Source organism: Brevundimonas goettingensis, from assembly GCF_017487405.1.
Lineage (GTDB): Bacteria > Pseudomonadota > Alphaproteobacteria > Caulobacterales > Caulobacteraceae > Brevundimonas > Brevundimonas goettingensis.
The window spans coordinates 3,892,754-3,949,177 of sequence record NZ_CP062222.1 but is presented as its reverse complement, the minus strand read 5'-3'; the positions used below and the strand labels follow the sequence as shown (position 1 = coordinate 3,949,177).

The window sequence follows — 56,424 nt, the reverse complement described above, 5'->3', positions numbered from 1 at the left end:
CCTTCGTGAACGCCGCCGACGGTACGCCCATCTTCTACAAGGACTGGGGACCCAAGGACGCCCAGCCCATCGTCTTCCATCACGGCTGGCCCCTCAGCGCCGACGACTGGGACGCCCAGATGATGTTCTTCCTGGCGAAGGGCTATCGGGTCGTCGCCCACGATCGCCGCGGCCACGGCCGCTCGGGTCAGGCCTCCGAGGGTCACGACATGGACACCTATGCCGCCGACGCCGCGGCCGTCTATGAGGCCCTCGACCTCAGGAACGCGGTCCACATCGGTCACTCTACCGGCGGCGGCGAGGTCGTTCGCTACGTCGTCAAGCACGGCGCCGGCCGCGTCGCCAAGGCCGTCCTCGTCAGCGCCGTCCCGCCCCTGATGCTCAAGACCGAGGCCAACCCCGGCGGCCTGCCCATCGAGGTCTTCGACAGCTTCCGCGCCGGCACCGCCGCCAACCGCGCCCAGTTCTTCCGCGACGTCGCCGCCGGCCCCTTCTACGGCTTCAACCGCGAAGGCGTGACCCCGCAGGAAGGCGTCATCCAGAACTGGTGGCGTCAGGGCATGATGGGCTCGGTCAAGGCCCACTACGAAGGCATCAAGGCCTTCTCGGAAACCGACTTCACCGAGGACCTCAAGGCCATCACCGTCCCGACCCTCGTCCTGCACGGCGATGACGACCAGGTCGTGCCGATCGCGGACTCGGCCCCGCTCTCGGCCGCCCTGGTGAAGGGCAGCCAGCTGAAGATCTACCCTGGCTTCCCGCACGGCATGCTGACCACCCACGCCGAGGTCATCAACCCCGACCTGCTGGCCTTCATCCAGTCCTGAAGCCCCCGCGCCCGCTTCCTCACGGAGGCGGGCGTCCTTACCCTCTGAAAGTCCCCTGATGTCCGACCTCGACCCCGAAATCACCGACAACCGCGAGACCCACCGCTACGAGCTGGTCGTCGACGGCCAGACCGCCGTGGTCCAGTACAATGAGGTCGCCGGCGGCCTGCTGATCTCCGAGACCTTGGTCCCCGTCCCGCTCGAGGGCCGCGGCATCGCCAGCCGCATGGCCCGCCACGTCCTGACCGACATCCGCGATCGCGGCCTCGTCGTCCTGCCCACCTGCCCCTTCTTCGCCGGCTATATTCAGAAGCACCGCGAATGGGCCGACATCGTCCACCCCCACTACCGCACAGCGCTCGGCCTCTAGACTGCATCTTTCTCGGGACAGAAGGCGCAAGCCTCTTGCGTCTTCCGCCCCTTCGCTGCACCTCGGCGGCAAGCCTTCCCTGTGAGCCGACGATGTCCGAAGAATTCTACCGCATGCGGCGCCTGCCGCCCTATGTGATCGCCGAAGTCAACAATATGCGCCACGCCGCCCGCACCGCCGGCGAGGACGTCATCGACCTCGGCATGGGCAATCCGGACCTGCCCCCGCCCGCCCACGTCATCGACAAGCTGATCGAGGTCGCCCGCAACCCCGACGCCCACGGCTATTCCCAGTCGCGCGGCATCCCCGGCCTGCGCCGCGCCCAGGCCAACTATTACGCCCGCCGCTTCGGCGTCGACCTCGACCCCGAGACCGAGGTCATCGTCACCATGGGCTCCAAGGAGGGTCTGGCCAGCCTCGCCACCGCCATCACCGAGCCCGGCGACGTGGTCCTGGCCCCCAACCCCTCGTACCCCATCCACACCTTCGGCTTCATCATCGCCGGCGCCGCCATCCGCAGCGTCCCGACCACGCCCGACGATAAGTATTTCGAGGCGCTCGAGCGGGCCATGGCCTACACCGTGCCGCGCCCCAAGGTGCTGGTAATGAACTATCCGTCCAACCCCACGGCCGAGACGGTGGATCTGGCCTTCTATGAGCGCGTCGTCGCCTTTGCGAAGGCCAACGACCTCTGGATCATCTCCGACCTCGCCTATTCCGAGCTCTATTACGACGGCAAGCCGACCGTCTCGATCCTTCAGGTGCCGGGCGCCAAGGACGTGGCCATCGAGTTCACCTCCCTGTCCAAGACCTATTCCATGGCCGGCTGGCGCATGGGCTTCGCGGTCGGCAACAAGCGGCTGATCGCGGCCATGGCGCGGGTGAAGTCCTACCTCGACTACGGCGCCTTCACCCCGATTCAGGCCGCCGCCGTCGCCGCCCTCAACGGGCCGCAGGACATCGTCGAGAAGAACCGCGCCCTCTACCACAAGCGCCGCGACGTCCTGTGCAAGAGCTTCACCGCCGCCGGCTGGGACATCCCCAAACCCGCCGCCTCCATGTTCGCCTGGGCCCCCCTGCCCCCGGCTCTGGCCCACCTCGGCAGTCTGGAGTTCTCCAAGCAGCTCCTGACCCACGCCAAGGTCGCCGTCGCCGCCGGCGTCGGCTACGGCGAGAACGGCGAGGGCTATGTCCGCATCGCCCTGGTCGAGAACGAACAGCGCATCCGTCAGGCCGCCCGCAACATCAAGGCCTTCCTCAAGGCCCGCGGCGTCAACGGCCCGTTCGGGGATGAAGCCGGCTAAGCCACGCGGCGCCGATCACCTCCCCATCGCCGCAGGGCGATGGGGAGGACAGACCGCGCAGCGGTCAGGAGGGGGCCAACACCCCACCATCGTCTCCTCCCCACGCAGTGGGGAGGGGGACCGCGTTGCCCTTCGCGCCGTGGTGGAGGGGCTCTTCAACCCAGCTCCGTATCCATCTCCACCTCTTCCTCCCCATCCACCTTTGGCGCCTCCGGCAACACCACGCCCTGCGCCTCCGCCACGCCCCTCCAGTAGGTCTCCGCGCCTCGGCGCCCCATCAGCGCCCCTCGGGTGAATTCCCCCATCGCCTTCGTCCAACGCGTTTGCCGCTCCGCCTCCTCCCGTTTGTCCCGCCTCTCCTTCCGGTCCCAGAACCGCTCCTTGATCGCCGTATCCGGATCATTGTCCCGCGCGCCGATCATCGACATGCGCGACAGCCAGCGCCCTTCCGAGCCGAAGACCAGATCCACAATCAGCCCCAGAGGCGCAGTCTCCGGCGTCAGCTCGCTCTCCTTCTTGCGCTCCGCCAGCCGGGTATAGCTCTCCACCAGCCCGGCCAGAGCCTTGGCCTCGTTCCAGAGCCCGCTCCGCATCGCCCGCCCCGAGGCCACCGTCGCCTGATGGGCCAGCTCGGCCGGCCCTACCGGCTCATCCGGTTCGACGTCAGCGCTGAACAACACCGCCGCCCGCGCCCCGGGCGAGGCCGCTTCAGCGGCCTCTGCCTCGGCCTCGGCCTTCGCCACCGCTCTCGCCCGCTGCTCTTCCAACCGTTCCTCCGCCTGCCGGATCGCCTCGGCGTCGCCCCAGTCCCGCTTGGTCGCCTCGTGCTGGGTAATCCGCTTGCGGATGGCGTGCTCCGACACCCGCCACTGCTCCGCGAGCTCCGGGCAGGTGCCCCCTTCTTGTAGGCGTCGAGGATAATCTCCCACGTGTCGTTCGACAGCCGATAGTGGGCCTTCCGATCCGACGGCGCGGTCAAAGCCTCGACCGTCTCATCGGACGCGCGCTTCCATTTCGGCGGCGGATTGGACGCTGAAAAGGTCATGCCGCAAGGATAAGGCGCCCCGCAGATCAGGCCGGAACATCCCCCCCAACGCTCCGCAAACCCCCGCCCCGCCACGAACCCGGGCGCCAACCCGAAACATTCGGACGCCCCTATCCGCTCAGTGGGCGGTCAGGGGGAAGACATTAGACATAGGGGTGCGACGTCGGGGCCGAACCACGGTTACCGCCCTAAGAACGCAAGCAACCGTTCCCAAAAGTTCGGTCCACGACCGTTGGTTTCACATTCCCAAACGACATGGACACGCCAGCCCAAGCTCTCGAGGTTTTGGATATTCTCTCGGTCACGAGCGACGTTGCGCGTGAACTTCGCGTTCCAAAAGTCGGCACGGGTAGAGGGTGAACTGGCGGCTCGACAGCCTGGATGCCGATGCCAGAAGCATCCATGAACGAATACGACGGCCTTCCGAGATGGGAGGACAATATCGGGACTTCCCGGCAGATCTTTGCGATGAAGTCGAAAACGATATCCCGCTCGGTGGAGAGCCGAGCGCACCTTGATCTCTGGCGTTGTGTTCTTCCCACGAACCTTCCGCATGATATCGCTACGCTTGGGATCGACGCACGTTTCGTTCGTTCCGCTGGTCTTGGCCTGCTCCATGGATAGCAGATAGGGAGCGAAGCGGCCCTTTTGCAGCACCTCTTGCGGAAATCGCCAAACGTGAACAAAAGGCGATCGACAGAACGCCGGAAGCGCAGTAGCGTTCTCGGGTCCTAGGGAGAGGCCGCCATGAATCGTCCGATTGGAATCGATCTTTTTTCCGGCGTTGGCGGCATGAGCTTGGGCTTCGAGCAGGCTGGCTTCGACGTCGCGGCAGCGGTGGAAATCGATCCGATTCATGCCGCCGCTCACGCTTTCAATTTCCCTGAGACCACCGTCATTGCGCGCTCCGTTACCGAGTTGACCGGGCAAGAAATTCGAAACATCGCAGGTATCGGCGACCGGAAGGTAGACGTCGTCTTTGGCGGAGCCCCCTGCCAGGGCTTCTCGATGATTGGAAAGCGAGCGCTCGACGACCCCAGAAACGGCTTAGTTCGCGACTTCGTCCGCATCGTTCGCGAACTTGATGCATCTTATTTCGTGTTTGAAAACGTCAAGGGCATAACTGTCGGCAAACATCGCTCCTTTCTTGACGAACTCATCGCGGAGTTCGAAGCGGCTGGCTACGCAGTCGAGAAGCGCTGGAAGGTCTTGAACGCCGCCTCGTACGGCGTCCCACAAAGCCGAGAGAGACTGATCCTGATGGGCTCAAAGCAAGGCCTGGCGCTGCCTCGCTATCCAGATGCAAAAACCAAATCTGCAGGATCGAAAGGATCGTTACCGGAGGGACCCAACTGCAAAGACGCCTTGGCCGACCTACCCGACGCCGAGCGCTTCGAGCGTTTGATCGACAGCGACAGCGTGGCCACGAGTTCTTGGGGAACGCCCAGCGAGTATGCATCGGAAATGCGATGCCGCGCCGGTGAGGCCTGGCATTCCGGCTATGTTCGTTGCTGGAAGCCCCACGTCCTCACGTCAAGCGCACGCACCGAACATACTGCGATATCGCGGCGACGGTTCTCGGAAACAACCCCTGGAGATGTCGAGCCAATATCGAGGTTCTTCCGGCTAAATCCGAACGGAGTGTCCAATACTCTGCGAGCAGGTACTGACGCTGCTCGTGGCGCTTTCACAAGCCCTCGCCCGATTCACTACAAATACAGTAGATGTATCACGGTTCGGGAAATGGCCCGACTACATGGGTTTCCCGACTGGTTTAGGCTTCACGCCACAAAGTGGCACGGGGCCAGGCAGGTGGGAAATGCAGTACCGCCACCCTTGGCCCGCGCGGTCGCGAGCGAGGTGATCGCAGCCATCGGGATTGAAGCCGTTAGACCGACTCGGTCGATCAAGCTGGGCGACCCCTCACTCCTCACAATCAGCATGAAAGATGCCGCACATCGCTTCGGCAACGCCTTCAAACCGCAACGGCGAGACCAGAAGAGCGGAGCGAAGAAGCGTAAGCAGATCGAAATTGAGTATGCGCGCGTGACTTTACAGGCGACAAATGGCTAAGGTACCTCCTCGCGAAAACCGCTACAAGATATTGATAGAGAAGATATTTTTCGACCATTTCGAAGCCGGAATGAACCAGTTCGAGTTTGCTCGCGCTGAAATCGAATCTGTTGCCAACGATCTCGAAATTAAACTCCCGAAGAACCAAGGCGATGTCATTTATGCGCTTCGCTATCGAATAGACTATCCGGAATCCATCACAGCCACTCAGCCAGAAGGCTTGAACTGGATCATCGAAGGAGCCGGACGGGCAGGATATCGCTTCCGGCTGGTCAAGGCTCAACGCGTGCTGCCCCGCGCGGACCTAGTGCTTATTTCCATTCCCGACGCGACGCCTGAACTCATAAGGGCTTATTCGTTAGACGACGAACAAGCGCTGCTCGCGATCGTTCGATACAATCGATTGATCGATACTTTCCTGGGCCTGACCACCTACAGCCTCCAGAACCATCTTCGCACGACCGTGAAGGGGATTGGGCAAATAGAGATCGATGAGCTTTACGTCGGGATAGACAAGCGGGGATGCCACTATGTGATCCCGGTTCAAGCAAAGGGTGGAAAAGATCAAATAGGCGTGGTGCAAACCACTCAGGACATAAGGTTTGTGGAAGAAAAATTTCCCGGGCTGCGCTGCCGAGCGATTTCCGCCCAGTTTATGGAAGGCGGCGTCGTGGCGCTATTTGAATTGACGCTACAGGATGATGAAATCCGCGTAGTCGACGAACGCCATTACAAGCTTGTTCCGGCCAATCATTTAGATGCCCGGGCTATTCGCGCCTATTCGGACTAGCCCCCTCAATCCTCATCCATCTTCAGGGCGGCGATAAACGCCTCCTGCGGGATCTCGACCTTGCCGAACTGGCGCATCCGCTTCTTGCCGGCCTTCTGCTTCTCGAGCAGCTTCTTCTTCCGCGTCGCGTCGCCGCCGTAGCACTTGCTCGTCACGTCCTTGCGCAGGGCGCGGACGGTTTCGCGGGCGATGATCTTGCCGCCGATGGCCGCCTGGATCGGGATGACGAACATATGGGGCGGGATCAGCTCCTTCATCTTCTCGACCATGCCGCGGCCCCGGGTCTCGGCGCGGGCGCGGTGGACCAGCATCGACAGGGCGTCGACGGGCTCGGCGTTGACCAGAATGCTCATCTTCACCAGGTCGCCGACCTTGTAGTCGGTGATCTCGTAGTCGAACGAGGCATAGCCCTTGGAGATGGATTTCAGCCGGTCGTAGAAGTCGAAGACCACTTCGTTGAGCGGCAGCTCATAGACGACGAGGGCGCGCGAGCCGACGTAGGACAGTTCGACCTGTGAACCGCGGCGATCCTGACACAGCTTGATGACGCTGCCGAGGTATTCGTCGGGGGTCAGGATGGTGGCCTTGATCCACGGCTCGGCGATCGACTCGATCTGCATCACGTCGGGCAGGTCGGCCGGATTGTGCAGGTCGATCTCGGTCCCGTCGCGCAGCTGGATCTTGTAGACCACCGAGGGAGCGGTCGCGATCAGGTCGAGGTTGAACTCGCGGGACAGGCGCTCCTGGATGATCTCCAGGTGCAGCAGGCCGAGGAAGCCGCAGCGGAAGCCGAAGCCGAGGGCCGCGCTGGATTCCATCTCATAGGTGAAGGAGGCGTCGTTCAGGCGCAGCTTGCCGATGGCGGCGCGCAGGTCCTCGAAGTCGGCGGCGTCGACCGGGAAGAGGCCGCAGAAGACCACCGACTGGACTTCCTTGAAGCCCTTGAGCGGTTCGGCGGTGGGCTTCTTCTCGTCGGTGATGGTGTCGCCGACGGCGGCGTGGGCCACTTCCTTGATCTGGGCGGTGATGAAGCCGACCTCACCCGGGCCGAGCTGGTCGACCGGGGTATTCTTGGGCAGGAAGACGCCGACGCGATCGACCAGATGGGTCGAGCCGGACTGCATCATCTTGATGCGCTGGCCGGCCTTGAGCACGCCGTCGAAGACACGGACCAGCAGGACGACGCCGAGGTAGGGGTCGTACCAGGCGTCGACCAGCATGGCCTTGAGCGGGGCGTCGAGCTCGCCTTTCGGCGCCGGCAGACGGGTGACGATGGCCTCCAGCACCTCCTCGATGCCGATGCCGGACTTGGCCGAGGCCATGACGGCTTCGGAGGCGTCGATGCCGATGACGTCCTCGATCTGTTGCCGAACGCGGTCCGGCTCGGCCGCCGGCAGGTCGATCTTGTTCAGGACCGGGACAATTTCGTGATTGTTATCAATGGCTTGATAAACATTCGCGAGAGTTTGCGCCTCAACGCCCTGCGACGCATCCACAACCAGCAGCGAGCCCTCGCACGCCGCCAGCGACCGCGACACCTCGTAGGCGAAGTCGACGTGGCCGGGCGTGTCCATCAGGTTCAGGACGTAATCGAGCCCGTCCTGGGCCTTGTAATTCAGGCGCACCGTCTGCGCCTTGATCGTGATCCCCCGCTCCTTCTCGATCTCCATCGAATCCAAAACCTGAGCCGACATTTCGCGTGCGGTCAGGCCGCCGGTGAATTGGATCAGTCGGTCGGACAGCGTGGATTTGCCGTGGTCAATGTGGGCTACCACACTGAAGTTGCGGATGCGGTCGATGGGGGGTGTCGTCATTGTGCGGCGCGGTTAGCATGGAGGGCGTCGGAACGCCAATCTCCGGCTGCACGGCGGGCTCGGGCGCCCTGATCTGAAACCGGTTCCGGCACGGATTACAATCCGTTAATGGCGAAGCTGTTGTTTGAGAACGGCCCGCGAACGCGGTATGGCGGGTGAACCCGGAACGTCACGCCGACGTTCTCGCCTCGCTTCCCCCGGGCGGGCGCTTATCGACAGGACGACTGAACCATGGCCCTCACGACCATGACCCGGACCCGCAGCGCCTTTGCGGGGGCCGCCCTGATTTCAACCCTGGCCCTGTTGGCGGCCTGCGGCGGGGGCAAGGAAGATGCGGCCAAGAAGGCGCAGCAGGAACAGGCGGCGGCCGGCCAGACGGTGACGGCGGCGACCGCGACCCAGACCAGCCTGCGCCGCAAGGTCTCGGCCTCGGGCAGCGTCTCGGCCTGGGAAGAGGTGCCGGTCGGCGCCGAGACCGGCGGGCTGACGGCGGTCGGCCTCTATGTCGACGAAGGCTCCTACGTCCGTCAGGGCCAGCCCCTGGTGCAGATGAACGACGTCCTGCTGCGCGCCCAGTTGCGTCAGCAGCAGGCCGCGGTCCAGACGGCCGAGGCCAACGTGGCCCGCGATGACGCCGCCCTGTCGCGCGCGCAGCAGCTGAAGGAAAAGGGCTTCCTCAGCCAGGCTTCGCTCGACACCGCCCTGGCCAACCAGCGCGCCTCGGCGGCCAATCTGGCCTCGGCCCGGGCGGCCCTGTCGGAGACCCAGACCCGCGTCAACCAGGCCACCATCCGAGCGCCCGTCTCGGGCCTGATCATCAGCCGCAGCGTCACCAAGGGCCAGATCATCTCGGCCGGAACCGAGCTTTTCCGCATGGTCCGCGACGGCCGTCTGGAGCTGGACGCCCAGGTGCCCGAGACCGAACTGCCGCTGGTCCGCGCCGGCCAGGGCGCGGTGGTGACCTCCGAACAGGCCAATGGCCCGGTCAACGGCAGCGTGCGCATCGTCACGCCCCAGGTCGACGCCCAGACCCGCCTCGGCATCGCCCGCGTCACCCTGAGCCCGGGCAGCGGCCTGCGTCCGGGCATGTTCGCCCGCGCCGAGATCGACGTCGGCGACGCCCCGGCCCTGACCATCCCAGCCTCGGCCGTGGTGTTCCGCGAAGGCAAGCCCGGCGTCTATCTGATCGCGGCCAACAACACGGTGCGCTTCACCCCGGTCATCACCGGCGAACGCTCGGGCCAGACGGTGGTCATCGCCTCGGGGCTCCAGCCCGGAGCGCGGGTCGTGGTCCAGGGCGCCGGCTTCCTCGGCGACGGCGACCATGTGACGGTCAGCACGGCGCCCGCCCCTGCTCCCGCCGCCCCGACCGCCCGCTAAGGACCCCCGGCCATGGGCTTCCAGAACATCTCTTCCTGGGCGATCAAGAACCCGATCCCCATCGTGCTCATGTTCATCGTCCTGACGGTGGCGGGGCTGACCAGCTACTTCAAGCTCAGGACCAACAACTTCCCCGATATCGACCTGCCGGTCGTGGCGGTGACGGTGATCCAGTCGGGCGCGGCCCCGACCGAGATGGAGACCCAGGTCACCCGTCTGGTCGAGGACTCGGTCGCGGGCCTCGGCCAGGTCAAGCACATCCAGTCGGTCGTCAATGAGGGCGTCTCCACGACCTCGATCGAGTTCCAGCTGGGCGTGAACCTCGAGAAGGCCACCAACGACGTGCGCAACGCCGTCGCCGGGGTGCGCCAAAACCTGCCCGCCGACGTGCTGGAGCCTATCGTCCAGCGCATCGAGTTCAGCGCCATTCCCTTTGCCAACTACGTCGTGCGCGCCCCGGGCATGAGCCCCGAGGAGCTCAGCTGGTTCGTCGACAACACCGTGGCCAAACGCCTGCTGTCGGTGAAGGGCGTTAGCCAGATCAGCCGCGACGGCGGCGTCAGCCGCGAGATCCGCATCAAGCTGGATCCCGATCGTCTGGAGGCCGCCGGCGTCACCGCCGCGGCCGTGTCCAATCAGTTGCGCGCCCAGAACATCAACCTGCCCGGCGGGCGGGGCGAACTGGGCGGCGCCGAACAGGCCATCCGCACCGTCGGTTCGGCCAAGACGGTCGAACAGCTGCGCGAGACCCTGATCCCGGTCGGCAGCCGTTCGGTGCGCCTCGGCGACCTGGGCGAGATCACCGATGAATGGTCCGAACAGCGTGGCCGCGCCCGCTTCAACGGCAAGGAGGTCGTCGGGTTCGGCATCGCCCGCGCCATCGGCTCGTCCGAGGTCGACGTCTATCAACGCACGATGAAGGAGATCGAAGCCCTCGATGGCGAGCGGGGCGACGTCACGATCGAACAGGTGGCCAACACCACCGATGACGTGATCAACAATTTCCACGCCTCGGTCGAGGCCCTGCTGCTGGGCGCGCTTCTGGCCATCGCGGTGGTCTTCGTCTTCCTGCGCGACTGGCGCGCGACCCTGATCGCCGCCATCGCCATGCCCCTGTCGCTGATCCCGACCTTCTGGATCATGGACATGGCGGGCCAGTCGCTGAACGTCGTGTCCCTGCTGGCCCTGTCGCTGACCGTGGGCATTCTGGTCGATGACGCCATCGTCGAGATCGAGAACATCGTCCGCCACATCCGCGACGGCAAACCGCCCTATCCGGCCGCCATCGAGGCCGCCGACGAGATCGGCCTGGCCGTCATGGCCACCACCGCGACCCTGGTGGCGGTGTTCGCCCCGACCGGCTTTATGCCCGGCATCGTCGGCCAGTTCTTCGTCAGCTTCGCCATCGCGGCCTGTGTGAGCGTCCTGTTCTCACTGCTGGTCGCCCGGACCCTGACCCCGCTGATGGGCGCCTATCTGCTCAAGCGCGACCAGGGCAAGGAGCACAAGGATCCGTTCTGGATGCCGCCCTATCTGCGGGCGCTGGAATGGGCGCTGGGCGATCGCGGCAAGGCGGTTCCCGCAGGCGCCGCGCCGAGCGTTGCGGCACAGTCGACGAGCCCCGATTTCGACCTGACCCGACCCGCGCGCAAGCCGCCCTTCCTGAGGCGCGTCCGCGCCCGCTTCTGCGATCACCGCCTGTGGGTGATGGGCATGGGACTGCTGTTCTTCATCTTCTCGATCGGATTGGCCATGAGCCTTCCCGGCGAGTTCATCCCGGTCGAGGACCAGTCCCGCTCCAGCCTGACCATTCAGCTGCCGCCCGGCACGACGCTGGACGAGACCGACGCCGCCGTGCAGCGGATCAACACCGAGCTGATGAAACGGCCCGAGGTGGAATCCGTCTATTCCTCGATCGGTTCGGCGACCGTCAGCTTCGGTCCCGGCGGCGGCTCCGGCGCGGGCGAGGTCCGCAAGGCCAATCTGACCGTCAATCTGGTGCCGCGCGGCAAGCGCAAGATGAGCCAGCAGCAGTTCGAGAAGGACTTCGGCCCGACCCTGCGTCAGACGCCGGGCGCCCGGGTCCAGTTCGGCGCCTCGGGCAACGGCGCGGGCATCATGCAGGTCGCCCTGGTCAGCGACAATCCGGCGGCGCTGGAACCCGCCGCGGCGCGTCTGGAGCGCGAGATGCGCGGCGTTGAGGGTCTGTCCAACGTCGTCTCCTCCTCGGCTCTCGTTCGGCCCGAACTCCTGATCACGCCCAAGGCCGATGTCGCCGCCCTGCAAGGCGTCTCGACCCAGGACATCAGCCAGGTGGCGCGCGTCGCCACCCTGGGCGACGCCGATCAGCTGCTGCCCAAGTTCAACCTCGGCGACCGCCAGGTGCCGATCCGGGTCATGCTGACCGAGGAATCCCGCACCCAGCTCGGCGTGCTGGAAAACCTGAAGGTGCCGACCGCCTCGGGCGCCGTGGTGCCCCTGTCGGCCGTCGCGGACATAAGCTTCGGCGCCGGTCCCAACCAGATCGACCGTCTGGACCGGCTGCGCGTCGCCAATATCTCGGCCGAGACCTCGGGCACGACCCTGAGCGTCGCGACCAAGGCGATCAATGAACTGCCGGCGATGAAGGAACTGCCCCAGGGCGTGCGTCAGCAACTGACGGGCGACGCGGAGTCCAACGCCGAACTGGGCGCGGGCTTCGCCTTCGCCATCTTCACCGGCATCCTCTTGATGTACGTCGTGCTGGTGCTGCTGTTCGGCAGCTTCTTCCACCCGATCACCATCCTGGCGGCCCTGCCGGTGTCGTTCGGCGGCGCCTTCTTCGCCCTGCTGATCACCGGCAAGTCGATGTCCATGCCCGCCCTGATCGGCATCATCATGCTGACCGGGATCGCGGCCAAGAACTCGATCCTGCTGGTCGATTACGCCATCATGGCCATGCGCGGCGGCATGCCCAAGCGCGAGGCCCTGATCGACGCCGCCCACAAGCGGGCCCGGCCGATCATCATGACCACCTTCGCCATGGGTCTGGGGATGTTGCCCATCGCCGCCGCCGTCGGTGAGGGCACGGCCTTCCGCTCGCCCATGGCCATCGCGGTCATCGGCGGCCTGATCACCTCGACCGCGCTCAGCCTGCTGTTCGTGCCGGTGGTGTTCAGCCTGATCGACGGGGTCAAGACCCGGCTGGAGCGCCGCATGGACCGCTGGTTCGGCGGTCAGCACCACCACCATCCCGCGGAAGAGGCGGAAACGCCGGCGGAGTAATGAACTCTCCTCCCTGTTCGCCGCTGGGCGAATGGGGAGGTGGAGGGGACAGCGGCAAGCTCCCCCACCGCTCATCCCGGCGAATGCCGGAATCCAGATCCAGACATCGTGCACGGCGCAAGGACGACGGAAGAGCGAACCTTCAGACGCCCCATGTGAACCTGGATCCCGACATTCGCCGGGATGAGCGGTGGACATGGGCGACTGGCTCAGCCGGCCCTCAGCTGAAATATCGCGTCGCCCCCTCCGTCACGACGCGAAGTCGCGTCGCGCCACCTCTCCATTCGCCCAGCGGCGAACGGGGAGGAATAAAAAAGCCGGCCGGGTTTCCCCGGCCGGCCTCTGAGTTCCGTCCTCTTTTCGGGACGATCAGTATTTGACCTTGAAGGTCACCCCGTAGGTGCGGGGCTGGCCGAGGTAGGCGTCGTAGGTCGCCGTATCGAGGGCCGGGTTGTAGTAGGTGCCCGCATAGGCGCCCGTGGTCTGGACCGACGACTGGAAGGCGGTGCCTTGCAGCGGAGCGGCGTAACCGACCTGGATGTATTCCTTGTCGGTCAGGTTCTGACCCCACAGTTCGAAGGTCCAGCGATCGTCTTCCGAACCGAAGGTGATGCGGCCGTTGACCAGCGTCATGGCGTCCTGCTGCTTGTAGGGCAGAAGGTCGGAGCCGGTGTTGTACTCGCTGGTGTATTTGGCCGTCAGGCTGGCGCCCAGACGCAGGCCGTGACCGATCGAGCGCTCGAAGTTGGCCGAGGCGGTGCCCGACCATTCCGGCGCGAACGACGGGGTGCGGCCCGGCAGCAGCGACAGCTGCGGGAAGTTGGCCGGGTTGGCCAGGTCCGTGTTGATGAAGTTGCCGTATTTGGCGTCCGTATAGGTCAGGCCGCTGGACAGGCTCAGGCCCTCGATCGGGGTGAACCACAGGAAGTCGGCGTCGAAGCCGCGGCTCTTCAGCTCGGGGATCGATTCCACCACGAAGGCGGTGCCGAGGAAGGTGTTCAGCTGGAAGTCGGTGACCTTCTGGTCGAAGTAGCTGACGTTGAACAGCACCTTGCGGTCGAACAGGGTCGCCTTGAAGCCGGCTTCGTAGTTGTCGACCAGTTCCGAGGGGAAGAAGGTCGAGGCCAGCGGCGTCGTGCCGTTCTGAACGCGGTCGAGGTTGTAGCCGAAGCTCTTGTAGCCGCGCGCATAGGACACATAGGTCATCAGCGAGGGGTTGAAGCGATAGGCGGCCTTGACCGTGCCGCTGAACTCGCCGTCGCTCTCTTCCTGGTGGGTGGCGCGGTCCTGGAAGGCGCTGTTGGCCCAGGGCAGGCACATGGTGCCGAGAACCGACGAACCGGCGGCGCCCAGGACGCCGATGACGACGCCCGCATTGGCCAGGGCCGCGTTACAGGTGTTGGAGTTGCCGTTCTGATTGGTCTGCAGCGCATCCATCGACTTGGAGTCGTAGGTGTAGCGCAGGCCGACGGTGATATCGAACTTGTCGGTGACGTGGAAGGTGTCGTTGGTGAACAGCGCCAGCGAGTCCGAGTCCTGGCTGTACTGGTCGCGGACGCCCTGGCCGACGATATAGCCGATACCGCCGCCCGAGACGGCGCCGCCGGTGCCCAGGCACTGCTGCAGGCCGAGCGCCGTCTGGCCGACGCGGGTGAAGCAGCCGATGTCGTTGGTGCTGACGGGGAAGGCCGGAACCGCGCGGTTCAGGTTGGCCGACAGCAGGAAGGACAGGAAGGGCGTGTAGTCGGCGCCAAAGATATAGCTGTCGGTGCGGTCGATGTGCTCACGCGTGGCGAAGGCGCCGACCAGCCAGTCCAGCCTGTCGTTCTGGCCGGCCAGACGGACTTCCTGGGTGATGTTGCCGACCCGATAGCCATAGTCGCCGTCCGGGTTGCGGTACAGGATGTCGGCGCCGGTGTAGTCGATGTCCTGGCCGTTGACCGAGTCCCACTGACGCCACGAGGTGACGGTGGTCAGGGTCGCGCCGCCGAAGGCGTTCAGGTCGAAATTGCCTTCCGCCGAAATGCCGCGGTCGGTGATTTCCTGCTCGGTGCCGCGGTTGGCGAAGCCGGTGCGCGAGAAGGGCAGGCCCGAGAAGGTGGCGTTCGGCGGGCGCTGGCCGGTGCCGGTCGAGAGGGCGTCGACGAACGGATAGGTTTGGCCGGTGCGGACCTGGGTGCCCGTGCAGCAGTATTCATCGCGGCTGGAGTAGTCGGCGATGATCCGGATCGAGGCGTTGTCGTTGGGCAGGATCAGCAGCTGGCCGCGGGCGGTCCAGAAGTCCTGGTTCTGGTCGTCGGTCTGGCTGCGCGGACCGTCGCCGGTGTCGACCGGGTTGAAGCCGTCACGCGTGCGCTTGGCGGCGTACAGGCGGAAGGCGACCTGGTCGTTGATCGGGCCGGTGACCGAGCCCGAGGCGCCCAGGGCGTTGAAATTGCCCCAGGTCAGTTCGGCGTTGTAGCCGGGCGTGAAGGAGGGGGCCTCGGTGATGATGTTGACCACGCCGGCCGAGGTGTTCTTGCCGAACAGGGTGCCCTGCGGGCCCTTCAGGACCTCGATGCGCTCCAGTTCGCCGAGGTCGCCGAAGCCGACGCCGTTGCGCGAGCGATAGACGCCGTCGATCACGACGCCGACCGAGCTTTCCAGACCGGGGTTGTCGCCGACGGTGCCGACGCCGCGGATGCGGACCGTGGTCGAGGCTTCCGAGGTGGTCGAGGTCACGGTCATGCCGGGCGTCAGGATCTGCAGATCCTTGATGTCCTTCACGCCGGCGTTGTTCAGGGCTTCCTGGTTCAGCGACGTGACCACGATCGGCACGTCCTGCAGGCTTTGCTCACGCTTCTGGGCGGTGACGATGATGTCGTCGACCGAGGCGGCCGGACCGTCCTGATCCTGGGCGGAGGCGATCCCGGCGAAGCCGAAGACGGCGGCACCGACGACGGCGGCGGACGTGGTGGTGCGAAGAATTTGCGTCAGACGCATAGGGCGGCTCCCGGCTCAAATGGCGCGACAGCCCGCTTTGGGGACAGCCGCGGCGTTTCCTGTTCCCGATCCTCGCCCTCTTTACGGGACGATGGAGTCTTGAACCCTTGGCCTAGTCCAAGCCGGGTAAAGCAACAAGCAGCTGTGGCCTCGCCGCGCCGCCTTTCAGGCGAATTTCATCTCGCAAGCCAGTGTCGTGTGACGCAAAAGCGACAAATATCCATGACGCTAGGTCAATATTCAGATCGCCTTATGCAGTATCCCCGTCGATTTCGGCCAAAACCTTGCGTGACGTAAAGTTGGCGGCCGACAGCACCAGGGCGCCGACCAGGGCCGAGAGCAGGGAGCCCCCCAGCACGCCGAGCTTGACCTCCACCTGCTCGGGAGAATCAACCGCGCCGGGAAAGGCCAGGGCGCCGATGAACAGGCTCATGGTGAAGCCGACCCCGCACAGCAGGCTGACGCCATAGACCTGCAGCCAGGTCGCGTCGGTGGGGCGGGCGCCGATCTTCAGCTTCGCTGCCAGCCAGGCCGCGCCGAACACCCCGATCTGCTTGCCGAGGAACAGGCCGAGCGCGATCCCCAGCACCAGAGGCGCCGCCGCCTGTTCCAGCGACAGGCCGGCGAAGGAGACACCCGCCTTGGCGAAGGCGAACAGGGGCAGGACCAGCCAGGAGACGTAAGGGTGCAGGTCGTGCATCGCCTCCTTCAGCGGGCTCTGATGATCCTCCAGACGCGGCTTGATCGGCACGATCAGAGCGAAGGCCACGGCGGTCAGGGAGGTGCTGATCCCGGCTTCGATGGTCAGGCACCAGACCGCGAAGAAACCCATGACCCAATAGGGCGCCGGGATGCGTCGGACCCCCGACCAGATGGCCCCGGTCGCGAGGACGACCAGCACGCCCAGCAGAGGGATCAGCTGCACGCCCGAACTGAACAGAGCCGCGATCAGGGCGATGGCGCCGAGGTCGTCGACGATGGCCAGGGTCAGGAGGAAGACCCTGAGCGACGACGGCAGGTTCTTGCCGACCAGGGCGAAGACAGCGAGGGCGAAGGCGATGTCGGTGGCGAGCGGCACGGGCCAGCCCGCATGCGGACCGCCCAGAACCCCGGCGACGGCCAGATAGACCAGGGCCGGAGCGACCATGCCGCCGATCGCGGCCACTACCGGCGTCGCCAGCTTCCTGGGATCGCTGAGTTCTCCCTTCAGGATCTCGTATTTGATCTCCAGCCCGACCACGAGGAAGAAGACCGCCATCAGCCCTTCCTTGATCCAGTTGGAGACCGTCTCCTCGATCCGCAGCGGACCGATCTGGAGGACGTGATAGCTCTTCAGCCAGTGGAAATAGCCGTCCGCCCAGGGCGAGTTGGCGACGACCAGGGCCGCGACGGCGGCGAGCCCGAGGGCGGCGCCCGAAGCCGTCTCGGTCTTGAGGAAATCGAGTGTGAATCTGCGCGCCACGGCGGCCTCCGGTCAAAGGGGTCTGTTCCGTGGCGCCAGGTTATCGACGGACGCCGGACCGGATGCTTCCGCCCCTGAAAACCGAAGCGGGGGCGACGCCGGCCTGACCCGCGCGGCGGGCCTGATGTCTGGGGACACCCTAACGTTCCCGGAGCGCGGCGCCAATCGACCCGCTACGTGATCAGGACCCGATCACGGCGCGGCGAGAAAATCTTCCAGAACGGAGACGAAGGCGTCCGGCCGCTCCAGGTAGATGAAGTGTCCGCCACCCGGCATGACCAGTCGTCGAGCGCCGGGAATGAGCGCCTCCAGGGCCCCCGCGTGGGCGTGAACGTCGGGCATATCGATCTCGCCCGTGACGATCAGGGTCGGGGCGGAAAGATCCTTCAGCCGCCCCAGCACCCCCTCGCCGCTCCGCATCATCCGGCCCGCGCCGAAATTGCCGGGGTGCGCGCCCAGATCGGCGACCACGAAGGCGCGCGCCGCCTCTGCCGAGGGGGTGAGGATGTAGGGGTCGCGAGCCGCCTCCTCCAACCGCCCCCGTGACAGCAGGCCTACCAGGTTCGCGGTGCGCCGCATGAAGTGATCCGTCGGACGGAACCCGCTCACGGCCGGACCGACCAGCACCAGCCCCTTTACCGCATCCGGATGCGCCAGGGCGTATTCCACGGCCACGCCTCCGCCCGCCGAAGAGCCGACGAGTGTGGCGTTCGCCACCCCCGCCGCCTGCAGGACGGCGGCGAGATCGGCGACGGGATCATAAGGCGCCGTCGCGGCCGGAGATGCGCCATATCCGCGCCGATCGTAGCGCACGACTGTGAAAGCGTCGCACAGGCGCGGCCACACCCCGTCCCATGCCGACGAATCCAGGATGCCGTCGTGGATCAGGACCACCGTCTTGGGCCCGTCGCCGCAGGCTTCATAAGCAACCTGACTGCCCTCGACCGGCGCGAAGCGGGTTTCCGCGACCGCGCCGGAGGCCGTGAACAACAGGCAGCCGGCCGCGATCGCCCAGACGGGCGCTGAAAGCAGTCTCATGGGATGTCTCCGGGTTGGTGCGCCGTCAGCCGGCGCGTTTGAACGCGATGGGCGGATGTTCGGTGACGTCGTCGGGGCGGTATTCGAGGATGTCGCCCGGCTGGCAGTCCAGGTAGATGCAGATGGCCGCGAGGGTCTCGAACTTCATGCCCTTGACCTTGCCGGACTTGAGCAGGGACAGATTGGCTTCGGTGATGCCGATGGCGCGGGCCAGGACGTTGGAGCGAACCTTGCGGCGCGCCAGGACGACGTCGAGACGAAGCACGATGGGCATCAGACGAAGGCCTTTCGATCTTCCTCGATCTCACGCCCCACCCGCATGACCTGACCGATCACGAAGACCAGCAAGCCCAGGATAAAGGCCTGAAAACTGGCCATATGGGCCCAGTTCCTGTCGATCTCATAACCGGTCGCGCTGAGGAACAGATGGCAGAGCAGCGGTGACACTGCATAGGCGCACAACCACCCGCCGATCTGGCTGAAGCTGCGCCCGTTTTCGGGTTCGAAGACCTTCCCGCGAGCGTAGAGGCCAAACAGCGTCCTCACACTCCAGAACAGCATGATGATCGGAGTGGCGCGCACGATCCCGACCAGACAATAGACCAGACGGTGAACCAGCGGCAGCGACCCGAAGGCGGTGGAATTGGCGGGACCGCCGCCGATATAGGCGTTGTCGGGGCCGATCCTCACCAGTTCGCCCTTGTAGAAGACCATGGTCGCCAGCGCGGTCGCGAGGAGGACGACCGCCAGGCCCAGCAGGCCGGTGAACAGCCAGACCAGAACGCGGCTGCCGAGGCGGACCCGGCGCTGGGCGTCGGTCTCCTCAGGGACGAGCAGCTCGGCGCGCGGCTTCAGGGTGATGACAGCGGTCATGACGGCCTCCTTAGCCAAGACATGGAATCGAAATTATTTTCTGTCAAACGATATGTTAGGGGCCGCCGGGTGCTTCCCCATACTTCTGAAGAATTGAGGCTCTTCCCGGCCGAACGCCGCCCAGACATATCGACGGCGCTTCGCCATTGCGTCCGTTCCCGCCAGCGTCCATCTGCACCCCATGCCCGTGACCTCCGCCTATCGCCCCGACCCGCGCTTCTTCGATCTGGGCGCCGAGTTCGGCGATCCGGTTCGGGCGGCGGACTTTCCCGAGACCCGGCTGCGCTATCGCAATCAGCGGGCGGCGACCTCGGTCGGGCTGGAGGGGCTGACGGAGGCAGAATGGATCGCGGCCTTCGGCCGGTTCCAGCCCCTGACCGGCCAGCCGGGGCCGCTGGCCATGCGCTATCACGGGCATCAGTTCCGCACCTACAATCCCGATCTCGGCGACGGGCGCGGGTTTCTGGCGGGACAGCTGCGCGACGACCGCGACCGGTTACTTGACCTCGGAACGAAGGGCTCGGGCACGACGCCCTGGTCGCGCGCCGGCGACGGGCGACTGACGCTGAAGGGCGGGGTGCGCGAGGTGCTGGCCGCGACCATGCTGGAAAGCCTCGGCGTCCCGACCTCCAAGGCCCTGAGCCTGATCGAGACCGGCGAGGCGCTCGAACGCGGCGACGAACCCTCCCCTACCCGCTCGGCGGTTCTGGTCCGGCTGCAGCACAGCCATGTCCGCTTCGGGACCTTCCAGCGCGCGGCGTATTTCCAGCGCGCCGACCTGATCGAACAGCTGGTCGAGCATGTCCGCGCCCTCTACCACTCCGAGGTCGCCGAGGGTGATGCGCCCGGCCTGCTGGCCGCCATCGTCGAGGCCTCGGCCCGGCTGACGGCGCGGTGGATCGCGGCGGGCTTCGTCCACGGGGTGCTCAACACCGACAATCTGAACGTCACGGGCGAGAGCTTCGACTACGGCCCCTGGCGCTTCCTGCCCTCGTATCAGCCAGGCTTCACCGCCGCCTATTTCGACCAGACCGGCCTCTATGCCTTCGCGCGCCAGCCCGAGGCGGTGTTCTGGAATCTGACCCAGCTGGCCGGGTGTCTGAAACTGGTCGCCGACGCCGGACCGCTGACCGACGTGCTGAACGGCTTCGGCCCCGCCTATATCCGACACCTGCGCGCCGCCTTCCTGATGCGGCTGGGGGTGAAGTCGCTGGGCGAGGCGGCGGATCAGCGGCTGACCGACACCACCCTGGCGTTGCTGCGCGAAGGCGGTCAAACGCCCGGCAGTCCGTTGCGTTGGGAGCCGCTCTTCTTCGACTGGTTCGCCGGCTTCAGCTCCTCGGCCCGGGCGCTCGCGGGTCCTCGCGCCGGCGTCTATCAGGGTGAGGCCTTCGACGCCTTCCGCTTCGCCCTGTTCGAGCACGAGCCGGACCGGCCCGAACGGCTGGAGCATCCGATGTTCGCCGCGCGGGAGCCGGAGGAGATGCTGATAGACGAGGTCGAGACCCTTTGGGCCGACATCGCCATGGGCGCCAACTGGACCGCCTTCGAGACGAAACTGGCTCGGCTGGAAACGGCGCGGCAGGCCTGGGATTTCGCTGAACCGTAGCGCTTTCCGTATGAGGGCCGATCCGTACGGCGGCATAAAGCCCACATTACGAATCCTTATGCATACTGTCACGGTTCGGCCCCGGAGAGGGTCGATGAAGCCGCCTGTTCAGTAAGCGTACGACGGGATCGAGACCGATTTTCGGCCTTCCATCTGTCGCCTGAAACACACGTTGATCGGCTAAGTCATCAGCTGATGTCTACGGCTGATGACATTTGTCGGTATCTGCGCCATATACCCCTTGCGCAACGGGGGCGGCGATCCGATATCGCAACTGTTGCAGATTACCCAGTACGCCTCCCTGTACGCTTCCTCTCCGTTTCCTCCCCCATTCTTCTCCCCCTCAGGTCCCGCTATGGCCGCTACGTTCACGCCTGCCTCCGTCACCCGTCCCCTGACCGCGCGCGATCGCACGGCCGCGACCTATCGCAACCTCGCGCTCTGGACCCTGCAGGGCTGGATCGCGATGTTCTTCATCGCCGCCGGCTACGCCAAGATCACCGAGCCGATGGCCAATCTGGTCGCCCTGATGAACTGGCCGGCCCTGGTCAGCGAAAGCTTCGTGCGCGGCCTAGGCATCGCCGAGATCGTCCTGGCCCTCGGCGTCCTCGCGCCCCTCGCCTCCTGGACCATCGGCCGCCCGATCCTGATGGTCGCCGCCGCGGGTCTGGTCACGCTGGAGACCGTCATGCTGGGTGTCCACGCCTGGGGCATGGATATCAGCCTGGCCCTGGTCAATGTCTTCCTGCTGGCGATCACGATCCCGGTTCTGCTGGGTCGCCGCGCCCGCTGACGCCTGCGGACCGGCAACGGTCCGAGCAGAATTTCACCTGATCCCAATCGCGCGCCCACTTCCGGCGCCAGACGAACGGTTTGCCGCAGGAGACGCAGGTCTTCTGCGGCAGATCGCGTTTTGATACGCCTGCAAAGGAGAGATGGTCATCGTTGACGTGCTTTCGCGCCATCGCTGCGAAAAACCTTCCCTTTACGTGCGCGTCAAGTTATGACGCTTCCCATGTCGACCGCCGACGATCATCGCACCTATTCCATTCGCCAGCTGTGCCGCGAGTTCGGGGCCACGGCGCGCGCCTTGCGCTTCTATGAAGACAAGGGGCTGCTGACCCCCGCGCGCAAGGGCCAGACCCGCGTCTATGACGCCCGCGACCGCGCCCGGCTCAAGCTGATCCTGAGGGGACGCCGCATCGGCTTCACCCTGCAGGAGATCCAGGACATGCTGGATCTGTACGACCGCAACGACGGCAACATCCATCAGATGGCCATCGCCCTGCGTCGCCACCGGGCCCAGATCGAGGCCCTGAAGCAGCAGCGCGAGGACCTGGACGGCGCCATCGAAATGGCCGAGGCCGCCTGTGCGGCCATGGAAGAGCGGCTGAAGAACATCCGCCCCGACCTTCTGCCGGGCGCCGAGGAGTACGAGTCCATCGTCTCGGCGCGGATCGACCACGACCACCACCACTCCGACTTCGCGGGCCACCCCGCGCGTCACCCCTTCAAAGCAAGAGTGTAATCCATGGCCTACAAGGCGCCCGTCCGCGACCTCATGTTCATCCTGAACGAGGTCCTGGAGATCGATCGCTATACGAACCAGAACGGTTTCGAGGACATCTCCTCGGACCTGGTTCAGCAGATCCTCGAGGAAGGCGGCAAGTTCGCTGAAGAGGTCATCGCCCCGATCAACAACCCGGGCGACAAGGAAGGCTGCCACTGGAACGACGGCGTCGTCACCGGGCCGAAAGGCTGGAAGGAAGCCTATAAGGCCATGGTCGAGGCCGGCTGGCCCGCCCTGTCGGCTGATCCGGCCTATGGCGGCCAGGGCATGCCCGCCGTCGTCGGCATGGCCTTCGGCCAGTTCACCGCCGGCGCCTCGGCTGCCTTCTCGATGTATCCGGGCCTGACGGCCGGCGCCCACGCGGGCATCCACGCCAACGCCTCGGAAGAGCTGAAGGCCAAATACCTGCCCAAGATGACCACCGGCGAGTGGGGCGGCACGATGAATCTGACGGAGCCCCAGTGCGGCACCGACCTGGGCATGGTGCGCACCAAGGCCGTGCCGCAGGGCGACGGCACCTACAAGATCACCGGCCAGAAGATCTGGATCTCGGCCGGCGAGCACGACTTCGCCGACAACATCATCCACACGGTCCTGGCCCGCGTCGAAGGCGCTCCGGCCGGGATCAAGGGCCTGTCGCTCTTCCTGGTGCCCAAGATCCTCGTCAACGACGACGGCTCGCTGGGCGAGCGCAACGGCGTCCGCTGCGGCGGCCTCGAGCACAAGATGGGCATCCACGGCAACGCCACCTGCGTCATGGACTATGACGAGGCGACCGGCTGGCTGATCGGCGAGGAAGGCCGCGGCATGAACAACATGTTCGTGGTCATGAACGAGGCCCGCCTCGGCACCGGCCTGCAGGGTCTGGCCATCGGCGCCGCCGCCTATCAGGGCGCGGTGGCCTTCGCCAAGGACCGCCTGCAGGGCCGCGCCCTGACCGGCCCGCAGAACCCGAACGGCCCGGCCGACTCGATCATGGTCCACCCCGACGTGCGCCGCATGTTGCTGGAAGCCCGCGCCTTCGTCGAAGGCGGCCAGGCCTTCATCCTGTGGACCGCGCTGCAAGCCGACCTGCAGGAGTCCGCCGACGAAGCCACCGCCCAGAAGGCCAGGGACTATATGGGTCTGCTGACCCCGGTGCTGAAAGCCTATCTGACCGACAAGGGCTTCCACGTCGCCTCCCTGTCGATGCAGGTCCACGGCGGCTCGGGCTACACCGAGGAGTTCACGGCCAGCCAGTATCTGCGCGATGCGCGGATCACCATGATCTATGAAGGCACCAACGGCATTCAGGCTCTGGATCTGGTGGGCCGCAAGCTGCCCTCGCAGGGCGGTCGCGCCATCATGAGCTGGTTCGGCGACATCGACGCCTTCGTCGCCGAGAACGGCGCTGAAGGTCCGGTGAAGCCCTTCGTCGACGGCCTGGCCGACGCCAAGGCCAAGCTGCAGGACGGCACCATGTGGCTGATGCAGAACGGCCTAGCCAATCCGGACAACGCCGCCGCCGCCTCGACCGACTATCTGAACCTGTTCGGCATCACCGCCCTGGCCTTCCTCTGGGCCCAGATGGCCAAGGCCGCCCAGGCGAAGATCGACGCCGGCGACGCCGACCCGTTCTATGTCACCAAGCTGCAGACCGGCCGCTACTTCGTCGAGCGCATCCTGCCCGACGCCGCCGCCCATCTGACCAAGATGAAGACCGGTGCCGACGTCCTGATGGCCATGCCGGCCGAAGCGTTCTGATCTGAGTGCGTAACTGATCCCGAGGCGATCCCGGCGCAGGCCGGGGTCGCCTCAATCATATTATCGAGCTCTGGCGACAGTGACCGGGGCCTTGCCCGCTGGAAACGCCATGAACGTCATCACCACCCCCTCCCCCGACTTCATGCTGGAAGAGGAGATCACCCTCTTCTCCGACAGCGTCGGCAAGTGGATCGACGACCATGCGCCGCCGGAGAAGGTCCAGGAATGGATCGCCAACTCCAGCGTGCCGCGCCAGCTGTGGAACGATGCCGGGGACGCAGGCCTGCTGGGCCTGTCGATGCCCGAGGAAGACGGCGGCTTCGGCGGCGACTATCGCCATGAGGTCGTGCTGATGCGTCAGCTGGGCTGGAAGGGCGCCGACCATTTCGGCATCTCGCTGCACAACGCCATCGTCGCCCCCTACATCTGGCACTACGGCACCGAGGAGCAGAAGGCGCGCTGGCTGCCACGCCTGCAGACCGGCGAACTGGTCGGCGCCATCGCCATGACCGAGCCGGGCGCCGGCTCCGACCTGCAAGGCGTCAAGACCACCGCGATCAAGTCCGGCAACGGCTATGTCGTGAACGGCTCCAAGACCTTCATCACCAACGGCCAGCTGGCCAATCTGATCATCGTCGTGGCCAAGACCGACCCGTCGCAGGGCTCGAAGGGCACCTCGCTGATCGTCGTCGAAACCGACGGCGCCGAAGGGTTCGAACGCGGCCGTAACCTCCACAAGATCGGCATGGAGGGCAACGACACCTCCGAGCTCTTCTTCAACGACGTCAAGGTCCCGGCCGACAACATCATCGGCGGCGTCGAAGGGCAGGGCTTCATCCAGCTGATGCAGCAGCTGCCGCAGGAGCGCCTGAACATCGCCGTCCAGGGCGTCGCTGCGGCCGAGCGCGGCCTCGAACAGACCCTGGAATACGTCAAACAGCGCAAGGCCTTCGGCAAGTCGATCCTGGAGTTCCAGAACACCCAGTTCAAACTGGCCGAGGTCAAGACCAAGCTGACTGTGGCCCGGGTCTTCGTCGACCACTGCATCGGCCTGCACCTCAAGGGCCAGCTCGACGCCACGACGGCCTCCATGGCCAAATACTGGGTCACCGACATCCAGGGCGAGGTCATCGACGAGATGCTCCAGCTCCACGGCGGCTACGGCTATATGAACGAATATCCGATCGCCCAGCTCTACAAGGACGCCCGCGTCCAGCGCATCTACGGCGGCACCAACGAGATCATGAAGGTGCTGATCGCGCGCTCTCTTTAAGGCTGCAAGCGCCTACAGCTGATGATTTAAATTCCGCTCATCCCCGCGAAAGCGGGGACCCAGTTCTTTGGGAGGCGGGCTGTGGCGTTCTACACCTACATCGTCGCCAGCCAGCGGAACGGAACCCTCTATACCGGGTCCACCGACGCCCTGATCAAGCGCACCGTGCAGCATCGCGAGAAGCGGTTCGCCGGTTTCACCGCGAAGTACGGCTGCGCCACCCTGGTCTGGTTCGAGCCACACGAAACGCGCCACGCCGCGTTCATGCGTGAGCGACAGATCAAGAAGTGGTACCGCGTGTGGAAACTCGAACTTATCGAGAAATCCAACCCGCGCTGGCGGGACCTGTTCGAAGAGCTGTTCTGAAGCTCTTACTGGGTCCCCGCTTTCGCGGGGATGAGCGGAATTGGGGGTGATCAGGCTCCCCTTTCCCGTCTAGCTTGCCGACATGGAACCCCTGTCCCCCGTGTACCTCTCCGCCATCGCCGCCCAGACCGGAGGCCTGAGCGCCTTTCTCGGCGGGTTCGCGGCGACGTTTCTGGGGACCCTGCTGGCCCTGAACGTCAAGGGCCGGACCGGGTCGCTGGCCATCGGGTTTTCGGTCACCTCCTCGGTGGCCTTCATCGTCGCCGTGGTCGGGTCGACCGCCACGGTGGCGGCCCTGCATCCGGACGGCCCGGCGGGACGGGTCGGCTCCGCTGGCTTCGCCCAGGTGGTCATGTCGATCGGTTTCGTCCTGGGCCTCTATGCCCTTCTGATCAGCCTCGGCCTCAGCGGCTGGTCGCGCTCGAAGGGCACGGGCTGGACGACCAGTATCGCGGCCGCTCTCGGCATCATCCTCGTCACCGGCATGGTGGTGAGCTTCGGCTGAGGCGGCTAATAAGCGCGACATGATCCGCCTCCACGTCACCTCCGACCTCTCCGCCAACGCCGCCGTCGCCCCGACGCTGGACCAGTCGCGCTATCTGACCAATGTCATGCGCCTGTCCCGGGGCGATGAACTGCTGGTCTTCAACGGCCGCGACGGCGAGTGGCGGGCCAGCGTCGCAGAGACGCACAAGCGCGGCGTCATCCTGAAATGCGAGGAACGGGCGCGGGCGCAGACGGTCACGCCCGACCTCGAACTGATCGTCGCCATGGTCAAGAAGGCCCGGGTCGAGACCATCGTGGAGAAGGCGGCCGAACTCGGAGCCGCCCGGGTGCGGCTGACCGTCACGCGGCGCACAAACGTCGACAGGGTGCGCTTGGACCGGCTTGACGCTATCGCCGAGGAGGCGGCCGAACAGACCGGACGGCTGGACGTGCCCCCGGTCGATGATCCGATGAAGCTGGAAGCCATTCTCGACGGCTGGGATCCGGCCCGGAAGCTGATGTTCTGCGACGAGACCGGCGGCGCCCCGGCCATCCCCGCCCTGACGGCGGCGGGTCCCGGCCCCTGGGCCATATTGATCGGGCCTGAGGGCGGCTTCTCGCCCGAAGAAGGCGAGCGGCTGCGGTCCCTGCCCTTCACCACAGCGGTATCGCTCGGCCCACGCATCCTGCGCGCCGACACCGCCGCCATCGCCGCCATGACCCTGTGGCAGGCCGCCGTCGGCGACTGGGAGCGTTAGCGTTTCACGTATCGGGTCGCAGACAAGACGTCCGAGACCGCGCTGGCCTTGGTGTCGATGAAGCCCCGTTCGCGCATCAGGACCCTAACCTGCCCCTCGCCGAAGGCCGCCGCCTTGCCTTTGCCGTGCATCACCCAGACCGGCGCGGCCGATCCCGCCGAGGCGGCGAGGGCCTCGGTCAGCCCGGCCTCGTTGGCGACATGAACGATCAACAGCGTGGCCTCATCGACTTCGGCGCGCTCGACGCCTTCCAGAGCACCCGCCAGCTCCGGCGCGCCGACATCGCCCGCCGTCCAGACCGTGACGTCCGGCTTCAGACCCAGTTTCTCCGCCAGGGTCGGCAGGGGCTTCTCCAGCGCCGTCTTCCACTTCCCGGCCTCGACCGCGCCCAGCATCAGTTCGAACGGCCCGCGCGGCCCCTGTCCGGTCAGGGCCTCGCCCTCGACCGCCAGATGGCTGATCCCGTCGCGCGGGATGGTCAGGGAGAAGGGCGCACGCAGGATGACGCCCTGGTTCTCCAGCAGGACCTTCGCCTCATCGGTGCGCCCGTCATAGGTCGCCGTCGTCACCGCCTCGCGTCCCATGACCTTGTCCCGTCCCGATGCCGTTCCAGGGTCAGGAGCAAAGCAGCAGCGGCGCCGGGCCGCAACGCCCCCGAAATCCACTTCCCGATCAATATCCGGCCATCTCGCTCTGCCCCCTTGAGCGGGACCGTATTCCCGCCCATCTAGCCGCGACAGGCGTTGCGCGTTCAGCGGCGTCGAGGGGATATGCATGTCTGCTTCCGAGCCGCTGACCAAAGACCAGCTGATCGCCGTCATGGCCGACGGCGCCAAGCCCAAGGACCAGTGGCGCGTGGGCGCCGAGCACGAGAAATTCGGCTTCGACCGCTCGACCCTGCGCCGTCCGGCCTATGAGGGTCCGGGCGGCATCCACGCCATGTTGACCGGCCTGCAGCGCTTCGGCTGGAGCCCCGTCGAGGAAGGCGGCCATCTGATCGCGCTTGAGCGCAAGAACGCCGAGGGCTTCTCGGCCTCGGTGTCATTGGAGCCGGGCGGCCAGTTCGAACTGTCAGGAGCCCCGCTGCTGACCATGCACGACATCTGTAACGAGACCGGCCAGCACCTGATGGAGGTCAAACAGGTCGCCGACCAGATCAACCTCGGCTTCCTGGGCGCCGGTTTCGATCCGATGTGGACCCGCGAGGACGTGCCGGTCATGCCCAAGGGCCGTTATGACATCATGCGGTCCTATATGCCGAAGAGGGGCAAGCTCGGCCTCGATATGATGCTGCGCACCTGCACCATCCAGGCCAATCTCGACTTCTCCGACGAAGCCGACATGGTCGCCAAGTTCCGCACCTCCCTGGCGCTGCAGCCCATCGCCACCGCCCTGTTCGCCTGTTCGCCCTTTATCGAGGGCAAGCCCAGTGGCTTCCTGTCGGCGCGCGCCAATGTCTGGACCGACACGGATCCCGACCGCACCGGAATGATCGACTTCGTCTTCCAGGACGGTTTCGGCTTCGAACGCTATGCCGACTATGCGCTCGACACCCCGATGTATTTCGCCAAGCGCGACGGGAAGTACATCGACGCCTCGGGCCAGTCGTTCCGCGACTTCCTGAAGGGCGAACTGCCGGCCCTGCCCGGCGAGCTGCCGACGATCAAGGACTGGAACGACCACCTGACCACCCTCTTCCCCGAGGTGCGGCTGAAGTCCTATCTCGAGATGCGCGGCGCCGACGGCGGGCCGTGGAGCCGCATCTGCGCTCTCCCTGCCTTGTGGACGGGCATCTTCTACGACGCCCCCTCGCTCGCCGCCGCCTGGGATCTGTGCAAGGACTGGGACATCGCCGACCACGAACGCCTGCGCCGCGACGTGACCCGCCTGGGCCTCAAGGCCGAGGTCGCCGGCCGCTCGGTGCGCGACATAGCGGTCGACATGGTCGCAATCGCCTCCGCCGGCCTCAAGGCCCGCAACAAACTGTCCGGCGGCATGGTCGATGAGCGCGGCTACCTGGCCGAGCTGGAAGAGATCGCGGACTCTGGGCTTACCCCCGCCGACCGCCTCCTGGCCCTGTATCACGGCGAATGGCAGGGCGACGTCAGCCGCATCTACCGCGACTTCGCCTACTGATGCCGATCAGGGCTTGAGCCCGCCGTCGTAATCGCTAGTTTGCGCCTCGCTTCCGCGGGCATGATGTAGTGGTAGCCTGAAAGCTTCCCAAGCTTTTCGTGCGGGTTCGATTCCCGCTGCCCGCTCCAGCTTCCTTTCAGATCAAGCCTCAAGCGACGCCAGATACTGGTGGATCTGGCTGACCACGGCCGCGCCCTCGCCCACCGCAGCAGCGACCCGCTTGGTCGAGCCGGCCCGGACGTCGCCGATGGCGAAGATGCCCGGGCTGTCGGTCTGCAGCGACAGGGACGACCGGCCCGTCTCGACGAAGCCCTTGTCGTCCAAGGCCACGCACTGCGCCAGCCAGTCGGCGTTCGGATCAGCGCCGACGAACAGGAACAGGTGCCGCATGGGGCAGAGGTGGGTCTCGCCCGAGCGCCGGTCGCGGAAGACCGCCCCGGTCAGGCCGGTGTCGCCGTCCCCCTCCAGGGCCGTGATCTCGGTGTGGGTGTGGATGCGGACATTGGGCAAGGCGGCGATCCGGTCGATCAGGTATTTCGACATCGAGGCCTCCAGTCCCGGCCCGCGCACCACGAGGTTGAGCGCCTTCACCTTCGAGGCCAGGAAGACCACGGCCTGACCGGCGGAGTTGCCGCCGCCAACAAGGGCGACCTCTTCGCCCGCGCACAGCCGCGCCTCGACCGGCGAGGCCCAGTAGGAGACCCCCGAGCCTTCGAACGGACTGAGGTTCTCGATCCCGGGGCGGCGGTAGCGCGCGCCGGAGGCCACGACCACGGCGCGGGTCTGGACGGTCTCCCCACTGGTCAGTTCCAGTCGGTGCGGCAGGCCCGCGCCCTCGGCCGCGCAGTCCAGCCGCGCCACCTCCATCGGAATGGCCAGTTCGGCGCCGAACTTCAGGGCCTGGTTATAGGCGCGGCCGGCAAGCGCCTGACCCGAGATGCCCGTCGGGAAGCCGAGGTAGTTCTCGATCCGCGACGAGGCCCCCGCCTGCCCGCCGATGGCGCGCTGGTCCAGCACCAGGACCGACAGCCCCTCCGAGGCGGCATAGACGGCCGTCGCCAGACCGGCCGGGCCCGCCCCGACCACGGTGACGTCATAGACCGTGTCCGGATCCAGCTCCGGCGTCATGCCCAGGCAGAGGGCGGCCTCGGCCTCGGTCGGGCGCTTCAGCACCGTGCCGTTGGGACAGACCATCAGCGGCAGTTCGTCCGGCTGGACGCCCAGACGCTCGACCACCGCCCGACCCTCGGCGTCGCTGTCGGCGTCCAGCAGGGTGTTGGGATAGCCGTTGCGGGTCAGGAAGCCCTGCAGGCTCCGAAGATTCGCGTCGCCGGGATGGCCGACCAGGATCGAACCCGCAGCTCCGCTCTCGATCAGGCCGACGCGACGCAGGATCAGCGCGCGCATGACGACCTCCCCCACCTCGGCCGAGCCGATCATCAGGGCGCGCAGATGGGCCGCGTCGATGGGAGCGGCGGTGCAGCCTTCGGGGCCGGCCCGGCCCTCGGCCAGAGACGCGCGGCCTGCCAGCTGGCTGACCTCGCCCGAGAACTGGCCCGGGCGGTGGGACACGACCGCCTGCTCGTGTCCGAGACCGTCGCGGCGCACCACGTCGATCGCCCCTTCCAGCACCAACCAGACGGGACTGCCCATCTCCCCCAGCGCGAACACGATCTCACCGGGCGCGAACCGCCGGGGCTGATCGCTGATGAACCGCCGCGCCGTCTCGACGGCGGCCGGCTCCAGCACCGGAAACCTCTGGGCGTAGCGAGTGTCGGTCTCGGGTTCGGGCGGGGGTTCAGTCTCTGGCATCGGGCAATCCTCGGATCGTCCCTGACAAAGGCCGGCAGGACGGCCGACCGTTCCCGGATTTCAGCGGCGGGTCAACCGGGCGGCCGATCACGAACCGTGTTCGCGTGACCCGCACCAAAGTTAGGAAGCGCTGCAGGCGCGTCCAAGCTATGCCTTACATGTCGGAACCAACCGGCGCACCGGGACCCACCGGCAAGGGGAGGCGAACAGCATGGACGGTCGCGCGGCGAGAGGGATGGTGTTCGCCATGCCGGTGTCCATCGCCGGCTGGCTGATCATCATCGCTGTCGCCAACGCCATCCTGCATCGGTTCGACATCTGGTTCTGAGCCCGGCGACCTACTCCCGCTCGACCTCGATGCCCCGCGCTTCCAGCATGGCCTGAACACTGTCGTCGCCAGCAAGGTGCGCCGCGCCCACCGCCACGAAGGCCGTGCCTGAACCGGCCAGCAGCGTCTGGATCTGGTCGGCGAAACCCACGTTCCTGTCGGTCAGAAGCGCCTTGTAGATATCCGGGGCCTCGACCTTCATGTCCTGGTTGGTGACGCTGTTGAGCCGCGCCACATCGCCCGAGGACCAGGCGTCGACCATGGCGTCCAGCTCGGTCGACGCGTCGTCATAGTCCTTCAGCGTCGAGCGCAGGAACTCCAGCTGGATGTCCTCAGGCAGGTTGGCGAGGAGCAGCACCTGTTTCTCGATGGTCTCGAAGCCGTGGATCGGCTTGCCCTCCGCTTCGGCCCGGGCCTTGAGCGTCAGTTCAACGCCCGAGGCGGGATCGTAGCCGGCCTTCTTGAGCGGGGCGAGCGACAGGGTCAGGCCGGCGTACCAGGGTCGGAAGATATCCATCTGGGCGCCGGAGACGCCGAGCACCCGGGCGGCGGAGTCCAGCTGTTTGAACTCCTCGGCCGTCAACCGGCTGGACAGGGGGGTGGCGGGCGAGACGCCGTACTGCTGGATCAGCGGAACGATCGCGGCGACGTCGTCGGGGTTGGAAATCTCGAACCAGATGTCCGAGGCGCTGTTGAAGGCCGCCGTCACCGCCGGCGATTCCCACTGGGTATTGGGGCGCAGAACGTGGACCGTGCCGAACAGATAGATGGTCGAATCCGCGTCCTTGACGACCCAGAGGGCGGGGCCCGCGCTGGACGCGGGCTCGGCGGCGACCGCTACCGGCGCGACCGGGGCTTCGGCATGGGCCTTGCCGACCCAGGGCGCGAGCAAGGCGGCAACCAGGGCGAGGCCGAGAGCGGTTCCGGCGGCCAGCTTCGCCAGTCGGGCGACCGGGGCGGCTTTCGGCGGTTGGCGAAGGGTCATGGCTTATCCTTGGGGTCGGTTCGGGCAGGACGATGGCGGAAGGGTCAGTGAATGCCGCGGCGGGCGGCGGCGATGGCCGAGGCGACGAAATAGACGCCCATCAGGATGCCCATCATGCCCCAGGCGGTCAGGCCCTGAATCAGGCCGAGCCGTTCGGCGGCGGCATAGAGGAACAGGGCCGACTGCAGGGTCCAGAAGGCCAGGGTCGCGGTTTCAGCCATGATCCGGCGCAACATCTCGTCGGCGCGGCGCCAGAGCAGGAGGTTGGCGCCGGCCTGGACCACCAGCATGACGGCCAGCGCCGCCATGACCAGTTCCGGCGCGGCGATGCGGGCGCCGACCATGGGCAGGAGCATCATCGCCCCGGCCAGCAGCATGACCAGGACCTGCAGCCCGCCGCAGCCCTTCATGACCTCGGCGCCGCGTTTGGTGATCAGGCCCAGGGCGATGATCGCGGCCATGACCAGGGGCGCGGCCCCGGCGCCGAGGGCCAGGGTGTCCTCCCAGCCGGTGTTCAGCTGCTTGCTCAGGGTAGCAATGCCGAGGCCGGCGGCGCCGCCGATCAGGCCGAGGACGAGGAAACCGGCGATACGGACCGCGGGTGAGCGTTGAGTGGGCCAGCGGGAAGTGGGGGGCGAGCTGTTCATGGTCTCACTCCGAAAAGATGGATTCGATGGGCTGGGCGAAGACCCGGGCGATCTTGAAGGCGAGCGGCAGGGAGGGGTCGTAGCGGCCCGTCTCCAGCGCATTGACGGTCTGGCGCGAGACACCGAGCTGCTCGGCCAGATCGGCCTGGCTCCAGTTCCGCTCGGCGCGCAGGACCTTGAGACGGTTGTTCATCGGGTCACCGCCGCTTCAGCCACCAGAAGGCCCAGGCGACGCCATAGCCGACGACCTGACAGCCCACAACGACGGCGGCGCCGATCATCAGTCCGGCCTTGACCGAGGCCTGCCCTTGCGGCCCCGTGCCGTAGAGCAGGGTCAGGAACAGGACGCCCGCGACGGCCAGACCGACTGTGGAGCCCCACCACCAGGCCCATTTGTGCGCCTCCTGCGCCGCCTCATCGAGGCCTTGCCACCACTTGAGGCTGGCCCAGAGACCAATGCCCATGGCGATGGCCACGACGCCCGCGACCAAGGCGGCGCCGAGCCAGCTTCCGTCCGGCGTGGTCAGGCCGACGATGGCCGAGCCCGCTCCGGCGACGCCGCCGGCGAGAGCGCAGGCGCCCATGACCCGACCGTAGCGCGACAAGGGATGTTTCGACACCCGGCCTTCTGTTGACATGACAAGCACCCCGGTCTTTGTGACAAGGGTGTTTTACAGCGTCGCCGTAAGGAGTCAAGCGACCTTGTCATTGCGGCTCAGATCAGCTTGCGGTCCTCGTCGGAGGCGATCAGTTCGGGGCGGCTGATGCCGCGCGGCGACTGGTCGATGGCGGTCAGCTCGGGGAGATCCTTGCCTTCGTGATCGACCTGCAGGTCCTCGAATCGGCGGGCCTGAACCATGACCTGGCTTTCCAGCGAGCCGACGAACTGGTTGTAGCGGCCGACGGCGGCGTCCAGCGCCTTGCCGACGGAGGCGGCGTGACCGCCCATGGCCGAGAGGCGTTTGTAGAGCTCCTTGCCCAGACGGGCGACCTCGTCGGCGTTGCGCGACTGCTCCTCCGCCCGCCAGCCGTAGGCCACGGCCTTGCACAGGGCGAAGAGGGTGGTCGGGGTGACGATGACCACGCGCGATTCCATCGCCTGGGTCATCAGGTCCGGCTCATGATCCAGCGCCGCCGACAGGAAGGCGTCGCCGGGCACGAACATGGCCACGAAGTCGGGGCTGGGCTTGAACTGGTCCTGATAGGCTTTGGACGACAGCTGGCGGACGTGGGTCTTCATGCTGGCGGCGGTGCGGAGCGACGCGGCGCGGGCCTGGGCCTCCTCGTCGCCGTCAGCCGCATCGGCGAAGGCCAGGGACACCTTTGCGTCGATGACGAACATGCCGCCGCCCGGCAGTTTGACGATGAAGTCGGGGCGCGATTGCCGGCCCTCGTCATTCATCTCGGAGGTCTGTTCGGTGAAATCGAACCGGCCGGCCATTCCGGCGGCCTCCAGCACGTTGCGGCAGGTCTGTTCGCCCCAGCGGCCGCGCCGGCCGGTGTTGCCGCGCAGGGCCTCGGTCAGGCGCCGGGCCTCGTCGCGGGTGGCGGTCGAGGCGGTCATCAGCAGGGACAGCTGCTCCTTGAGCCCGCCGGTCTCCTCGGTGCGCGCCTTCTCCAGAGCGGTCACATGCTCATGGAATTTGGTCAGCTGTTCCGAGACGGGTTTCAGCTGGGCCTCGATCCGTTCACGCGCGACACGATCCTGGGCCTGGAAGGTCTCGGTGGCGCGGGTGACCATCTGGTCGGCGACGGCCTGGGCCGACTGGGCCGCCTGGGCCTTGAGGAATTCCCCCATGGTGACACGGCTGTCCTCGATCAGCTCGATCCGGCTCTCGGCAGTCGCCAGCGCCGCCTTCGCCTTTTGCCAGCCCATGAAGGCCCACAGGAAGGCGGCGCTGAAAGCGACGGCGAGGAGAGCGAGAATGGCGACGACAGCGTTCATGCTCCGTTCCTTAGAGGGAGTCGGACGGGGTCGCCAGATCGGACCCGGCGCTCGAAAAACAGTGTCCGAAGAGGCCGATGAGTCCGGAGAGTCCGGATCGGAAAGGGCGCGCTTGGCAGGTCATGCATGCGCACTAACATATAGCTGCGTCAGGATCGGGCGCAGACCCTGAGAGACTTAAGCCCTCGGGAGATTCAGGCGGGGCGCCGCGCCCGAAGCGCCTGGACGATGGTGCCGTCGTCGAGCCAGTCAAGGTCGCCGCCGACGGGGACCCCTCGCGCCAGCGACGTCACCTCCACCCCGCTGCCGATCAGCCGTTCGGCAAGGTAGTGGGCCGTGGTCTGGCCGTCGACGGTGGCGGGAAGGGCCAGAACGACCTCGCGCACGCCCCCTCCCTCGGTTGTGGCCCCTGTCTCGTTGCCCGCCTTCGCCCGGCCGACCAGTTCGGCGACGCGCAGGGCCTCGGGGCCGATCCCGTCCAGCGCCGACAGAAGCCCGCCCAGCACATGGTATTTGCCGCGGAAGGCGCCGGACCGCTCCATGGCCCACAGGGCGCCGGCCTCCTCGACCACGCAGATCAGGCCGTTGTCGCGGTTGGGATCCGAACAGATCGAGCAGGGATCGCGCGTATCCGGCGTGCCGCAGACCGAGCAGGACACGACCTTCTCCGCCGTCTCGGCCATGGCGGCGGCAAGGGGCAGCAGCAGCTGTTCGCGCCGCTTGAGCAGTTGCAGGGCCGCACGTCGGGCCGAGCGCGGACCCAGCCCCGGCAGCTTGGCCAGGAGCGCGATCAGGCGTTCGATCTCGGGTCCGGCGGACGCGGCCAATCAGAAGAGCTTCGGCATGCCGGGGATGTTCATTCCGGCCAGGGGTCCGGCGGCCTGACGCATCAAATCGCCATTGACCTCGTCCAGCTTGCGCTTGGCGTCGGCGTGGGCGGCGACGATCAGGTCGGCGAGGATTTCGCCCTCGCCGGGAACCAGCAGGCTGTCGTCGATCTTCACCGAAGTGATCTCGCCGGGCCCCTTGAGGGCGATCATCACGAGACCGCCGCCGGAGGTGCCTTCCGAGGTGGTTTCAGTCATTTTGGCCTGGGCGTCCTGCAGCTTCTGCTGCATCGCTTGAGCCTGTTGCATCAGGGCGTTGAGGTCTTTCATGGCCCCTAGATAGGACGAAGCCGGCGCCAGCGACAGAGGGCCCCTCCTGAAGAGACGAACCTGAGACGCCGCTCTTGCCAAATCGGCGGCGTTCGCCCAGCGAAACCCAGAATTGCCAAATCCTTGCTTGCAGTGCGGACAAGGACGCCTATTTTGCAACTGCACTTGTTGCTATTGATCACAGGACGCCTTTCCAATGGCCTATGACGCCTCCACCCGCGACGCCGCGCTCGACGATAACGCGCTCGCCCAGCTGTTCACCGAAGCCCGCACGCGCAACGCCTTCAGCGACCGTCCGGTCACGACCGAACAGCTGCACAAGCTCTATGAGCTGACCAAGTTCGGCCCGACCGCCGCCAACAGCACCCCGGTGCGCTTCCTGTTCATCACCTCCCCCGAGGCCAAGGCGCGGCTGGCGCCCTTCATGTCGGAAGCCAACCGTTCCAAGACCCTGTCGGCGCCGGTCAATGTCGTGGTCGCCTTCGACAACGACTTCCACGAACACATGCCCCTGCTGTTCCCGCACAATCCGGGCGCCAAGGACTGGTTCGGCGACAGCGAGGCCCGCAAGGGACCGGGCGTGCTCAACAGCTCGCTGCAGGCCGGTTATTTCATGATCGCCGCCCGGGCGCTCGGCCTCGACGTCGGCCCGATGATCGGCTTCGACGCCGCGGGCGTGAAGGGCGAGTTCCTCGCTGACAGCAGCTGGGTGCCGTCCTTCGTGATCAACCTGGGCTACGGCACCGACGAGAACCTGTTCCCGCGCTCGCCGCGCCTCGACTTCGACACGGCCGCGAAGATCCTCTGAGCACCTCGCATAGCTGACGCTTCAGGGCGGCGGGGCTTCGGCCTCGCCGCCCTTGTCGTTTCAGGCGTCAGTCGTCGTCATCCTCGTCGCCGGCCTCATCCGGAATCGACGGCAGGGCGACCTTGGGGGCCTCGACAATGCTGGCGATGACCGTCCCCGGGAAGGCGGCCATGATGGAGGCGACGAAGGGGTCGGCCTCGACCTCGGCGCGCAGTTCGGCCCGGCCGCGCTTCTCCTGTTCGATCAGGGTCTCGCCGCCGCCCTGACCATTGGCCGCGATCAGCCAGGTGCGGCCGGTCCATTCGCGCAGGCGCGAGGCCAGACGCCGGGCCAGATCGAGCGGCGCGCCCTCTACGCTTTCATAGACGATGGCGCCGGGCTTGAACGACACCGGCTTCACATAGCGCTGAACGTCCAGCTGCAGCCCGATCTCGCGCCTCTGGCCGATCAGGGCGACCGTGGCCTCGAAGGTCTGGGGATCCGGCAGGGCGGGCGGAGCCGCTGGACGAGGAGCGAGCGCAGCCGAGGCGCCGCCTCCCCCGCCGCCACGCGGAGCGCCGCCGCCACCGGCGCCGCCCCCCAGCGGTTCGCCGTTCTGCAGCTTCTTCAGCGCGTCCTCGGGCGCCGGCAGGTCGGCGGCATAGGCCAGACGGACGATGATCATCTCGACCGCATCCGCCGGGCTCGGGGCGCGACGGACCTCCTCCAGGCCCTTCAGCAGCATCTGCCAGGTCCGCGACAGGGTCCCGGCCGAGATGGCGGCGCCCAGGGCCGCGAGCGTCTTGGCCTGATCGGCGGGCAGGCGCGTGGCGTTCGGGCCCAGCATCTTGGCCACCGAGGCGGCGTGGCAATGCTCGAGCAGGTCGTTGGTCACCTGAATCGGGTCGGCGCCGTAGCCATAGAGGGTCCGGAAGGTCTCCAGCGCCTCGGGCGTACGGCCGCCCATGATCTGTTCGAACAGGGCGATCGTCTGGGACCGGTCGGCCAGACCCAGCATGTCGCGCACAATCTCGGTCTTGACCGTCTCGCCGCGCTCGCCCTGAACGAGCGCCTGATCCAGCAGGCTGAGGCCGTCGCGGACCGAGCCCTCGGCGGCGCGGGCGATCAGGGCCAGGGCGTCGTCCTCGACCTTCATCCCTTCCTTGGCCGCGATCCGGCCCAGATGCTCGACCAGCACCTCGGGCTCGACGCGGCGCAGGTCGAAGCGCTGGCAGCGGCTGAGGATGGTCACCGGCACCTTGCGGATCTCGGTGGTGGCGAAGATGAATTTGGCGTGGGGCGGCGGCTCTTCCAGGGTCTTCAGAAGGGCGTTGAAGGCCTGGTTCGACAGCATGTGCACCTCGTCGAGCACATAGACCTTGTAGCGGGCCTCGACCGGGCCGTAGCGGACGCTCTCCAGGATGTCGCGGATGTCGTTGACACCGGTGTGGGACGCCGCGTCCATCTCCATGACGTCCATATGCTGGCCGGCCATGATGGCGGCGTCGTGGACGCCGCCGGCGCTGAGCTCCAGCGAGGGTTTGTCGATGACGTCGGTCTGGTTGTTCAAGGCCCGGGCCAGCAGGCGGGCGGTGGTGGTCTTGCCCACCCCCCGGACGCCGGTCAGCATGAAGGCGTGGGCGATCCGCCCCGTGGCGAAGGCGTTGGTCAGGGTGCGGACCATGGCCTCCTGGCCGATCAGGTCCTCGAAGGTGCGCGGCCGGTATTTGCGGGCCAGAACCGTATAGGCCTCACCCTCGCCTTCGACGGGCGCGGGCGTGGAGACCGGAACGGGCGTAGGCGCAGGCGTCGGCGCAGAAGCGGGCGCCGGCGCAGGCGCAGGCGCGCCGAACATGTCGTCGGTGTTCTCATCCCGCTCGGGCAGGTCCTCTTCCCAAGGGGGACCGGAATCAAGGTCGACATCGCTCATGAGACGAACCTACCGCGAACGCCCCCATGGAGCGACTCAGAACACGCTCGACCATCCGCGCCGCATCGCGCTCAAGCAGCGAGCGCCCGCGGCGCGAGCGTTAGCGCCCCTATTATGAAGTCATGTCCCTCGGCAGCTGGCCGCCGTTGTCCACGATCTTCTGGATGACCTGTTTGTGCAGCCAGATGTTCATGCTGGCGGAATCCGACTTGTCGCCCGTGTAGCCGAGCTCGTCGGCCAGTTCCTTGCGTTCGGCCAGGGAGCTTTCCATGCCCAGCAGCTTCATCAGGTCGACGATCGAGGTGCGCCAGTTCAGCTTTTCGTCGCGCACGCTGTTCTTGAAGTCGAGGATGCCGGCGACGTCGACGGGCTGGGGCTGGGGCGCGGTGGCGGCCGATGCGTCGATCGGCGGGACCGCCGAAGGGGGCGGGGTCGAGGTCGGCGCGGCGACCTGTCCGGGAACCGGCGCGGCCGCGGGCGGCGGCGCTTCCTTCTTGTGGAAGATGCCGCCCAGAATCTTGCCGAGAATGCTCATGGTCCGCTCCTGCCGCCGTGCGTGGGTTGAGCGACAGGAGCGAACGGGAGCGTCGGCGGTTCCCATGTCAGGTCTTGCCCGGAGCGCCGGGCGGAGGTGGTCTTGTCCGGAGCGCCGGGTGGGCTCAGCCCTCGCCCTGGGGGAAGTCGGCGCCCTCGGTGACCTCGGCCCAGGCGTCGAAATCCTTCTTCATCATCTGGATCTTCTGGCGGCCCATGGCGAGGGCGGTCTTGCCCAGAAGCAGGCGCAACGGCGGGGTCTCGGCCTCGACGGCCTGGATGATGGCGGCGACGGCGCGTTTCGGATCGCCCGGCTGGGCGCCGGAATAGCCGCGGATGGCGGCGCGACGGGCGCCGGCGGTCTCGGCATAGTCGTCAATGGTGATGCTGGATTCATTGGCCGAGCGACCGGCCCAGTCGGTGCGGAAGCCCGAGGGCTCGACGATCAGGACCTTGATGCCCAGGGGCGCGACCTCGGCCGACAGGGCTTCGGACAGGCCTTCGACCGCGAACTTGGTGCCGTTGTAGTGGCCGACCGCCGGGAAGCCGCGCAGCCCGCCCATGGAGGAGATGTTGACCACCGTGCCCGAGCGCTGCGCCCGCATGCCCGGCAGGACCAGCTGGGTCATGCGGATCAGGCCCCAGACATTGATCTCGAACATGCGGCGGACCTCGGTCTCTTCCGCCTCCTCGATGGCGGCGAAATAGCCGATGCCGGCATTGTTCACGAGGACGTCGATGCGGCCGAAACGGTCCTGGGCGGCCTTCACCGCCGCCTCGGCCTGGCCGGCGTCGGTGACGTCCAGCTTCAAGGTCAGGACATTATCGCCGCCGGTCGTGGCCAGATCGGTCAGATCATCCGGGTTGCGGGCGGTGGCGACGACCCGATAGCCCCTTTCGATCAGGGCGACGGCCAGTTCGCGGCCGAAGCCGGTCGAACAGCCGGTGATGAACCAGACGGGGGTATCGCTTGTCATGGGAGGTCTCCGGAAGGGAGACGTTCAATTGGGAAGACGCGCCGGGCCGTTCAACTTGGCTGTTAGGCGGAAGGTGGAAAAATCAACGCCGGACCTGGCCGACGGAGCGCCTCAGTAGGCGTTGACGCGCTTCACCAGCATGGGAACGGTGCGCAGGATCAGCATCAGGTCGCTGCGGAAGGACCAGCTGGCGGCGTAGTGGCAGTCGGCGTCGATACGGCGGGCCATGCAGTCCAGATCATGGATCTCGCCGCGCAGGCCCTGGACCTGGGCGAAGCCGGTCAGGCCGGGGCGTACGGCGAAACGGTCGGCATAGCGCGGCAGCAGGGCGCCGTAGTGGGCGTCGTGGGCCAAGGCGTGCGGACGCGGGCCCACCACCGACATGTCGCCGAGCACGATGTTGAACAGCTGCGGCAGTTCGTCGAGGCTGGTCTCGCGCAGGAAGCCGCCGATCCGGGTCACGCGCTTGTCGTTCTTGCTGGCGTGTCTGATGACGTCGCCGTCCTCGGTCACCGTCATGGTGCGGAACTTCATGATCCGGAACACCTTGCCGCCCTGACCGGTGCGACGCTGGCGGAACAGGACCGGCCCCGGCGATTCCAGGGCGACCGCGACGGCGATGGCGATCAGGGCCGGCGCCAGGACGATCAGGGCCGACAGGGCGCAGAAGATGTCGAACAACCGCTTGAGCACCATCGAAAGACGGCGGCGTGCGGTGATGACGGGTGTGACGCCCGGCGCGGAGGGAGCCGGACGGGAGATCGGACGCAGATCGGACGACACAGTGTCGAACATGCCCCTCGCTACCTCTCACGCGCCAAAACCAGTTACCGACATGTTAAGCGGCGCCCAATGGTGCAGTGCAAGACGAATCCCGCGGGCGGCGAAAAGAACGAGGGTATGTTACAATTGGGGCACAGTTCGTCAATGCCAAAGCTACTGAAAAAACACGCGTTTTCAGCCTTGCTATCCCATTTTTGGAATGCGCGCGCGACAGGTTCCGGAGGCCTCGAAAGGTTAACGCCGGGACGGCTTCAGCTTAACCACGCCCTTTACGAATATCTCAATGTCGTGACCGCAGGATGACCTCGTGTTGGGGAGTTCTGTCTGATGCGGGCATCCGCCGAAAAACTGCATATCGGGTTCAAGGCCGCTCCGGCGGTCGTGGCGAAGCGTCGTCCGCGCATCGCCCTGACCTCGCCCCTGATCGCCTTCAGCGCGGCCGTGCTCGGCTCCGTCGCCGTCTGGGTCGGCGTTTTCAAGCTCATCCTGGGCTAAATCCTCGCCTCAGGCGTGGGCGACCCGGGCGCGACTGCGCTAGGGTGCGGCCATGGACCCGATTTCCGAACGCCTGCGTCAGCGCCACCCGCAGAAGATCGATCTGTCGCTGGACCGGATGCGGACCCTGTGCGCGGTCCTCGGCAATCCCCAGCTTCGCCTGCCCCCCGTCGTCCACGTCGCCGGCACCAACGGCAAGGGCTCGACGGTGGCCTTCATCCGCGCCATGGCCGAGGCGGCGGGTCTCCGGGTCCACGCCTACACCTCTCCCCATCTCGTCCGTTTCAATGAGCGCATCCGCCTCGCCGGCAAGCTGATCGAGGACGAACAGCTCAATCCCATCCTCGACCGCATCGAAGCCGTTCGCGGGGTCGAGGCGACGGTGTTCGAAAGCACCACGGCCGCGGCCTTCGTCGCCATGGCCGAGACCCCGGCGGATCTGGCGGTCATCGAGGTCGGGCTGGGCGGGACCCTGGACGCCACCAATGTCATCGAACGCCCGCTGCTGAGCGTGATCACTCCCGTCGATCTGGACCATGCCGAGTTCCTCGGGACCTCAATCGCCGGCATCGCCGCGGAGAAGGCCGGGATCCTCAAGGCCGGGGCGCGCGGCATCGTCGCCCGCCAGTCGGAAGAGGCCATGGCGGTGATCGAGGCCGTCGCCGGATCGTCCGTACGCGGACAGCCCTCTCCCCTGACCGTCATGGGGGTGGATTTCGACGCCTGGGGCGAGCGCGGCGGTATGGTCTATCAGGATCAGGAACGGTTCCTCGACCTGCCGGCCCCGACCCTGGTCGGCGGGCACCAGATCGACAATGCGGGTCTGGCCGTGGCCGCCGCCCTGGAGCTCGACCTGCCCGAGGCCGCCATCGCCGAGGGCCTGAGCACGGCTGCCTGGCCCGCACGGTTGCAGAGGCTCGCTACCGGCCCCTATGGCGAAAAGGCCCGCGCCGCGGGCGCCGAACTCTGGCTGGACGGCGGGCACAATCCCCATGCCGCCAGGGCCCTGGCCGCGGCCATCGCGGTGCGCGAGGCCCGGGCGCCGATGCCGCTGGCCCTGATCGTCGGCATGCTGGCCAACAAGGATTCCGCAGGCTTCTTCGAGGCCTTGAAAGACTCTGGCGCCCACGTCTTCACCGTCGGCTTCGAGGGGGCGGCGGCGGATCCAGAAGCCCTGGCGGCGGTCTCTCGCGGGCACGGGTTGGGTGCACAGGCCGCGCCCTCGGTGGAGGCGGCGCTGGACCGGGCGCTCAGGCTCGGCGCCGGACGGATCGTGATCTGCGGGTCGCTCTATCTGGCCGGCGAGGTGCTGGGCGCCGCCTCCGAGACCTGGCCGAAATAGCAAAACGCCCGGCGGTCGCGGGACCGCCGGGCGTTCGGGTTCAGTGGACCGTTACAGGCCTCAGGCGGCGGTCGAGGCCTTGATGCCGCTCTCGGCCAGCCATTCGACGATCTTGCCCTTGGGCATGGCGCCGACCTTCAGCGAGGACAGCTGGCCGTCGCGGAACAGCATCAGGGTCGGGATGCCCTTCACGCCCAGCTTGGACGGGGTCATCGGGCTGTCGTCGATATTGACCTTGGCGATGGTCACCTGACCGTTCAGCTCGTCGGCGATCTGTTCCAGAGCCGGGCCGATCTGCTTGCAGGGGCCGCACCACTCCGCCCAGAAGTCCACGAGGACCGGGGTGGAGGACTTCAGGACGTCGGCGTCGAAGCTTTCGTCGGTGACTTTTACCGTCGCCATTTTATGGCTCTCTCCTTTTGGGGCGCTATCGCTCGGTCCGCGGGACCTCGCTGCTTGAGCGCCGGTGGATAATGGTCGGTCGTCTTGTGACCGTTGAGGCAGATGTGGGGTGATTCCTCGCCAGTTCAACGGGTGTTTAGCGCGGCCTCCATCATCTCAGCCGGGACCGGCATCAGCTTGGGTCCGTCGGTCCAGACGAGAGCCGCCTCGACCGCACGGTCGGGATAGAGCCGTTTCAGCACCGCCGCATAGACCGCCAGCTGCAGCACATAGGCCGGGTCGGCGCCCGCGATGGCGTCGGGGGCCGGGCGGTTGGACTTGTAGTCGACGACCAGAACCCGTTCGGGCGTGATCACCAGCCGGTCGATCCGGCCCGAAATCGAGACGCCGTTCAGGCCCGGCGCCGAGCCCGTCAGGGCGACCTCGGCGCGCGAGCCCGGCCCGAAGACCGGGGCGAACCGCTCATCATCCAGAACCCCGAAGGCGGCGGCGATCATCTCGGTCCTCTGGGCGTCATCGAGACCGCGCTCGCGCGCCAGCATGCGCACGGCGGCGTCCGGCCGGTCGGCGGAGGGGATTTCCGGCAGCCGCTCCAGCAGCCGGTGGATCAGGTCGCCGCGCCGGAACCGGCCCAGCCCGCCCGTCTCCGCCAGGGGCGAGGGCGCGGGGATGCGCAGGGCCTCGTCCATCTTCGACGGCGCCGCCAGCCGTGCGCCGGGCTCGGGCGCCGGAGCGGTGCGGGCCCAGTCGGGAACCACGGCGGCCACGGCCTGTTCGGTCGCCGTCAACGGGACCGTCTGCGGATCGACGCCATAGCGCAGGACGGCCTCGCCCCCGGGACCGGCGACGTCGCGGACGCTACCCGGCTCCGTCTCACCCAGCCGCTGGACCGTCTCGGCGATCACGCTCCACCAGCTCTTGTCCTCATAGCCGACGTCGGGCCGTTTCAGGGCGCGGCCCATGACGATCAGCCGGTCGCGGGCGCGGGTCAGGGCGACATAGAGCAGGCGCAGGGCCTCGGCGTCGGTGCGGTCGACCCGCGCGTGCCGCGCCCGGGCCGAGGCCTCGCAGTCGTCGCCCGCCCGACCCGGACACATCAGCCAACCCTCGCCGAGCTCGGGGCGGTTCTGGTCGAACAGCGCGGGCATCAGGGTCGGCCCCTGCGGTTTGGAGCGGGAGGTGGTGTCCGGCAGGATGACCACCGGCGCCTCCAGCCCCTTGGCCCCGTGGACGGTCATGACGCGGACCTCGTTCCTCGCCCCCTCCATCTCGCGCTTGACCTCGACGTCGGCGGCCTCGAGCAGGGACAGGCAGGTCTCCAGATCCGTCCCGCCGCGCTGTTCGGCGTTCAGGACCTGGGCCAGGGTCTCGTCGATGGCCTCTTCGGCCTCGCGCCCCAGCCGGGCGAGGATGCGGGCGCGGCCCGACTGGCCTGTGGCGTCGACGCGATTGAGCGCGCCGGAGAAGAAGGCGAAGGGATCACGGTCCCGGTCATCGAGCGCCGCCTGCAGCAGGTCGCGCGCTCGTGTCCACTGCGGATGCTCATGCGCCCGCCGCTTCAGCTCGCTCCACAGGCCGCGCCCTTCCCGCCCCTTCGCGTCAGCCAGCGGATAGAGGCTGTGGGCGTCGCCGAAGTCGGTCACGTCGCACAGGGGGCTACGCAGGATTTCGGCGAGCGACAGATCGTCCTCCGGATATAGGGCGAACCGGCCGAGCGCGATCAGGTCGTCGAAGACGATATGGCTGGACAGCTTCAGGCGGTCGGCGCCCGCCACCGGCACGCCCTCGGTCTTGAGCGCCCGGATGATCTCCTCGAAGGTCGCGTCACGGCGGCGCACGAGGACGAGGAAGTCGCCGTATTTCGCCGGCCTGAGCGTCGCGCCGCGATCGTGGACGGCGACGCCGGTCTCGACCTGACGTTTGACCTCCCGCGCCAGCGCCTGCGCCAACCGCTTGCGGCCGCTGAAGGCGCCTTCCTTGTCGACCGGGGCGTTCCAGGCGGGCCGGTCCTCGGCCGCCGGATCCTCGAACAGGGGCCAGAGGTCGACCGCGCCGCGCTGGCCGACGCGGGCGGCGCTGTGGACGGTGATGTCGCCGGTCTCGCCCGCCAGCGCCCGGGTGCGTTCGGGCCCGACAAACGCGGCGTCGACGAACTTGAGCACATCCTCCGTCGAGCGGAAGGAGGTCTCCAGCGGAACCTGACGGAACTGGCCGCCGGCGTCCCGGATCTGGCGCTCATAGGCCTGGGCCTCGATCAGCAGCCGCTCGGGCCGGGCGCCCTGGAAGGAATAGATGGACTGCTTCTGGTCTCCCACGACGAAGACGCTGCGGGCCGGCGCGGTCTCGGGAACCGACCCGCGTCGCTCGGCGCCGGCGCCGACGAAGAACTCCTCGGTCAGAGCCTTGAAGATGTCCCACTGGTCGGGGGCCGTGTCCTGGGCCTCGTCGATCAGAACGTGTTCGATGCCGCCGTCCAGCTTGAACAGCACCCAGGCGGCGTTGGCCTTCCTGGTCAGCAGCTCGACCGTCTTCACCACCAGATCGGAGAAGTCGAGCGCCCCGCGCCGCCGCTTGGCGATGTCGTAGAGGGCGGCATGAGCCTGGGCCAGGGTCAGGGCCCGGATGGTGTCGTCCGCCACCCGCGCCGCGCGCAGGGCGTCGCGCACAGACAGATATTTGAGCTGCAGATCGACGAGGAACTCGACGGCCCAGGGCGGGGCCTTCTGGGTGCCGAGTTTCTTTCGCGCCTCGCCCTTATCCGTCAGGAAAATGGGAGCCATGGCCGCGACCGACCAAGAACCGGGTTTGGCTGCATCCATCCTGGCGGCAGTCTTTTGATCTTCGGCCGAGCCGGTGGCCATGCCGTCGGCGACCCGCTCCCATTCCGAGCCGTCGATCCAGTCGAGGAAGTCGCCCTCGATGTCGTCCGACGTCCGCTCGGGATCTGCGCCGTTCAGGGCGTGCGGCCCCGGCGCCTCGCCCGCCTCAACCCGGGCGATGTACTCAGTCAGAGGCCCGCGCTCGTTCTCGATCTTGCCGAGCAGGTCGTGGAAGGAGCCCCAGTCCAGTTCGACGGCGAAATGGGCATAGGCCTGACCGATGGGGCCGTCGGGATCGGAGAGGGCCGCCCGCGCAAGATCCTCGCGCGCCTCATGCGACAGGGTGATGGCCGCCTCGTTCTCCAGCACGCGGAAGCCCGGCGAGACCCCGGCCTCGAGCGGGAAGCGCTTGAGCAGCTTTTCGCAGAAGGCGTGGATGGTCTGGATCTTCAGCCCGCCCGGCGTCTCCAGCGCGCGGGCGAACAGACGGCGCGCATCGGACAGTTCGGCATGCGGCAGGGCGGTGGCGTCGCGCCCGTCCAGTTTCGCCAGCTCCCGGCCGAGTTCGCGGTCATCCGCGACGGCCCAGGCGCCCAGCTTCTCGAACAGCCGCGCCTGCATCTCGGCGGCGGCGGCCTTGGTGTAGGTGACGCAAAGGATCTCGCCCGGCTCGACCTGACGCAGCAGCAGCCGCGCCACCCGATCGACCAGGGTGGTGGTCTTGCCCGAACCGGCGTTGGCGGTGACGAAGACCGACAGGTCGGGATCGGCCGCCGTGACCTGATGGGCGCGGGCTTCCTGAAGAAGATCGGTCATTCGGGCGCCTCTTCCTCGCCGCCGACCACATGCCATTCCCAGACCCGGGCCAGATGGTCGTAGTTGCCGCCGAAGGTTCCCATGAACTGGGGCGCCAGCCAGGAGGCGTAGGGCGTCGTCTCATCATCGAAATGGGCGACCCATTCCTTGAGCTTCTCGAACGCTTCTTCGGCCAGGGCGGCGGCCTCGAGCGGCTGGTTCTTCGAGGTCTTGGACGCCTCGACCACCACGCCCGGGACCTTGCGGCCGGTGACCCGGACATAGAGCAGCTCGGTCGCCTCCGTGGGCGGGGCCTCGGCAAAACCCCCGCCCGCAAGGATGGCGGCGGTCAGGGTCAGTTGGGGAGAGTACCCTTGCGCCACCTGTTTCACGCTGGGCGTGCCGCCGGTCTTGAAGTCGATGACGGCGGCGCCGGCGGCATCCAGCTCGATCCGGTCAGCGCGGGCGGTCAGGACGAAGTCGCCGCCGGGGGCCGGGAAACTCACCCGTCCCGACTGTTCGATCAGCAGGGTCGCGCCGCGCGCCCGACGCTCGCGCTCCCAGTTCGCCAGCCACAGGGCGCAGTTGCGGGCCAGCGGCGCCTCGCGGGCCATGGCGTGGTCCTCGAACCCGGCCTCGGTCATGGCGTCGCGGATGAAGCCCTCGATCTGGACGGCGCATTCGGACGGCAGGGCCTCGGGCCAGGTCACGACGATGCGCTCAATGGCGGCATGGATGGCATTGCCGCGCGCCATGGCCTCGGCGTCAGCGCCGGGGCGGTCGAGCTTCTTCAGGCCCAGAATACGCTGGGCATAGACGGCGTAGGGGTCGCGGACCCAGCGCTCAACCCCGGTCACCGGCATCTCGCGCGGACGCCGGTCGACGGGCGGGGTCGGCGTCGGGCGGCGGGCGTAGCGGGCGGGCCCCGGCGGCGGGGCGTCCAGCGCCCGGGCGATGCCGGCGGCGGCGACAGGCCGTTCCAGCACCACGGGCGTCGCCTCGCTGTTCGCCCCGCGCGTCAGCATCTCCAGCCGCCACAGCCAGCGCGACTTGACCGCCGGCTGGCCGCCGCGCCGGTCGACATGGACGAGGATGGCCTCGTCGGCGCAGGCGGCCTGGACGAAGTCCTGCGCCGTCTGGCCCAGACGCCGTTCGGGCGGCGGCAGGCCCAGCGCCTTCCTCATCGGGCGCGACAGGAAGGGATCGGTCGGCGCCGGGCCCGGCCAGACGCCCTCCTCCAGACCCGCGAGGATCATCCGGTCGGCCCGGACCAGACGCGCCTCGATGGCCCCGAGAATGCGTAAGGAAGGATGGGTCGCCCCGCCGGTCCGCACCGTGGCGTCAGCCAGCAGCGACTGGATCAGTTCGGCCAGTTCGGCAGGCTTGACCGCGCCCAGGGCCGCACCGCCCTCGATCAGACCCGACAGGACGCTGGCCGCGCTCTCCCCGTCCGGGCCGGCCCAGGCGTTCTGGCCGGCCAGGGCCTCAACCAGCCGCGTCAGGGCCACGGCGGCGGCCTCCAGCGAGGCGGCGGGGGTAAAGACGGCGACGGCCTCCGCCGACAGGGCTTCCAGCCGGTCACTGAGTTCGCGGGCCTGACCCAGCCGTTTCAGCCGGTGCTCCGACGGCGGGCTCTGGCCCTCGCGCGGTTCGGCCGCCCGTTTCAGGTTGCGGTGGAGGTCCGTCCAGCGGCGGCCGCGCGGGCCGCGCAGGGCGTATTTCTCGAAGGCGCGGACGGCGGCCCCCGCCTCCTCCATCTCGATCCGCACCAGCGGATGTTTGAGCAGGGCGAGGATCGTCTGGGGCTTGAGCGGATCGGCGATCCAGCGCGCGGTGAGGTCGATCAGCACGCCGGCGTTCATGCGCGAAAGGGGCGCGCCGGACGAGGAGTCGGGCACGATCCCCCACCGCTCCAGGCGCGCAGCGACACGGCGTCCGAGGTCGAGGTCGGGGGTGACGAGGGCGCAGGTCTTGCCGGGCGTTTCCAGCGTCTCGCGCATCATCAGAGCGAGGGTCGCGGCCGCGTCCTCCTCGGCGCGCAGGGTCATGACGCCGAGGTTTTCAAGTCCGAGGGCGATCGGATCGGCGCCCTGCACCGGCGCCGCCGCCTCGCGGATGCGACGGATCTCGTCGCGCCAGTCGCTGGTCGCGCGGGCGGGACGCAGGGCCTCGTTGATCAGTCGCGCCCGGGCCAGACCTCGCGCCTGAACGACGGGGGACGTCGCCGGCTGGAACCAGGGCCGCACCGACTCGCGCTCGACCTTCGCGAAATCGAGCAGCCGCCACAGGGCGTTCTGCGGATGCTGTTCCTCCTCGCCCAGCGTCGCCCAGACGGCGGGGTCGAGATTCATGTCGAGGCCCGGGATGACCACACAGCCCTGCGGCGCCTTGGCGACGGCCTTCAGCACTGCGGCGGCGGCCGGGGCCGAGCCGGTCGAACCGGCGGCGATGACAGGACCGGTCGGCGGGGCTTCATCCCAGCGCTGTGCCAGGAGGCGCAGCAGCTTCGCCCGCCGCTCGGCCGGGTCCATCATGCCGAGACCCGCCAGCCGGTCGGGCCAGGCCTGAACCGCCAGCCCCAGGAATTTCGCCGACACCTGCCAGTGCTCGGCCAGATCGACCTGAACCAGAGATCCGACCTTCGACAGGTCGTGGATTTCCTCGATCTGGCAGGACTCGAGGAAGCCGGCGAAGGCGTCGGCCAGTTCCAGCGCGCGCAGCGGCGTCAGGGCGTCCTCGAACTCGTCCTTGAGGTCCTCGGCGATCATCCGCGCCATCTCGAACCGGCGCGTCAGGGGGGCGATGGCGGGCGGCAGGTCGAGACCGATCTCGCCGGGCGCGAAGGGCGGTTCGTCCTCCTCCAGATCGCCGAGCGGCCGCACCTGCGGCAGCAGAATGGGTTTGTCCCCGCTCAGCCGCGACAGGGCCGCGCCGAAGGCCCGGGCCGCGCGCCGGTTGGGCAGGAGGATGACGGCGTCGCTCAGAGTCTCGGGCGGGGCGTCGCCCAGCCAGTCCAGCACCCCCGCCGCCAGATCCTCAAGGAAAGGCCGGTGGGCCGGAATGGTCAGCCAGCGCGGACCCGCGCCCGCGAACGGATCGAACGGGCCCGTCATCGGCCTCGGGCGAGGCGCGCCTCGGCGACGTCGCGGGCCTCGGGATCGCCGACGTGCATCCAGTCGCCTTCCATGACGAGGCCGTACAGTCGCCCTTCCGCCTCCCAGCCGCCCCACAGGCCGCCGCCGGCCGGGAACAGGCCGAACTCGGTCTCCGGATACGCAAAGATCGGGCGCGGATCGACGATGTGGACGCCCATATAGTTGAGCGGGGCGCTGGCGGCTTTCGCCGTGCGCCGCGCGGTCAGTCTGCCGTCGTCCGCCTGCATGAAGTCCCCGGCGCCGTCGAAGCCGGTCGTGCGCCCCATATGGGCCAACAGCAGGCGACAACTCATCCGCTCGGGATCAAAGCCGGCGCAAAGGTCGTCGATCGCCCTGGCCGGTGGTTCCTGATCCTCGATCCAGACGCTGTCGATATTGGCGACGAGGATCGGCGCCTCGCCCAGATGGGTCGCTGCGGCCTTGATCCCGCCGCCGGTCTCCAGCGGCAGGGCGTGCTGGCGCTCGTCGGAGATGACGATCTCCAGCGGGCCCGAATACCCACCCAGATGGGCGATCAGCCGGTCGGCGAAGGCGTGGGCGTTGACCACGGCCCGCTCGACGCCCGCCTCGGCGAGCCGTGCGAGCGTATGGTCGATCAGGGCCTTGCCGCCGACCTCGACCAGCGCCTTGGGCCGGTCGTCGGTCAGAGGCCGCATCCGGGTGCCGAGCCCGGCGGCGAGCACCATGGCGGTCTTCGGCACGGAGGTCATTTGCGGCTCTCCGCCGGGACGTACTTGTCGAACCAGGCGGCGACCGTCTCCAGCCCCGGCTGCTTCAGATTGGTGTTCAGATGGGCCCACATGCGCGGCATGAAGGCGGCGTATTTCGGCTTGTGATCGCGCACGACCAGCCGCGCGAAGATGCCCAGAATCCGCGCCTCGTTCAGGGCCGCGAGACCGGCATAGGATTTCATGAACTCGGCCCGGTCCAGCTCCGGACGCAGGGCGAAATAGCGGTCGAGCGCCAGGGCCTCGAGCGCCGGCGAGACGTCGCGCCGCGCGTCCTGAAGCAGGGAGTGCAGGTCCCACGAGGGGTGGGCGCGCACCGCATCCTGGAAGTCGATCATCCCGACGCGGGCGGCTCCCTCGCGCTCCGGCAGCCAGATCAGGTTCTCGGCGTGATAGTCGCGGTGGGCCATGACCACGGCGCCCGCCTCGCCGGCGGCGGTGATCGGGGCCCAGGCCTCGGCCCATTCGGCGATGGCCGCCGCGTCGAACGACAGAGCCGGATCGAGCTTCGGCAGCCATTCGACGAACAGATCGGCCCCGCCCTGAAGGGCCGTGGCGTCATAGGTCAGAAGCGGCCAGTCGCCGCCGGCGCCCGACAGGACTTCCGGCGGATTGCCCGCCTGATGCAGCCGGACCAGAGCCTCGATGGCGGCCAGATACAGCGGTGTCTCGTCCTCGCCGGCCTCGATGACCCGGGCGAACAGGGCGTCGCCGAAATCCTCGAGCACCGCCAGCCCCTCGGGCGCATCGAGCGCCGGCATGGCGGGCGCCGACAGGCCCAGACCGCGCAGGTGATCGGCCACCGCCGCGAAGGCCTCGACCCGGCCGGCCGACAGGCGGGCGACGGCGTTCCAGCCCTTCGCCTTGCGCTCCTCGGGCGTCCACGCCGGATCGCACGGCGGGCTCTCGGCCGCCGCCACCTGATCCATCAGCATCAGGGAAGTCCCGTCCGTCGCGGTCAGCCGCTCATAGCGCCGCGTCGAGGCGTCGCCCGGCAGGGGCGCGCGCGCGGCGTCCTGAAGACCGGCGGCCTTGAGGAAGTCGAGACGCTGGGATTCACGGTCAGGCGAAGACATGGTCGATTCTCGTTTCCCACGATCCTGCGGCAAGAACGGTCGCAACACGACCTGCGGTTTCGGGATCGTCGCCCTCTTCAGAGAGGGTGATGCACAGGCGGTTGTCGCCGATCAGCCAGCTGACGTCCTCGCCGAGCCGTTCGGGCCATTCGATAACGGCGACGCCGTCGTCCAGCGCCTCGTCCAGACCGATCTCGAAGGCCTCGTCGGCGCGGCTCAGACGATAGAGGTCGAAATGGGCCACCGGCGGGGTGGTCTCGTAGAACTGGACCAGGGTGAAGGTCGGGGACGGCACATCCTCATGCGGTCCGGCCAGGGCGCGGATCAGGCCACGCGCCAGGGTCGACTTGCCCATACCCAGCGGCCCGTACAGCAGGACGGCGTCGCCCGGCTGCAGCAAAGGGGCGATGCGGGCGCCGAGCGCCGTCGTGGCCTCGGCGTCGGCGAGGGTGGTCGTATGGGAAGCGCTCACGCGAACTCCGCGTCCGGCTGGCTGGGCAGGACCCGTTCGGTGAAGGCCTTCAGGGCGTAGGTCGCCTTCGTCGCATCGATATCGAGCCGGGTCGGCGGGATCGGCAGGCCGACCTTCAGCTGGAAGGCTTTCTTTCGCTTGTTGAGCAGCTCGTGGAACAGGGTGATGTCGCGCAGCTCCTGCGAGACCTTGTCGAACAGATGGAACAGGGTCGAGGTCGGGCCCGCGACGTGGATCGGGATCACCGGCGCATTGTATTTGCGCGCCATCGAAGCCGCCGTCGGAGCCCATTCCGGATCGGTCACCGACCCGTCCTTGCCGACCCGGGCCAGGCGTCCGGCCGGGAACATGACGACACAGCGCTCGCCTTCGAAGGCCTGTCTGGCGGCGTCCAGGGTGGCGCGGGTCTTTTCGCGCGTGCGCTTCTCGACCACCCATTCGACCGGGATGACGATCTCGCCCAAACGCGGAGAGACCCGCAGCGCATCGGCGTTGGCGAAGAAGATGGCGTCGGACCGGCGTTGCTTGATGGCGTCATAGACGGCGACCCCGTCGGCGATGCCGGTCGGGTGGTTGCAGACGATGACGCAGCGCCCGGTCGCCGGGATCCGCTCCAGATTGAGGGTCGAGACCTTCAGATTCAGCAGGTCGGACATATAGTCGAAGGCGGCCTGGCCTGAGAGCCCCTTGACCCCCTCGGCCATCCGTCGCGCCGCCTTGTAGTTCAGGAGCTTGTAGAGCGCGGGCCGGACCAGAGGCCAGGGCCAGGACCGCGTCAGACGCGGCGCGCGCTCGGCGATCAGGACATCGCAGATATGCGGATCGGTGTGGGCGGGAACGGAGGAATCCATGCGCGCCGGTTGTCGCCGGATCGGGGCGCGGGAGCAAGCGCGGCGACGCGCGCCGTTCCACCGTAACAGCAACTTTCGCCAACCGGGCGACGGTGCTACGCCTGCCGCATCTGTTCTGAAGGACACCCTCGATGCGTTACCGCTCAATGCTTTCCGGCGCCTGCGCCGCCCTGGCCCTGATGGGCTCCTCGATGGCGATGGCGGAAGCGCCGCCCGCGACGGCTCCGGCGGCGGCCACGGCGACGGCGCCGAGCGACGCCTTCACCTATAACGACATGATCGGCCTGAACCGGATCGGCGATCCGCAGGTCTCGGCCGACGGCCGCTGGCTGGTCTATGCCCTGACCGCCACCGACGTCGCCGCCAACAAGCGTTCGGCCAGCCTGTGGATCAAGGATTTGCAGACCGACGGCGAAGCGCGGCGTCTGGCCATCTCCGACGACGGCGCCAACTCGGCCCGCTGGGGCGCTGACGGCCGCCTGTACTTCCTGTCGTCCAAGTCCGGGACCAGCCAGGTGTGGAGCGCCGCCGCCGACGGCACGGGCGCCACCCAGGTCACCCGCCTGCCGCTGGACGTCAACGCCTACCGCCTCAGCCCCGACGCCTCGAAGATCGCCGTATCGCTGGCCGTGTTCGGCGATTGCGCCGACCTGCAGTGCTCGGTCGACCGCTTCAAGACCAACGCCGAGAAGAAGTCGACCGGTCAGGTCTATGACCGGATGTTCGTGCGCCACTGGGACACCTGGGCTGACGGCACCCAGAACCACCTCTTCGTCGTCCCGACCGCAGGCGGCGACGCCGTCTGGGTCACCAAGAGCTTCGACGGCGACAATCCCTCCAAGCCCTTCGGCGACGAGAGCGAATACACCTTCACCCCCGACGGCTCGGCCATCGTCTTCTCGGCCCGCCACGCCGGCCATTCGGAGCCGTGGAGCACCAATTTCGACCTCTACCAGACCCATGGCCTGACCACAGGCGACGGGAATTTCATCAACCTGACCGAGGGCAACAAGGCCTGGGACACGGGCGCGGTGTTCTCGCCGGACGGCAAGACCCTGGCCTACCGCGCCATGGCCCGCCCGGGCTTCGAGGCCGACAAATATTCGATCTTCCTGCGTGACGTGGCCACGGGCCAGACCCGCCAGCTGGCCCCCGACTGGGACCGCTCCGCCGACGGCCTGCAATGGTCGAAGGACGGCACGACCCTCTACACCACCGCCGGCGACGTCGGTCAGACTCGCCTGTTCTCGATCAACGTCCGCTCGGGTCAGGTCGTGCCGATCACCGGCCTGGGCCACGTAGCGGCCTTCGTCCAGACCCCCTCGGGCTTCATCTTCCAGCAGGACAGCCTGACCGAGCCGGGCGACCTCTACGCCAAGACCTTCCGCGGCCGTGAGATGCCGCGCCGCCTGACCCATGTGAACCCGTCGCTGGACGAGAAGGTCTTCGGCGCCGCCGAACAGTTCACCTTCGCCGGCTGGAACGGCGAAGAGGTCCACGGCTATGTCATCAAGCCGGCCGGGTACGTCGAGGGCCAGAAATACCCCGTCGCCTTCCTGATCCACGGCGGGCCGCAGGGGTCGTTTGGCAACGGCTGGTCCTACCGGTGGAACCCCGAAACCTATGCCGGCGCCGGCTATGCCGTGGTCATGATCGATTTCCACGGCTCGACCGGCTACGGCCAGGCCTTCACCGACGCCATCAGCCAGCACTGGGGCGACCGTCCGTTCGAGGATCTGCAGAAGGGCTGGGCCGCCGCCCAACAGAAGTACGGCTTCCTCGACGGCTCCAACGCCTGCGCCCTGGGCGCCTCCTACGGCGGCTATATGATCAACTGGATCGCCGGCAATTGGCCGAACGAATTCAAATGCCTGGTCAACCATGACGGCGTCTTCGACACCTTCGGCATGGGCTATTCGACCGAGGAGCTGTGGTTCACCGAATGGGAATACGGCGGCACCCCGTGGGATCACCCCGAGGGCTATCAGAAGTTCAACCCGGCCAACCACGTCGACCAGTGGAAGACGCCGATGCTGGTGGTTCAGGGCGACCGCGACTTCCGCATCCCGACCGCCCAGGGCCTGTCGACCTTCACGGCGCTTCAGCGTCGCGGCATCGACAGTCGTCTGATCGTCTTCCCCAACGAGAACCACTGGGTGCTCAAGCCGGCCAACAGCCTGCAATGGCACAACGAAGTGTTCGGCTGGCTGGATAAATACCTGACCCCGGCCCACTAGGCCGGGCGATTTCGGAAACGAAGAGGGCGCTGCCGCGAGGCAGCGCCCTTTCTTTTTGCCTTGCGGTGTCGGTCTTACAGCGCCGGGCGGGCGGCCGCAGCGCGGCTGGTGCGCGGAGCCATGGCCTGGGTCAGACGTTGATGCTCGCTGGCGGTCATGCAGCGCGGCTCGGACCAGCGCTCGCCCGAGGCGCGGGCGGCCAGGACGTGATCAGCGGTGACGAAGCTCGGCTGGCCGCCGTAGTTACGGCGGAAAGCGGCTTGGGTCAGGGCGTCGCGTTCGCAGAGGGTGACGTTGATCCGGCCGGGAGCCTGGGCCGTCTGGGCGGCAAAGGCGGGCGCGGCGGCGCTGAGAAGGGTCGCTGCGGCGACGGCGATGGTGGCGATGCGGTTCATTTCGGGCTCCTCCCATGGCCTGAATTACGTCAGGGTCCGGAGCATAATGCGCGCGTTTCGGCGTTTGTAAAGATAATGCGACAACGGCAAGACTGAAGTACGACAGATAATCCCCGAGCGGATCATTATTGGCCCGCTGCCCGATCAATCGGCCCGGTGGATGGCGCCAATCCCTGCCCTGATGCGTTGATGCGGTTCGCCCCGGATCGATGATTTGCCCAACGACTTGAAAAATCGCCTGAACTGGCACGGCTTCCAGCAGCACGCCCTCGTCCCTGCCGGGGCGCGCGCGGCGCAATGGCGTGACTGGATCAAGGCCAATGACCCCGTCTATCGCTCCTTCCGCCGCCCCGGGCGGACAGAAAAAATCGTCGGCGGCGTGGCGCTTTTGCTGGTCGCGGCTGTCGTGATCTTCCTGCTGCTGTTCGACTGGAACATGCTGCGGGGCCCGATCGGCCGCTGGGCCTCGGCCAAATACGAGCGAGACATCGCCCTGCAGGGCGATCTTGACGTGAAGCTGTTCAGCTGGACCCCGTCGGTCGTCGTCCGCGACCTCAAGGTCGGCGGGCCGGTCTGGGCGAAAGAAAAGGACACCGCCGACGTCGACCG

The 56,424-nt window shown here is 67.3% G+C and carries 51 protein-coding genes and 1 tRNA gene (2 of these 52 only partly in view); 22 read left to right on the top strand and 30 right to left on the bottom strand.

Annotated elements, in window-relative coordinates; all coding sequences use genetic code 11:
* The 3 genes from IFJ75_RS19410 to IFJ75_RS19400 all read left to right on the top strand — a co-directional run.
* Window positions 1–827, top strand: partial view of an alpha/beta fold hydrolase gene (locus IFJ75_RS19410; protein WP_207870502.1) — the 3' portion only. Its footprint begins 4 nt before the window's first position; only the last 827 of its 831 coding nucleotides appear in the window; its start codon lies off the left edge, out of view; it ends in the stop codon at window positions 825–827.
* Window positions 828–885: 58 nt separating this feature from the next.
* Window positions 886–1,197: a GNAT family N-acetyltransferase gene (locus tag IFJ75_RS19405; protein WP_207870501.1), complete on the top strand. Its 312-nt coding sequence runs from the start codon at window positions 886–888 to the stop codon at window positions 1,195–1,197.
* A 92-nt stretch (window positions 1,198–1,289) separates the two neighbouring features.
* On the top strand, window positions 1,290–2,501 hold the full coding sequence (locus IFJ75_RS19400; protein ID WP_207870500.1) for an LL-diaminopimelate aminotransferase: 1,212 nt from the start codon (window positions 1,290–1,292) through the stop codon (window positions 2,499–2,501).
* Between the two features lie 155 nt (window positions 2,502–2,656).
* Here IFJ75_RS19400 and IFJ75_RS19395 read toward each other — a convergent pair whose 3' ends face one another.
* A complete protein-coding gene (locus IFJ75_RS19395; protein WP_207870499.1) occupies window positions 2,657–3,364 on the bottom strand; it encodes a hypothetical protein in 708 nt (235 codons plus the stop codon).
* Window positions 3,365–3,726: 362 nt separating this feature from the next.
* Window positions 3,727–4,101: a very short patch repair endonuclease gene (locus IFJ75_RS19390; protein WP_225897128.1), complete on the bottom strand. Its 375-nt coding sequence runs from the start codon at window positions 4,099–4,101 to the stop codon at window positions 3,727–3,729.
* Between the two features lie 192 nt (window positions 4,102–4,293).
* Between IFJ75_RS19390 and IFJ75_RS19385 the strand changes: the two genes are divergently transcribed.
* Together IFJ75_RS19385 and IFJ75_RS19380 are read left to right on the top strand one after the other, a co-directional pair.
* Window positions 4,294–5,619 carry a DNA cytosine methyltransferase gene (locus IFJ75_RS19385; RefSeq protein ID WP_207870497.1) on the top strand — a complete coding sequence of 442 codons (1,326 nt, stop codon included), beginning with the start codon at window positions 4,294–4,296 and terminating at the stop codon, window positions 5,617–5,619.
* Window positions 5,612–6,409: a hypothetical protein gene (locus IFJ75_RS19380; RefSeq protein WP_207870496.1), complete on the top strand. Its 798-nt coding sequence runs from the start codon at window positions 5,612–5,614 to the stop codon at window positions 6,407–6,409. Before IFJ75_RS19385 ends, IFJ75_RS19380 begins: the two co-directional genes overlap by 8 nt.
* A gap of 5 nt (window positions 6,410–6,414) precedes the next feature.
* Here the strand turns inward: IFJ75_RS19380 and lepA are convergent, their stop codons facing one another.
* Entirely contained in the window at window positions 6,415–8,223 is a 1,809-nt protein-coding gene (gene lepA / locus IFJ75_RS19375) for a translation elongation factor 4 (protein WP_207870495.1), read from the bottom strand.
* 231 nt (window positions 8,224–8,454) lie between these two features.
* On the opposite strand from lepA, the gene IFJ75_RS19370 reads away from it, so the two are divergent.
* Both IFJ75_RS19370 and IFJ75_RS19365 read left to right on the top strand, forming a co-directional pair.
* On the top strand, window positions 8,455–9,603 hold the full coding sequence (locus tag IFJ75_RS19370; RefSeq protein WP_225896912.1) for an efflux RND transporter periplasmic adaptor subunit: 1,149 nt from the start codon (window positions 8,455–8,457) through the stop codon (window positions 9,601–9,603).
* 12 nt (window positions 9,604–9,615) lie between these two features.
* Window positions 9,616–12,867, top strand: a complete 3,252-nt coding sequence (locus IFJ75_RS19365) for an efflux RND transporter permease subunit (protein ID WP_207870494.1) — start codon at window positions 9,616–9,618, stop codon at window positions 12,865–12,867.
* 369 nt (window positions 12,868–13,236) lie between these two features.
* On the opposite strand, the gene IFJ75_RS19360 is transcribed toward IFJ75_RS19365, so the two are convergent.
* The 5 genes from IFJ75_RS19360 to IFJ75_RS19340 form a co-directional block, all read right to left on the bottom strand.
* A complete protein-coding gene (locus IFJ75_RS19360) occupies window positions 13,237–15,849 on the bottom strand; it encodes a TonB-dependent receptor (RefSeq protein WP_207870493.1) in 2,613 nt (870 codons plus the stop codon).
* A 250-nt stretch (window positions 15,850–16,099) separates the two neighbouring features.
* Window positions 16,100–17,311: a Na+/H+ antiporter NhaA gene (gene nhaA, locus IFJ75_RS19355; RefSeq protein WP_207870492.1), complete on the bottom strand. Its 1,212-nt coding sequence runs from the start codon at window positions 17,309–17,311 to the stop codon at window positions 16,100–16,102.
* A 192-nt stretch (window positions 17,312–17,503) separates the two neighbouring features.
* Window positions 17,504–18,349, bottom strand: a complete 846-nt coding sequence (locus tag IFJ75_RS19350; RefSeq protein ID WP_207870491.1) for an alpha/beta fold hydrolase — start codon at window positions 18,347–18,349, stop codon at window positions 17,504–17,506.
* A 25-nt stretch (window positions 18,350–18,374) separates the two neighbouring features.
* Window positions 18,375–18,623 carry a helix-turn-helix domain-containing protein gene (locus IFJ75_RS19345; protein WP_207870490.1) on the bottom strand — a complete coding sequence of 83 codons (249 nt, stop codon included), beginning with the start codon at window positions 18,621–18,623 and terminating at the stop codon, window positions 18,375–18,377.
* Window positions 18,623–19,222: a DUF2975 domain-containing protein gene (locus IFJ75_RS19340; RefSeq protein WP_207870489.1), complete on the bottom strand. Its 600-nt coding sequence runs from the start codon at window positions 19,220–19,222 to the stop codon at window positions 18,623–18,625. The genes IFJ75_RS19345 and IFJ75_RS19340 overlap by 1 nt, the downstream gene beginning before the upstream one ends.
* 181 nt (window positions 19,223–19,403) lie before the next feature.
* Between IFJ75_RS19340 and IFJ75_RS19335 the strand changes: the two genes are divergently transcribed.
* Both IFJ75_RS19335 and IFJ75_RS19330 read left to right on the top strand, forming a co-directional pair.
* Window positions 19,404–20,831, top strand: a complete 1,428-nt coding sequence (locus IFJ75_RS19335) for a protein adenylyltransferase SelO family protein (RefSeq protein WP_207870488.1) — start codon at window positions 19,404–19,406, stop codon at window positions 20,829–20,831.
* Window positions 20,832–21,186: 355 nt separating this feature from the next.
* Window positions 21,187–21,624: a DoxX family protein gene (locus IFJ75_RS19330; protein ID WP_207870487.1), complete on the top strand. Its 438-nt coding sequence runs from the start codon at window positions 21,187–21,189 to the stop codon at window positions 21,622–21,624.
* Here IFJ75_RS19330 and IFJ75_RS19325 read toward each other — a convergent pair.
* On the bottom strand, window positions 21,587–21,796 hold the full coding sequence (locus tag IFJ75_RS19325) for a DUF2256 domain-containing protein (RefSeq protein WP_207870486.1): 210 nt from the start codon (window positions 21,794–21,796) through the stop codon (window positions 21,587–21,589). The two genes, IFJ75_RS19330 and IFJ75_RS19325, sit on opposite strands and share 38 nt — an antisense overlap.
* Window positions 21,797–21,846: 50 nt before the next feature.
* On the opposite strand from IFJ75_RS19325, the gene IFJ75_RS19320 reads away from it, so the two are divergent.
* The 6 genes from IFJ75_RS19320 to IFJ75_RS19295 all read left to right on the top strand — a co-directional run bounded on the left by IFJ75_RS19320 (window position 21,847) and on the right by IFJ75_RS19295 (window position 27,027).
* Window positions 21,847–22,359 (top strand): MerR family transcriptional regulator, encoded by a 513-nt coding sequence (locus tag IFJ75_RS19320; protein ID WP_207870485.1) that lies wholly within the window; start codon window positions 21,847–21,849, stop codon window positions 22,357–22,359.
* A 3-nt stretch (window positions 22,360–22,362) separates the two neighbouring features.
* Window positions 22,363–24,144 (top strand): acyl-CoA dehydrogenase C-terminal domain-containing protein, encoded by a 1,782-nt coding sequence (locus IFJ75_RS19315; RefSeq protein WP_207870484.1) that lies wholly within the window; start codon window positions 22,363–22,365, stop codon window positions 24,142–24,144.
* Between the two features lie 109 nt (window positions 24,145–24,253).
* Window positions 24,254–25,417: an acyl-CoA dehydrogenase family protein gene (locus tag IFJ75_RS19310; RefSeq protein ID WP_207870483.1), complete on the top strand. Its 1,164-nt coding sequence runs from the start codon at window positions 24,254–24,256 to the stop codon at window positions 25,415–25,417.
* A gap of 81 nt (window positions 25,418–25,498) precedes the next feature.
* On the top strand, window positions 25,499–25,783 hold the full coding sequence (locus IFJ75_RS19305) for a GIY-YIG nuclease family protein (protein ID WP_207870482.1): 285 nt from the start codon (window positions 25,499–25,501) through the stop codon (window positions 25,781–25,783).
* Window positions 25,784–25,865: 82 nt separating this feature from the next.
* Window positions 25,866–26,288, top strand: coding sequence for a hypothetical protein (locus IFJ75_RS19300; protein ID WP_207870481.1), 423 nt, complete (start codon window positions 25,866–25,868; stop codon window positions 26,286–26,288).
* A gap of 19 nt (window positions 26,289–26,307) precedes the next feature.
* Entirely contained in the window at window positions 26,308–27,027 is a 720-nt protein-coding gene (locus IFJ75_RS19295; protein WP_207870480.1) for a 16S rRNA (uracil(1498)-N(3))-methyltransferase, read from the top strand.
* Here the strand turns inward: IFJ75_RS19295 and IFJ75_RS19290 are convergent.
* Complete coding sequence (locus tag IFJ75_RS19290; protein WP_207870479.1) at window positions 27,024–27,611, bottom strand: hypothetical protein; 588 nt, start codon at window positions 27,609–27,611, stop codon at window positions 27,024–27,026. The two genes, IFJ75_RS19295 and IFJ75_RS19290, sit on opposite strands and share 4 nt — an antisense overlap.
* 190 nt (window positions 27,612–27,801) lie before the next feature.
* Between IFJ75_RS19290 and IFJ75_RS19285 the strand changes: the two genes are divergently transcribed.
* Both IFJ75_RS19285 and IFJ75_RS19280 read left to right on the top strand, forming a co-directional pair.
* Window positions 27,802–29,163 carry a glutamate--cysteine ligase gene (locus IFJ75_RS19285; protein WP_207870478.1) on the top strand — a complete coding sequence of 454 codons (1,362 nt, stop codon included), beginning with the start codon at window positions 27,802–27,804 and terminating at the stop codon, window positions 29,161–29,163.
* 54 nt (window positions 29,164–29,217) lie between these two features.
* Window positions 29,218–29,291 (top strand) — tRNA-Gly (locus tag IFJ75_RS19280).
* A 13-nt stretch (window positions 29,292–29,304) separates the two neighbouring features.
* Here the strand turns inward: IFJ75_RS19280 and IFJ75_RS19275 are convergent.
* The 8 genes from IFJ75_RS19275 to IFJ75_RS19240 form a co-directional block, all read right to left on the bottom strand.
* Window positions 29,305–30,975, bottom strand: a complete 1,671-nt coding sequence (locus tag IFJ75_RS19275) for an FAD-dependent oxidoreductase (protein ID WP_207870477.1) — start codon at window positions 30,973–30,975, stop codon at window positions 29,305–29,307.
* Between the two features lie 338 nt (window positions 30,976–31,313).
* A complete protein-coding gene (locus IFJ75_RS19270) occupies window positions 31,314–32,288 on the bottom strand; it encodes a TraB/GumN family protein (protein WP_207870476.1) in 975 nt (324 codons plus the stop codon).
* A gap of 44 nt (window positions 32,289–32,332) precedes the next feature.
* The gene (locus tag IFJ75_RS19265; protein ID WP_207870475.1) at window positions 32,333–32,935 is read right to left on the bottom strand and encodes a hypothetical protein; all 603 of its coding nucleotides are present in this window, start codon (window positions 32,933–32,935) and stop codon (window positions 32,333–32,335) included.
* A 4-nt stretch (window positions 32,936–32,939) separates the two neighbouring features.
* Entirely contained in the window at window positions 32,940–33,128 is a 189-nt protein-coding gene (locus tag IFJ75_RS19260; RefSeq protein ID WP_207870474.1) for a helix-turn-helix transcriptional regulator, read from the bottom strand.
* A 4-nt stretch (window positions 33,129–33,132) separates the two neighbouring features.
* Window positions 33,133–33,573, bottom strand: a complete 441-nt coding sequence (locus IFJ75_RS19255) for a hypothetical protein (RefSeq protein WP_207870473.1) — start codon at window positions 33,571–33,573, stop codon at window positions 33,133–33,135.
* A gap of 77 nt (window positions 33,574–33,650) precedes the next feature.
* The gene (locus IFJ75_RS19250) at window positions 33,651–34,880 is read right to left on the bottom strand and encodes a DNA recombination protein RmuC (RefSeq protein ID WP_207870472.1); all 1,230 of its coding nucleotides are present in this window, start codon (window positions 34,878–34,880) and stop codon (window positions 33,651–33,653) included.
* Between the two features lie 194 nt (window positions 34,881–35,074).
* Window positions 35,075–35,707, bottom strand: a complete 633-nt coding sequence (gene recR, locus IFJ75_RS19245) for a recombination mediator RecR (protein ID WP_207870471.1) — start codon at window positions 35,705–35,707, stop codon at window positions 35,075–35,077.
* Window positions 35,708–36,037 carry a YbaB/EbfC family nucleoid-associated protein gene (locus tag IFJ75_RS19240; protein WP_207870469.1) on the bottom strand — a complete coding sequence of 110 codons (330 nt, stop codon included), beginning with the start codon at window positions 36,035–36,037 and terminating at the stop codon, window positions 35,708–35,710.
* A 196-nt stretch (window positions 36,038–36,233) separates the two neighbouring features.
* Here IFJ75_RS19240 and IFJ75_RS19235 point away from each other — a divergent pair, with 196 nt between their 5' ends.
* Entirely contained in the window at window positions 36,234–36,845 is a 612-nt protein-coding gene (locus IFJ75_RS19235) for a malonic semialdehyde reductase (protein WP_207870467.1), read from the top strand.
* Between the two features lie 67 nt (window positions 36,846–36,912).
* Here the strand turns inward: IFJ75_RS19235 and IFJ75_RS19230 are convergent, their stop codons facing one another.
* The 4 genes from IFJ75_RS19230 to IFJ75_RS19215 form a co-directional block, all read right to left on the bottom strand.
* Complete coding sequence (locus IFJ75_RS19230; protein WP_207870465.1) at window positions 36,913–38,754, bottom strand: DNA polymerase III subunit gamma/tau; 1,842 nt, start codon at window positions 38,752–38,754, stop codon at window positions 36,913–36,915.
* 112 nt (window positions 38,755–38,866) lie between these two features.
* Window positions 38,867–39,289, bottom strand: a complete 423-nt coding sequence (locus IFJ75_RS19225) for a DUF3597 domain-containing protein (RefSeq protein ID WP_207870463.1) — start codon at window positions 39,287–39,289, stop codon at window positions 38,867–38,869.
* Window positions 39,290–39,413: 124 nt separating this feature from the next.
* On the bottom strand, window positions 39,414–40,265 hold the full coding sequence (locus IFJ75_RS19220; protein ID WP_207870461.1) for an oxidoreductase: 852 nt from the start codon (window positions 40,263–40,265) through the stop codon (window positions 39,414–39,416).
* Window positions 40,266–40,376: 111 nt separating this feature from the next.
* On the bottom strand, window positions 40,377–41,060 hold the full coding sequence (locus IFJ75_RS19215) for a sugar transferase (protein ID WP_207870459.1): 684 nt from the start codon (window positions 41,058–41,060) through the stop codon (window positions 40,377–40,379).
* Between the two features lie 315 nt (window positions 41,061–41,375).
* On the opposite strand from IFJ75_RS19215, the gene IFJ75_RS19210 reads away from it, so the two are divergent.
* The gene (locus tag IFJ75_RS19210) at window positions 41,376–41,543 is read left to right on the top strand and encodes a hypothetical protein (protein WP_207870457.1); all 168 of its coding nucleotides are present in this window, start codon (window positions 41,376–41,378) and stop codon (window positions 41,541–41,543) included.
* A 52-nt stretch (window positions 41,544–41,595) separates the two neighbouring features.
* A complete protein-coding gene (locus tag IFJ75_RS19205) occupies window positions 41,596–42,885 on the top strand; it encodes a bifunctional folylpolyglutamate synthase/dihydrofolate synthase (RefSeq protein ID WP_207870455.1) in 1,290 nt (429 codons plus the stop codon).
* A 60-nt stretch (window positions 42,886–42,945) separates the two neighbouring features.
* Here IFJ75_RS19205 and trxA read toward each other — a convergent pair whose 3' ends face one another.
* The 7 genes from trxA to IFJ75_RS19170 form a co-directional block, all read right to left on the bottom strand.
* Window positions 42,946–43,287: a thioredoxin gene (gene trxA / locus IFJ75_RS19200; protein ID WP_207870453.1), complete on the bottom strand. Its 342-nt coding sequence runs from the start codon at window positions 43,285–43,287 to the stop codon at window positions 42,946–42,948.
* Between the two features lie 125 nt (window positions 43,288–43,412).
* Window positions 43,413–46,922, bottom strand: a complete 3,510-nt coding sequence (addA, locus tag IFJ75_RS19195) for a double-strand break repair helicase AddA (RefSeq protein WP_207870451.1) — start codon at window positions 46,920–46,922, stop codon at window positions 43,413–43,415.
* Window positions 46,919–50,014, bottom strand: coding sequence for a double-strand break repair protein AddB (gene addB / locus IFJ75_RS19190; protein WP_207870449.1), 3,096 nt, complete (start codon window positions 50,012–50,014; stop codon window positions 46,919–46,921). The genes addA and addB overlap by 4 nt, the downstream gene beginning before the upstream one ends.
* Window positions 50,011–50,766, bottom strand: coding sequence for a nucleotidyltransferase family protein (locus IFJ75_RS19185; protein WP_225896911.1), 756 nt, complete (start codon window positions 50,764–50,766; stop codon window positions 50,011–50,013). The genes addB and IFJ75_RS19185 overlap by 4 nt, the downstream gene beginning before the upstream one ends.
* Complete coding sequence (gene amgK, locus IFJ75_RS19180) at window positions 50,763–51,860, bottom strand: N-acetylmuramate/N-acetylglucosamine kinase AmgK (protein ID WP_207870447.1); 1,098 nt, start codon at window positions 51,858–51,860, stop codon at window positions 50,763–50,765. The genes IFJ75_RS19185 and amgK overlap by 4 nt, the downstream gene beginning before the upstream one ends.
* Entirely contained in the window at window positions 51,847–52,332 is a 486-nt protein-coding gene (gene tsaE, locus IFJ75_RS19175; protein ID WP_207870445.1) for a tRNA (adenosine(37)-N6)-threonylcarbamoyltransferase complex ATPase subunit type 1 TsaE, read from the bottom strand. The genes amgK and tsaE overlap by 14 nt, the downstream gene beginning before the upstream one ends.
* Window positions 52,329–53,183, bottom strand: a complete 855-nt coding sequence (locus IFJ75_RS19170; protein WP_207870442.1) for a GNAT family N-acetyltransferase — start codon at window positions 53,181–53,183, stop codon at window positions 52,329–52,331. The genes tsaE and IFJ75_RS19170 overlap by 4 nt, the downstream gene beginning before the upstream one ends.
* A gap of 131 nt (window positions 53,184–53,314) precedes the next feature.
* Here IFJ75_RS19170 and IFJ75_RS19165 point away from each other — a divergent pair, with 131 nt between their 5' ends.
* A complete protein-coding gene (locus IFJ75_RS19165; RefSeq protein ID WP_207870440.1) occupies window positions 53,315–55,420 on the top strand; it encodes a S9 family peptidase in 2,106 nt (701 codons plus the stop codon).
* Between the two features lie 74 nt (window positions 55,421–55,494).
* Here IFJ75_RS19165 and IFJ75_RS19160 read toward each other — a convergent pair whose 3' ends face one another.
* Window positions 55,495–55,815, bottom strand: a complete 321-nt coding sequence (locus IFJ75_RS19160; RefSeq protein ID WP_207870438.1) for a hypothetical protein — start codon at window positions 55,813–55,815, stop codon at window positions 55,495–55,497.
* A 226-nt stretch (window positions 55,816–56,041) separates the two neighbouring features.
* On the opposite strand from IFJ75_RS19160, the gene IFJ75_RS19155 reads away from it, so the two are divergent.
* Window positions 56,042–56,424: the 5' end (the start) of an AsmA family protein gene (locus tag IFJ75_RS19155; protein ID WP_225896910.1), read on the top strand. It continues 1,657 nt past the right edge of the window; the window shows 383 of its 2,040 coding nt (coding positions 1–383); the start codon lies at window positions 56,042–56,044; its stop codon lies beyond the right edge, outside the window.

Bases quoted from the DNA above. Each gene is read 5' to 3' on its own strand.
- IFJ75_RS19210 (WP_207870457.1), top strand. From the start codon at position 41,376: ATGCGGGCATCCGCCGAAAAACTGCATATCGGGTTCAAGGCCGCTCCG.
- IFJ75_RS19365 (WP_207870494.1), top strand. From the start codon at position 9,616: ATGGGCTTCCAGAACATCTCTTCCTGGGCGATCAAGAACCCGATCCCC.
- IFJ75_RS19205 (WP_207870455.1), top strand. From the start codon at position 41,596: ATGGACCCGATTTCCGAACGCCTGCGTCAGCGCCACCCGCAGAAGATC.
- IFJ75_RS19225 (WP_207870463.1), bottom strand. From the start codon at position 39,289: ATGAGCATTCTCGGCAAGATTCTGGGCGGCATCTTCCACAAGAAGGAA.
- IFJ75_RS19350 (WP_207870491.1), bottom strand. From the start codon at position 18,349: ATGAGACTGCTTTCAGCGCCCGTCTGGGCGATCGCGGCCGGCTGCCTG.
- addB (WP_207870449.1), bottom strand. From the start codon at position 50,014: ATGACGGGCCCGTTCGATCCGTTCGCGGGCGCGGGTCCGCGCTGGCTG.
- IFJ75_RS19315 (WP_207870484.1), top strand. From the start codon at position 22,363: ATGGCCTACAAGGCGCCCGTCCGCGACCTCATGTTCATCCTGAACGAG.
- IFJ75_RS19340 (WP_207870489.1), bottom strand. From the start codon at position 19,222: ATGACCGCTGTCATCACCCTGAAGCCGCGCGCCGAGCTGCTCGTCCCT.
- IFJ75_RS19215 (WP_207870459.1), bottom strand. From the start codon at position 41,060: ATGTTCGACACTGTGTCGTCCGATCTGCGTCCGATCTCCCGTCCGGCT.
- IFJ75_RS19400 (WP_207870500.1), top strand. From the start codon at position 1,290: ATGTCCGAAGAATTCTACCGCATGCGGCGCCTGCCGCCCTATGTGATC.
- IFJ75_RS19160 (WP_207870438.1), bottom strand. From the start codon at position 55,815: ATGAACCGCATCGCCACCATCGCCGTCGCCGCAGCGACCCTTCTCAGC.
- IFJ75_RS19270 (WP_207870476.1), bottom strand. From the start codon at position 32,288: ATGACCCTTCGCCAACCGCCGAAAGCCGCCCCGGTCGCCCGACTGGCG.
- IFJ75_RS19325 (WP_207870486.1), bottom strand. From the start codon at position 21,796: ATGGCGCGAAAGCACGTCAACGATGACCATCTCTCCTTTGCAGGCGTA.
- IFJ75_RS19290 (WP_207870479.1), bottom strand. From the start codon at position 27,611: ATGGGACGCGAGGCGGTGACGACGGCGACCTATGACGGGCGCACCGAT.
- IFJ75_RS19240 (WP_207870469.1), bottom strand. From the start codon at position 36,037: ATGAAAGACCTCAACGCCCTGATGCAACAGGCTCAAGCGATGCAGCAG.
- trxA (WP_207870453.1), bottom strand. From the start codon at position 43,287: ATGGCGACGGTAAAAGTCACCGACGAAAGCTTCGACGCCGACGTCCTG.
- IFJ75_RS19345 (WP_207870490.1), bottom strand. From the start codon at position 18,623: ATGCCCATCGTGCTTCGTCTCGACGTCGTCCTGGCGCGCCGCAAGGTT.
- IFJ75_RS19255 (WP_207870473.1), bottom strand. From the start codon at position 33,573: ATGTCAACAGAAGGCCGGGTGTCGAAACATCCCTTGTCGCGCTACGGT.
- IFJ75_RS19320 (WP_207870485.1), top strand. From the start codon at position 21,847: ATGTCGACCGCCGACGATCATCGCACCTATTCCATTCGCCAGCTGTGC.
- IFJ75_RS19285 (WP_207870478.1), top strand. From the start codon at position 27,802: ATGTCTGCTTCCGAGCCGCTGACCAAAGACCAGCTGATCGCCGTCATG.
- IFJ75_RS19370 (WP_225896912.1), top strand. From the start codon at position 8,455: ATGGCCCTCACGACCATGACCCGGACCCGCAGCGCCTTTGCGGGGGCC.
- IFJ75_RS19310 (WP_207870483.1), top strand. From the start codon at position 24,254: ATGAACGTCATCACCACCCCCTCCCCCGACTTCATGCTGGAAGAGGAG.
- IFJ75_RS19380 (WP_207870496.1), top strand. From the start codon at position 5,612: ATGGCTAAGGTACCTCCTCGCGAAAACCGCTACAAGATATTGATAGAG.
- IFJ75_RS19165 (WP_207870440.1), top strand. From the start codon at position 53,315: ATGCGTTACCGCTCAATGCTTTCCGGCGCCTGCGCCGCCCTGGCCCTG.
- IFJ75_RS19265 (WP_207870475.1), bottom strand. From the start codon at position 32,935: ATGAACAGCTCGCCCCCCACTTCCCGCTGGCCCACTCAACGCTCACCC.
- IFJ75_RS19250 (WP_207870472.1), bottom strand. From the start codon at position 34,880: ATGAACGCTGTCGTCGCCATTCTCGCTCTCCTCGCCGTCGCTTTCAGC.
- IFJ75_RS19330 (WP_207870487.1), top strand. From the start codon at position 21,187: ATGGCCGCTACGTTCACGCCTGCCTCCGTCACCCGTCCCCTGACCGCG.
- addA (WP_207870451.1), bottom strand. From the start codon at position 46,922: ATGACCGATCTTCTTCAGGAAGCCCGCGCCCATCAGGTCACGGCGGCC.
- IFJ75_RS19235 (WP_207870467.1), top strand. From the start codon at position 36,234: ATGGCCTATGACGCCTCCACCCGCGACGCCGCGCTCGACGATAACGCG.
- IFJ75_RS19275 (WP_207870477.1), bottom strand. From the start codon at position 30,975: ATGCCAGAGACTGAACCCCCGCCCGAACCCGAGACCGACACTCGCTAC.
- IFJ75_RS19230 (WP_207870465.1), bottom strand. From the start codon at position 38,754: ATGAGCGATGTCGACCTTGATTCCGGTCCCCCTTGGGAAGAGGACCTG.
- IFJ75_RS19390 (WP_225897128.1), bottom strand. From the start codon at position 4,101: ATGCGGAAGGTTCGTGGGAAGAACACAACGCCAGAGATCAAGGTGCGC.
- IFJ75_RS19360 (WP_207870493.1), bottom strand. From the start codon at position 15,849: ATGCGTCTGACGCAAATTCTTCGCACCACCACGTCCGCCGCCGTCGTC.
- IFJ75_RS19385 (WP_207870497.1), top strand. From the start codon at position 4,294: ATGAATCGTCCGATTGGAATCGATCTTTTTTCCGGCGTTGGCGGCATG.
- IFJ75_RS19260 (WP_207870474.1), bottom strand. From the start codon at position 33,128: ATGAACAACCGTCTCAAGGTCCTGCGCGCCGAGCGGAACTGGAGCCAG.
- IFJ75_RS19220 (WP_207870461.1), bottom strand. From the start codon at position 40,265: ATGACAAGCGATACCCCCGTCTGGTTCATCACCGGCTGTTCGACCGGC.
- IFJ75_RS19300 (WP_207870481.1), top strand. From the start codon at position 25,866: ATGGAACCCCTGTCCCCCGTGTACCTCTCCGCCATCGCCGCCCAGACC.
- IFJ75_RS19185 (WP_225896911.1), bottom strand. From the start codon at position 50,766: ATGACCTCCGTGCCGAAGACCGCCATGGTGCTCGCCGCCGGGCTCGGC.
- IFJ75_RS19405 (WP_207870501.1), top strand. From the start codon at position 886: ATGTCCGACCTCGACCCCGAAATCACCGACAACCGCGAGACCCACCGC.
- IFJ75_RS19295 (WP_207870480.1), top strand. From the start codon at position 26,308: ATGATCCGCCTCCACGTCACCTCCGACCTCTCCGCCAACGCCGCCGTC.
- IFJ75_RS19335 (WP_207870488.1), top strand. From the start codon at position 19,404: ATGCCCGTGACCTCCGCCTATCGCCCCGACCCGCGCTTCTTCGATCTG.
- lepA (WP_207870495.1), bottom strand. From the start codon at position 8,223: ATGACGACACCCCCCATCGACCGCATCCGCAACTTCAGTGTGGTAGCC.
- amgK (WP_207870447.1), bottom strand. From the start codon at position 51,860: ATGTCTTCGCCTGACCGTGAATCCCAGCGTCTCGACTTCCTCAAGGCC.
- IFJ75_RS19170 (WP_207870442.1), bottom strand. From the start codon at position 53,183: ATGGATTCCTCCGTTCCCGCCCACACCGATCCGCATATCTGCGATGTC.